This window comes from Lonsdalea quercina subsp. quercina, assembly GCF_000688695.1.
Classification (GTDB): domain Bacteria; phylum Pseudomonadota; class Gammaproteobacteria; order Enterobacterales; family Enterobacteriaceae; genus Lonsdalea; species Lonsdalea quercina_D.
Genome location: NZ_JIBQ01000001.1, coordinates 1 through 44,221, shown reverse-complemented (window position 1 = coordinate 44,221; position 44,221 = coordinate 1). Strand labels below are relative to the sequence as shown.

Genomic DNA, 44,221 nt, shown 5'->3' with positions numbered 1-44,221 from the left:
TACCAGACCACCGTCACCGCGTCGGATAACGGCAACGTCTGGAGTGTCAGCGTACCGGGTGAGGTGCTGGCCGATAACTCGCAGATCCATGCCGAAGTGACCACCACCGATGGGGCAGGCAACGCCACCACGGCCGGTGCTGACCACAGCTACATCGTTGATACGGCAGCACCGGAAGCGTCGATCACCATTGATGACGTCACCGGTGACAACACGGTGAATATTGCCGAAGCGGGTCAGCCGCAGGCTATCACCGGCCGCGTCGGCAACGACGTGCAGGTGGGCGATACGGTGACTGTGACTATTGGCGACCAGTCGTATCAGACCACCGTCACCGCCTCCGATAACGGCAATGTCTGGAGCGTGAGCGTACCGGGCGACGTACTCGCCGGCAACAGCCAGATCCACGCCGAAGTGACTACCACCGATGCGGCGGGTAACCCGACCACGGCGGGTGCTGACCATAGCTACGCGGTCGATACGGCGGCGCCTGAAGCATCGATCACTATTGACGACGTGACCGGTGACAACACCGTCAATATCGCCGAAGCCGGTCAAAATCAGAACGTGACCGGTCGCGTCGGCAACGACGTGAAGGTCGGCGACACGGTCACCGTGACTATTGGCGACCAGTCGTACCAGACCACCGTGACGGCGTCGGATAACGGCAACGTCTGGAGTGTCAGCGTACCGGGCGACGTACTCGCCGGCAACAACCAGATCCACGCCGAAGTGACTACCACCGATGCAGCGGGTAACCCGACCACGGCGGGTGCTGACCATAGCTACGCGGTGGATACGGCGGCGCCGGAAGCGTCGATTACCATCGATGATGTGACGGCAGATAACACCGTCAATATCGCCGAAGCGGGTCAGAATCAGAACGTGACTGGCCGCGTGGGCAACGACGTGCAGGTCGGCGACACGGTCACCGTCACTATCGGCGATCAGTCTTACCAGACTACCGTCACCGCGTCCGATAACGGCAACGTGTGGAGTGTCAGCGTGCCGGGCGAGGTGCTGGCCGGTAACTCGCAGATCCATGCCGAAGTCACCACCACCGATGGTGCAGGCAACGCCACCACGGCGGGTGCTGACCATAGCTACGCCGTCGACACCGCCGCGCCGGAAGCATCGATCACTATTGACGACGTGACCGCTGACAACACGGTGAATATCGCCGAAGCCGGTCAAAATCAGAACGTGACCGGTCGCGTCGGCAACGACGTGAAGGTCGGCGACACGGTCACCGTGACCATCGGCGACCAGTCGTACCAGACCACCGTCACCGCGTCGGATAACGGCAACGTGTGGAGCGTGAGCGTGCCGGGCGATGTACTGGCCGGTAACAGCCAGATCCATGCTGAAGTCACCACCACCGATGCGGCGGGTAACCCGACCACGGCATCTGCCGATCACAGCTATTCCGTTGATACGGCGGCGCCGGAAGCGTCGATCTCCATCGATGATGTCACCGCAGATAACACCGTCAATATCGCCGAAGCCGGTCAGTCGCAGGCTATCACTGGCCGCGTCGGTAACGACGTGCAGGTGGGCGACACGGTGACCGTCACTATCGGCGACCAGTCTTATCAGACTACCGTCACCGCCTCCGATAACGGTAACGTATGGAGCGTGAGCGTACCGGGCGATGTGCTGGCCGGTAACAATGAAATTCATGCCGAAGTGACCACCACCGATGCAGCGGGTAACCCGACCACGGCATCTGCCGATCACAGCTACGCGGTCGATACCGCCGCGCCGGAAGCATCGATCACTATTGACGACGTGACCGCTGACAACACGGTGAATATCGCGGAAGCCGGTCAGAACCAGAATGTGACCGGCCGTGTCGGCAACGACGTGCAGGTGGGCGATACGGTGACCGTGACTATCGGCGACCAGTCGTACCAGACCACCGTCACCGCCTCCGATAACGGCAACGTGTGGAGCGTGAGCGTACCGGGCGATGTGCTGGCCGGTAACAATGAAATTCATGCCGAAGTGACCACCACCGATGCAGCGGGTAACCCGACCACGGCATCTGCCGATCACAGCTACGCGGTCGATACCGCCGCGCCGGAAGCATCGATCACCATTGACGACGTGACCGGTGACAACACGGTGAATATCGCCGAAGCCGGTCAAAATCAGAACGTGACCGGTCGCGTCGGCAACGACGTGCAGGTCGGCGACACGGTGACCGTGACCATCGGCGATCAGTCGTACCAGACCACGGTGACGGCCTCCGATAACGGTAACGTATGGAGCGTCAGCGTGCCGGGCGAGGTGCTGGCCGGTAACAGCCAGATCCATGCCGAAGTGACGACNACCGATGCAGCGGGTAACCCGACCACGGCGGGTGCTGACCATAGCTACGCGGTCGATACGGCAGCGCCTGAAGCGTCGATCACTATTGACGACGTGACCGATGATAATACCGTCAATATTGCCGAAACGGGCCAGCCGCAGGCTATCACCGGCCGCGTCGGCAACGACGTACAGGTCGGCGATACGGTGACCGTCACTATTGGCGATCAAACTTATCAGACTACCGTGACGGCGTCGGATAACGGCAACGTCTGGAGTGTCAGCGTGCCGGGCGACGTACTCGCCGGCAACAGCCAGATCCACGCCGAAGTGACTACCACCGATGCGGCGGGTAACCCGACCACGGCGGGTGCTGACCATAGCTACGCGGTCGATACGGCGGCGCCTGAAGCGTCGATCACTATTGACGACGTGACCGCAGATAACACTGTCAATATCGCCGAAGCCGGTCAGCCGCAGGCTATCACTGGCCGCGTCGGCAACGACGTACAGGTCGGCGATACGGTCACCGTGACTATTGGCGATCAGTCATACCAGACTACCGTCACCGCGTCCGATAACGGCAACGTGTGGAGCGTCAGCGTACCGGGCGATGTGCTGGCCGGTAACAGCCAGATCCACGCCGAAGTGACCACCACCGATAATGCAGGCAACGCCACCACGGCGGGTGCTGACCACGGCTATACGGTTGACACCACCGCACCTGAAGCATCCNTCACCATCGACGATGTGACCGCAGATAACACCGTGAATATCGCCGAGTCCGGTCAGAACCAGAACGTGACCGGCCGCGTCGGCAACGACGTGCAGGTCGGCGACACGGTCACCGTGACCATTGGCGATCAGTCGTACCAGACCACCGTGACGGCGTCGGATAACGGCAATGTGTGGAGTGTGAGCGTACCGGGCGAGGTGCTGGCCGGTAACTCGCAGATCCATGCCGAAGTAACCACGACAGATGCGGCGGGTAACCCGACGACTGCTGCGGCAGAACACGGTTACTCCGTTGATACGGCAGCGCCTGAAGCGTCGATCACTATTGACGACGTGACCGATGATAATACCGTCAATATCGCCGAAACGGGCCAGCCGCAGGCTATCACCGGCCGCGTCGGCAACGACGTGCAGGTCGGCGACACGGTGACCGTGACTATCGGCGACCAGTCGTACCAGACCACCGTGACAGCCTCCGATAACGGCAATGTCTGGAGCGTGAGCGTACCGGGCGATGTGCTGGCCGGTAACACTGAAATTCATGCGGAAGTGACGACGACGGACGCAGCCGGTAACCCGACTACGGCATCTGCCGATCACGGCTACGCCGTTGATACGGCGGCACCGGAAGCATCGATCACCATCGACGATGTGACCGGTGACAATACCGTCAACATCGCCGAAGCGGGTCAGCCGCAGGCTATCACCGGCCGCGTCGGCAACGACGTGCAGGTGGGCGATACGGTCACTGTCACTATCGGCGATCAGTCTTACCAGACCACCGTCACGGCGTCGGATAACGGCAACGTCTGGAGTGTCAGCGTACCGGGCGAGGTGCTAGCCGATAACTCGCAGATCCATGCAGAAGTCACTACCACCGATGGTGCAGGCAACGCCACCACTGCCGGTGCTGACCACAGCTACATCGTTGATACGGCAGCACCGGAAGCGTCGATCACCGTTGATGACGTCACCGGTGACAACACGGTGAATATCGCCGAAGCCGGTCAGCCGCAGGCTATCACCGGCCGCGTCGGCAACGACGTGCAGGTGGGCGACACGGTGACAGTGACCATCGGCGATCAGTCGTACCAGACCACCGTCACCGCGTCGGATAACGGCAACGTGTGGAGTGTCAGCGTGCCGGGCGACGTACTGGCCGGTAACAGCCAGATCCATGCCGAAGTGACCACTACCGATGCAGCGGGTAACCCGACCACGGCATCTGCCGATCACGGCTACGCGGTCGATACGGCGGCACCAGAAGCATCCATCACTATTGACGACGTGACCAGCGACAATACCGTCAATATTGCGGAAGCGGGTCAGCCGCAGGCTATCACCGGTCGCGTCGGCAACGACGTGCAGGTGGGCGATACGGTCACCGTGACCATCGGCGACCAGTCGTACCAGACTACCGTGACGGCGTCGGATAACGGTAATGTATGGAGCGTCAGCGTACCGGGCGAGGTGCTGGCCGGTAACAGCCAGATCCATGCCGAAGTGACCACCACCGATGGGGCAGGCAACCCGACCACGGCATCTGCCGATCACGGCTACGCGGTCGATACCGCCGCACCGGAAGCGTCGATCTCCATCGATGATGTCACCGCAGATAACACCGTCAATATCGCGGAAGCCGGTCAGCCGCAGGCTATCACTGGCCGCGTCGGTAACGACGTGCAGGTGGGCGATACGGTCACCGTGACTATCGGCGACCAGTCGTACCAGACCACCGTCACCGCGTCCGATAACGGCAATGTCTGGAGCGTGAGCGTACCGGGCGAGGTACTGGCCGGTAACAACCAGGTCCATGCTGAAGTCACCACCACCGATGGTGCAGGCAACGCCACCACGGCGGCTGCTGACCATAGCTACGCCGTCGACACCGCGGCGCCGGAAGCATCGATCACCATCGACGATGTCACCGCTGACAATACTGTCAATATCACCGAGTCCGGTCAGCCGCAGGCCATTACTGGTCGCGTCGGTAACGACGTGCAGGTCGGCGACACGGTGACCGTGACTATCGGCGACCAGTCGTACCAGACCACCGTCACGGCGTCCGATAACGGCAACGTGTGGAGCGTGAGCGTACCAGGTGATGTGCTGGCCGGTAACAGCCAGATCCACGCCGAAGTCACGACGACAAACGGTGCAGGCAATGCGACAACGGCAGATGCCGACCACAGTTACACGGTCGATACGGCGGCGCCGGAAGCCAGCATCACCATCGATACGATCACCGACGATGACTCAATCAATCTGGCCGAAAGCAATCAGCCGCAGACCATCTCCGGCCGGGTCGGCAACGATGTGCGTGTCGGCGATACGGTAACGGTTAATGTCGCGGGTCAGTCTTATCAGACCAGCGTGACGACCGCCGCGGATGGGGCCAAGGTCTGGAGTGTCGTTATTCTGGGCAGCGTTCTGGCTCTGGATACTGTGGTGCACGCTGCGGTCACCACCACCGATGAAGCGGGGAATGCGACGACGGCGACGGCCGACCACACTTACACGGTCGATACGGTGCTGCCGGATGCCAGCATCACCATCGATGATGTGACCAGCGACAACACCATCAACATCGCTGAGTCTGGACAAACGCAGACGATCTCCGGTCACGTTGGTAACGACGTGCAGGCAGGCGATATCGTCACGATCAAAGTGGGCGAATTTAGTTACCAGACCGAAGTCACCGTCAATGACGAAGGAGACACTGTCTGGAGTGTGACCGTACCGGGCGACGTGTTGGCCGGCAACACGCAGATTCATGCGGAAGTGACGACCACGGATGTCGTCGGCAATGCGGCAACGGCGTCGGCGGACCATAGTTACGCGGTGGATACGGCGGCGCCGGAAGCCAGCATCACGATTGATGCGGTCACGGCGGATAACACCATTAACCTGGCGGAATCGGGTCAGACCCAGACTATTACCGGCCGTGTCGGCAACGATGTGCATGTCGGCGATATCGTCACCGTCAGCGTGGGGGGACAGACCTATCAGACGAACGTGGTCGCCGCCGCGGACGGCAGCTATGTCTGGAGCGTAGAGGTTCCGGGGAGCGTGTTGGCGGGCGACTCTCAGATTCACGCCTCCGTCACGACGCTGGATGTGGCCGGCAACCCGACCACCGCGACAGACGATCATGGCTACGGCGTGGATACGGTCGGCCCGGATGGCGGTAGTCATACGCTGACCGTCGCAGAGGATACGGCGTTGGCTATCTCCTGGAGCGATCTGGGCGTGTCCTCCGACACCAGCAGCATCGTAATCTCTTCGCTGCCGGACGCCAGCGCGGGTACGTTCTATTACAGCCAGGGCGGCGAATGGCATCAGGTGACCGTTGGTCAGGAATTAACGGCGGGCGATACCGCGTTGCGCTTTGTTCCTGCGGCCAATGTGTCCGGTAACGGACTGGCGGAGCTGAGCTGGCAGCCGGTCGATGCCGCGGGCAACACCGGCTCTCAGGGCGAAGTGTCCATCAATGTCACGCCGGTGGCGGATGCGCCAGTCGTATCGCTGGATATCTCCAGCGGTGAAACCGTACCGACGACCCCGTCTTACATCAAGGTCAACGGCGGTAGTGAAAACGGCGGATTCGACGTTCAGGACGGCAAAATTGTGCGTATCGGAGACAACGTGCGCATCTGGCTGTCTGAAGGCGATACGGTGCCTGAAATTGTGGGTAACGGCGTGGTCGCTTACTACGGTCAGGGGAACACGAATGGCACCAGCAGCCAGTACACCGACCTGTTCGTCGTCCATGACGGCAGCGGTTACTATCAGGACGGCAGCTGGCGCTCGCTGAACGCGGTGACCGGCAATAGCGGGACGGAAGCTTCAGGTACGCGTCCTGACTATATCTTTGTTGAAGGTACGACGGCTGACGGCTACACCACCTACGTCGGTCCGAACAACAATGCCGCCACCAATGTGAACACGTATGACTCCGTGACTATCACGTATCAGGGCAATACGTTGATCAGCGGCGCAAACCATCTGGACGGCATTATCTACGGCGACGGCAGCTACATCGCGGCGGATAAGCAGGACTTCAAGGAAGAGTCTGTGGCGGAACAGGCGGGTTATCAGCAGCATGAGTTGACCGTGTCTGCCGCGCTGACCGACCTTGACGGCAGCGAGCAGCTGTCGGGCATTACGTTGACGGGGATTCCGGAAGGTTCCGTGTTGACCGATCACATCAATAACGTGACGGTCACCGTCGGCGCGGACGGCGTGTACCTGATTACCAATGCTCAGCATTTGGACACGCTGGCCGGAACCATCACTATCCAGACGCCTGTTGATGCCGGTAAGTTCGACATCATTGCGCAGGCGACGTCGACCGAAGTGGCGAACTATGATTCGTCGACCGGCTACTCTTCGCAGGAAGTCGAACAGTTCGGCGCGACGATGGGCACCACCGGCGACGATACGCTGACGGGGACGAACAGTAACGATCTGATCGTGGGTGACGTATCCGGTCTGCAGATCATGGAAGGGCAAAACTACAATATTGCCTTCCTGGTGGACTCCTCCGGCAGTATGTCGAATGACAGCATCAACAAGACGGTAGCTTCGTTGACCACGGTCTTCAACAACCTGATCAAGAGCACGTCGGACGTTCATTCAGGGTCGGTGAATGTGTTCCTGGCGGACTTCGATACGAAAGTCGGCCAGACCATCTCCGTCAACCTGTCGGATTCGACCGCCTTGTCCAAACTGGTCGCGGCGCTGCAGACAATGACGTCCGGCGGCGGTACGAACTACGAGGATGTGTTCAAAACTGCGGCGAACTGGTTCCAGAGCGATACCGTGGAAAGCAATCCCGGCACCAATCTGACCTATTTCATTACCGATGGTGAACCGACCTATTATCAGGCGGGGGAAACGGATACGGTTAAGGTCAGCAGCCGTACGACGCTGGATATCGACTCGTTTGATTACCAACCGGGCCAGACCTACTATATGAACATCTCCGGGGTAAGCCGTGAGGTGATCAGCAGTACCGGCGACGTCTACTACTACTCCAACTCGGGTCGTGGCGGCGTGACGCGGACGGTGATTGGCCAGGTTCATGCCGAGGGCGACGGGACTTACGAGATCTCTCATCTGGCGGGCACGGGTTACAACGCCAACTCGGCGACGATGTCGAACTCGTCTGAAGGCTATGCCTTGCTACATTCGGTATCGAATGTGGAAGCCATCGGGGTTGGGGATTCGTTGAACGCATCGAGCCTGAAAAACTACGATAGCGACGGCGTGGTCTTGGATCATATCGATCCGGCCCAACTGTCAGAAGCGATTCTGGGATCGAACCAGTCTCTGACCGGCGGGCACGATACGCTGCTGGGCGGTAACGGCGACGATATCCTGTTCGGCGACTCTATCTCGTTCGACGGCATCGACGGCAATGGTCTGCCGGCCTTGCAGCAGTATGTCGGCAACCAGCTGCATCTGGGTTCGGATACCACCGCATCCGTTCAGCAGGTACATGAGTATATCGCCGGACATAGCGCTGAATTCGATATTGCCAGTTCACAAGGCGGTAATGATACGATTAGTGGCGGTTCGGGTAATGATATCCTGTACGGACAGGGCGGTAACGACAACCTGGACGGCGGATTGGGTGACGATATCCTGTATGGCGGAAGCGGCGATGATGTACTGAGAGGCGGGGTCGGCAACGACACGCTCATCGGCGGCAGCGGCGCGGACACCTTCGTCTGGAAGGCGGGCGATACCGGTTTCGACACCATTAAGGACTTCAATCCGGCGGAAGGCGACCGCATCGACCTGAGCGATCTGGTCGGCGAGCTGGAAGCGGGAACGGATATCAGCCACTATATTCGCATTGTGGATAACCAGGGTTCGCCAACGATTGAGGTGAGTACCCAAGGCCAATTCACGGAGCAGGGTGGCGCGACGCCGGACACGTCCATCACGTTGGAACATTACAACGGGACGATGCCTTCTCTGGAAAGCCTGATTGCGAAGCCGGAACATAGCTCTTAGTCATCAAGACTTAACGCGCAATAGGCAACACAAAGGAAACCGGACGTTATGCGTCCGGTTTCCTTATTGGCAGTATGTGAAAGGACAGCCTATGTTTTATATATTACGAGATAACGACGGTAACCTGGTTCGGGTGGAGCCAACCCCTTTCGAAGGGATGAACGGCGAGCTGCTACAGGACTCGGTTGAGGCACAGGCGTGGATGAATAATCAACAGTCGATTCTTTCTAGTCTGGAACAGCTGCGCAACAGCGACCTGGAAATGGTGCGAGTGCTGGAGGACCTGATTCAGGTACTGACCAGCAAAGGGTTGCTGAATATCACTGATTTCCCGCAGGCGGCGCAGCTGAAATTGATTCAGCGTGCGCAGGCGCGTGAAGCGTTAGGGGGATTGGATGCGCTGATTCGAGATGACGAAGAGGGGATGTTTTGAAACTCGGTCCTGATACGAACTGACTTGCCGTTGCCGGCAAGTCAGTTGCCTGGACTCAGGATAGCGACACGGGGAAGGGTTCACCCAACAGTCGGCCCATCGCGCCTTTAATGCCAAGCGCTCGCAGTTCTTCCAGCTCGCCTTTCGTTTCCACCCGTTCCGCGATCAGCGGCAAATCAATACTATTCATCGCGCGTTGCAGTGCAGTGATAAACACCTTCTTATCCTCCGCCTCATCGATATCACGAATATAGCTGCCGTCGATTTTCAGGTAGGCCAGGCCCCATTTCGACAGATTGCCGATAATGGTAAAGCGGCCGCCAAAGTGCTGCAGCCCCAGTTTACAGCCGAACTCGTTTAGCAGTTTCACCAACAGGTCGAGCTGCTTGGCGTCGGGCAGTTGGTTTTCGTCCAGTTCCAGAATTAGACGCGCGGCCCGCTGCGGATGCGCTTTCAGCGGCGCCAGCCATTCGGCCATCAGTTGCAGATCCAACACGGTGCTGCCGGACAGGCTTAAGGCCAGCGTGCCGTCGTACCGCTGCAGATAGGCGAGGGCATGTTTCATCATGACCTGATCAAGACGCGTGTTCCATCCGAAGCGTTGAACCCACGGCAAGAATTGCCCGGCGTTGATGGTGTTGCCTTCCTGGTCGAGAATGCGGGCCAGCACTTTGTGATGAAGGATCTGACCGGTCTGAGCGCAGTCCATCACCGGCTGCAGGAACAGCTGGACTTTTTCCTGCGCCAGCAATGGATCCAGCAGGGTGAACCAGTGATGGCGGTCCGCCACCCATTGAGATTCCTGGCCGTCTTCCTCTTCTTCCGCATGGATATCCGAATTGCGTTCCGCCTTCATCAGCAGGCGATCGCCTCTGATAAACAGCGACGCCGGCGAATCCCCATGCTGGAACGATACCAGCGCCAGGCGAGCCACGGGAGACACGTCCGTCTCGCCGGTCAGAAACAGCGCCTCGATTCGGTTCGACAGTTCGTCAGCCAGTGCTTGCGCCTCTTTCTGAACCAAACCGGGACAGAAAATGGCGAACTCTCCGCCGCGGATACGCGCGGCGAGGCTGTCGGCTTCGACATAACGTTTCCTGCATTTCAGGATATTTTGCGCGACGGAGGCCAGCAGGGCATCGGTTTTAGCCGCGCCCAGACGCTGGTTCATGCCCGCCAGATCCTGCAGTCGCAGCATAATCAGATAACCGGTGGAGGCTTCCTCATCGCTCAGGCGAGTTTCCAGCTGGATATCCATCGCGCGGCGGTTGGCCAGTCCGGTTTGCGGATCTTGATAGGCTTCCTGACGTAAGCGCTCGCTTCGCTGAGCTTCCTCTTCGAACAGGGTCTGCAATTTGGTGACCATCAGGTTCATGGCCTGAACGACCCGGCGCAGCTCCGGCGTTTTGGGCAGTTTGGGGATGCTCAGGAACTCGCGACGACAAATCGCGAGCGACTGTATGACCATATCATCCAGCGCGCGCAGCTGACGACGCAGGAACCAGGCGCCGAGCACCAGTCCGATTGCGCCGCATGACAGCAGCCAGAGCAGCGAAGCGGAGGTGCCTTCCCACAGTCTGGAGATGGCAAACATTGGGTGGCTGACGACCTCGACCCGCGCCGCCTGTTCCCAGCCGCGCATCACGATGGCCTGACCATTGCCGGGCTGCAAGTCCACCAGCCGGACAAACCAGGCGGGAACGTTCGATACTTCCGGCGAAGTCGCGCGCTCCATCGTCACCTTGTGGGTTTCCAGATCGATGACGCGAATACTGGAAAAATAACCGCTATCGAAAATAGAACTGACCAGTAGTTCCACCATCGCCGGATCGTCGATATTCGGCGTGAGCGCCACGCCCAAAGCCGTGGCGGCATCCTGAGCGTGCGAGTGCAACTGGTTGTTATATTGATCGCGTGAACTTTCCAGGTTGGCGATAAAACTACCGCTGAAAATGAACAGCATAAACAAACAGATGGCTATCAGTAATTGTTTAAATAGCGACATTGCCCCATCCTACTCATCAAGAGAAAATCCTTCTGCGCGCATTTTAATTAATAAATCCTGCCAGCGAGACAGTCGTTTGCTGTCGCCGGCGCGTCGGTTGCCGCCTGAGCCAGGCAGCCAGAGTCCGTCGCCATTAAAGGAATATACCGGCAGCAAATCCTTACGCTGGGTGGCGGGACGGATCTCGGTGATCAAACTATCCAGGATCAACGGGATGGCGTTGGGTGAAGGGTAATAGCTCAGCACCATATGCGCACGGTTCAGGCTCAGCGCTTTAACGTAGGTGATACGCAGCTTTTCACGTTCGACGCCAAGGTGAATGAGCGTCAGATATTTGGCGATCGCATAGTCTTCGCAGTCGCCCATCCCTTTTCGCAACATCTCGATCGGCGTGGCCCAGTAATCTTCCTGCTGCCAGACGTCGATATCTTCCCGGTAAGCTATTCTGTCATTGAAAAAGCGGTTGACCGACTCCAGTTTTTGACTTTCGGTCGCCGTTTGCTGCGCCTGCATCAACGCTTGCCAGGCGGCTATCCGCTGGCGTGCTTCCGGCGTGGCCTGACCATAGCGCTGATCGGTAATTGAGTTGATGGCGGAGAAATTCCAGTCCGCATAGAGCGTACCCGCCACCAGCAGCAGGCTGCCGATGATGAGGNTTAATAGAACATGAACTAATGACTGGCGCTGCGCATGAAATTTCAACGTGACGTCTCTGTTACCCACCGGTGGATCCGGACTCCGTGGTCTGAAATTGACGCCTGAACAAACAAGCATTGTAGACCGATGCCGCATAGCTTACTTTGAACGGCTGAAAAGTGCCATGTGATAACGATAGCAGGTACGACTGATTTATCACGAAGCTGATACGTATCAGCTTCGCGTTTATAAGCGAGGAAGCGTATGGATTTAGGGGCATTGGTATCCGAGAGCCGTCACCCGGCGACGATGGATTTGGATCGTATGGCGACGCTGGACATGATGGCCCTCATCAATCAAGAGGACCAGCAGGTGCCGGAAGCGATTCGGCAGGTGCTGCCGGCGATTGCCCAGGCGGTGGACATCACTGCCGCGTGCATGAAGGCGGGCGGTCGGCTGATCTATCTCGGCGCGGGGACCAGCGGACGTTTGGGCGTGCTGGACGCTTCCGAATGTCCTCCGACCTTCGGCCTCGCGCAGGGGCGGGTGATCGGGCTGATCGCGGGCGGTCCCGGCGCATTATTACAGGCGGTGGAAGGCGCGGAAGATAACCCGGTAGGGGGCGAGGCCGATCTGGCGGCGCTGTCGCTGACCGCCCAGGACATGGTGATTGGGCTGGCGGCATCCGGCAGAACGCCCTATGTGATTGGCGGCCTGGAGTATGCGCACCGCATCGGCTGCCATACCGCGGCCATTTCCTGCAATCCGGCGTCGCCGATCGCCCGGCTGGCGGAGATCGCCATCTCTCCGGTCGTCGGGCCGGAAGTGCTGACGGGGTCGACGCGGCTGAAATCCGGCACCGCTCAAAAGCTGGTCCTGAATATGATTTCCACCGGCGCGATGGTCAGGTTGGGCAAGGTGTACCAAAATCTGATGGTGGATGTGAAAGCGACCAACGCCAAGCTGGTGGATCGCGCCTGTCGCATCGTTGTGGAAGCTTCCGGCGTGGAGCGCGACATCGCGCGGCGGGCGCTGGAACAGACGGGGTATGAGGTCAAACCGGCCATCGTGATGATTCTGACCGGCTGCGACGCCGCTCAGGCGCAGGAAAAACTGGCGCGGCATCAGGGATACCTGCGAGACGCCATACAGGAATAGCGCAATCCGCTTTTCACAACCCATGACAGCAAAACGAGGCGGGGATGCTCCCGTCATACATAAAGGAGCCGGTTTTGAACGATAAGCAAAATTTGCGCGTCGTATTTTTTGATTTGGACGGCACACTGCATCAGCAGGATATGTTCGGCAGTTTTCTGCGTTTTCTGATCCGGCGTTTGCCGTTGAATCTACTGGTGGTCATCCCCGTGCTGCCGGTAGTCATGCTTTCGCTGCTGTGCGGGGGCAGGGCGGCTCGCTGGCCGATGAGCTGTTTGTTGTGGGCCATCACGGTAGGCCGCGGCGAGGCGAAGCTCGAACAGCTGGAAAAAGCGTTCGTGGATAGTTTTCGCCAGCAGGTGACGCCGTTTCCCGAGGTACAGCAAAGGTTGACCACTTATCTGAGCGCCAGCGATGCTCAGGTGTGGCTGGTAACCGGCTCGCCGCAGCGGTTGGTGGAGGCGGTCTACCGCGACGCGCCTTTTCTGCCGGGCGTACGGCTGATGGGCAGCCAAATCTCCCGCCGCTATGGCGGGTGGGTGCTCACATTGCGCTGTCTCGGCCGGGAAAAAGTGGTGCAGATGGAACGCCATCTGGGCGTTCCGCTGAAGCTCTACAGCGGTTACAGCGACAGCAAACAGGATAACCCGCTGCTCTACTTCTGCGAACACCGCTGGCGGGTAACGCCGCAGGGGAGTTTGCAACAGCTGGAGTAATTCCTCTCCATAAAACGCCGTGTACAGGCTCGTCATCCTTCCTGTGGCAGGTGCGTTGGCCCTAATCTCTGATTGACGTCAGCGCACCGGCGGCGTTTGCCGTCTTACCGCCTTCCTGCAACGCGACTCATTTCGAGTATAATGCCCGCCGCTTACGAGGAATTGACGGGTAAAAGAGGCACGATGAACAGCGTAAATGATGATGAATTCTGGATGCAGCACGCGCTGACGCTGGCGCAACGAGCCTGGGATGAAGGCGAAGTTCCCGTCGGCGCGGTGCTGGTACTGGACAACCAGGTCATTGGCGAGGGCTGGAACCGCTCTATCGGTCAGCATGATCCCACCGCGCACGCCGAGATCATGGCGCTGCGTCAAGGTGGAAGAGTGGTGCAAAACTATCGTCTGCTGAACAGCACGCTGTATATCACGCTGGAGCCGTGCGTGATGTGCGCGGGGGCGATGGTGCACAGCCGTATCGGGCGTTTGGTATACGGCGCCGCCGACGCCAAGACGGGCGCGGCCGGATCGCTGGTGGACATTTTACGTCACCCTGGCATGAATCATCAGATTGAGATCACCTCGGGCGTGCTGGCGGAGGCCTGTTCAACGCAACTGAGCGACTTTTTCCGTCAGCGGCGGAAAGAGCAGAAGGCGCGCCGAGCGGCGGCCAAAGGGGAATCACTTCCCTGACGAAGACATTCCGGACTGCACCAGCGCCGGAGAGACGGCGGGATAGCCTTCACCCGCCTGCTTGACGTGCTGGGCTTTGTTCTCTTTTTCCGTCAGGTAGCCGACCAGGCTGATCATATAGCGACGGATGTTTTCCACATAGTTGTAGGCTTCGTGACCACGCGCGTAGCCGTTGGCAGTCTGCTGGTAATAGCGTTTCTGACTTAGCATCGGCAGCCGCATTTTAACGTCCGCCCAGCTGTCTGGGTTGCCTTTCTGCTTCTCGGTCAGCTTGCGCGCATCCATCAAATGGGCGTAACCCATATTGTAGGCCGCCAGCGCGAACCAGATTTTCTCGTCGTCCGGAATGGAGTTCGGCATACGTTGCATCATCAGCGACAGGTATTTCGCGCCGCCGCGAATGCTCTCCTCGGGATTCAGCCGGTCGACCACCGCCAGGCTTTCCGCCGTGTTCTTCGTTAACATCATCAGACCGCGCACGCCGGTAGGCGAGGTCGCCAGCGGATTCCAGTGCGACTCCTGATAAGAGATGGCGGCCAGCAGCTTCCAGTCCATCTCCGTGGCATAGCGCTCAAACAGCGACCGCAACCCCGGCAGGGTATTGTCGATCGCATTCAGAAACGTGGTGGTGTCTACGTAGTCGAACTCCCCGACGTGACCCAGATATTTCTCTTCCAGACGCGCCAGCGAGCCGTCTTCGGTGATCCGGCTGAAGAAGTCCAGCATGGCGGCGGACAGGCTATCGTCGTGGGTCTGACGCATATACCAGTTCACCGGCTCTTCATCGCTGAGATCGAACGCGACAGCCAATTGCGGATAGATGCGCTGCAACAATCCGACGCTGATAGAGTCGGCAATCGTGTAATCCAGCCGTCCATCGACCACCTGCTTAAGCAGATCCAGCTCGGAAACATTCGTGCTGGTTTCCCAGCTCAGGTTCGGAAACTGTTTGGACTGCTGCTCGCGCAACGTGGATATTTGCGCGGAGCCGGACAAGACCGCCAGTCGCCCTTTGAGCTTGCCAAGCGACGTGGGACGCGGCGAACCCAGTCGATACACCAGCTGCTGCGAGACGGAATAGTAGGTGGGGCCGGCACGGAACGACTGCGTCCGATCATCGCTGTAAATCAGGGCTGCTGCCAACATGTCGGCGTCGCCGTTGTCGAGATCGGCGAATAATTCATCAATGTTCTGACGTGTGGAAACGACCAGCTTCACGCCGAGGTAATCGGCGAATCGTTTAGCCAGTTCATAATCGAGCCCTGACGGGGAGCCCCGGTGTAGGGAGTAGGTCAGTGGAGAAACAATCGTACTGACACGTAGCTCACCACGTGAAAGGATTTGCCTGAGTTGGTCGTCTTGGCTGCTGCGCCAGGGAATATTCGGCCACAGCGCCAATGCCAATAACAGTGCAATCACCCCGATGAAAAAATAATTTATCGTTAAACGCTTCAAGGAATTTGATGTCTCTCGGCGGCCTTAAGGCCTGTCTGTCTATTAGGCAGTTTCTTATGCTGAGTGTCCCAGAGTCGGGGCATTTTGCGTAACAAACCGCCAGGGTGCAACTTTTATTGCCCTGGTAACGAATTGGTCACCTATCATCAAAGATGTTCGACTATTGCCGCGCAAACGGTTTCGTCGCGCGGCGGTATTCTCTATAATGTGCCGCGTTCCCCCTCCTGTAGCGCCATGGTGCCCCGCTATCGGTGCATCGAAGACGAGAGAATGTGAAATGATGGAAATACTGCGTGGTTCCCCGGCTTTATCGGCTTTTCGTATCAACAAACTATTGGCGCAATGCAAAGACAATCTCCTGCCCGTCAGCGATATTTACGCCGAATATGTGCATTTTGCCGACGTGACCGCACCGTTAAGCCCCGATGAAAAAACGCAGCTGGCCCGCCTGCTCAAATACGGCCCTTCACTCCCCGAACACGATCCGGCAGGCCACCTGCTACTGGTCACGCCTCGTCCCGGCACTATTTCTCCCTGGTCTTCGAAAGCCACGGACATCGCGCACAACTGCGGTCTGAACACCGTTCGTCGACTGGAGCGCGGTTTGGCCTTCTATATTTACGCGCCGACGCTGAACGAAGCGCAGTGGCGGTCGCTGAGCGAACTGCTGCACGACCGTATGATGGAGACGGTATTTAGCGAGCTACAACAGGCGGAGCGTCTGTTTGAACAGCACGCGCCCGCACCGCTTCAGCGGGTGGACATCATGGCGGAAGGGCGCCAGGCGCTGGAAGCCGCCAACCTTCGTCTCGGCCTGGCGCTGGCGGAAGACGAAATCGACTATCTGATCGACGCGTTTACGCGCTTGAACCGGAACCCGACCGACATCGAACTTTATATGTTCGCGCAGGCCAACTCGGAACACTGCCGACACAAAATCTTCAACGCAGACTGGGTTATCGATGGCGTGAAACAGCCCAAATCTCTGTTCAAAATGATTAAAAACACCTATGAACAGACGCCGGATTTCGTGTTGTCCGCTTATAAAGACAATGCCGCCGTCATGACAGGCTCCGCCGTGGGACGTTTTTTCCCCAACCCGCAGGGCCGCTATGAATATCATCAGGAAGATGCGCATATCCTGATGAAAGTGGAAACCCACAACCATCCCACCGCGATCTCGCCGTGGCCGGGGGCCGCAACCGGCTCCGGCGGCGAAATTCGTGATGAAGGCGCGACCGGACGCGGCGCCAAGCCGAAAGCCGGACTGGTTGGTTTTTCCGTTTCCAACCTGCGTATTCCCGACTTCATTCAGCCGTGGGAGCAGGACTTCGGCAAGCCGGATCGCATCGTCAACGCGCTGGATATCATGCTGGAAGGCCCGCTGGGCGGGGCGGCGTTCAACAACGAATTCGGCCGTCCGGCCCTGACCGGTTACTTCCGCACCTACGAGGAGTCGGTCGACAGCCACAACGGCACGGAAGTGCGCGGTTACCACAAACCCATCATGCTGGCGGGCGGGATCGGCAACATTCGTGCGGATCATGTGCAAAAAGGTGAGATCTCCGTCGGCGCGAAGCTGATCGTGCTGGGCGGACCGGCAATGAATATCGGTCTGGGCGGCGGCGCAGCCTCTTCCATGACCTCCGGACAGTCCGATGCCGATCTGGACTTCGCCTCGGTGCAGCGCGATAACCCCGAAATGGAACGTCGCTGTCAGGAAGTGATCGACGTCTGCTGGCAGCTCGGTGACGAAAACCCGATCCTGTTCATTCACGATGTGGGCGCGGGCGGCCTGTCCAACGCCATGCCGGAGCTGGTCAGCGACGGCGGCCGCGGCGGTCGTTTCGAACTGCGCGACATCCTGAATGACGAACCGGGCATGAGCCCGCTGGAAGTCTGGTGTAACGAGTCGCAGGAACGTTATGTGCTCGCGGTCGCCCCAGAACAGCTGGCGACATTCGACGCCATTTGCCGCCGCGAGCGAGCGCCGTACGCCGTGATCGGCGAAGCGACCGAAGAACAGCATCTGACGCTGAACGATCGTCACTTCGACAATCAACCGATCGACATGCCGCTGGAAGTGCTGCTGGGTAAAGCGCCGAAAATGCAGCGCGATGTGACCCGACTGCATAACGAAGGCAAGCCGCTCAACTTTGACAACATCTATCTGGCTGATGCCATCGAGCGGGTGCTGCATTTGCCGGCCGTTGCCGAAAAAACCTTCCTGATCACCATCGGCGACCGCAGCGTGACCGGGATGGTCGCACGGGATCAGATGGTCGGACCGTGGCAGGTGCCGGTCGCTGACTGCGCCGTGACGACGGCCAGTCTGGATAGTTACTATGGCGAGGCGATGTCTATCGGGGAGCGCGCGCCGGTGGCGCTGCGTAACTTCGCGGCGTCGGCCCGTCTGGCGGTGGGGGAAGCGCTGACTAACATCGCCGCCACGCACATTGGCGATCTCAAACGCATCAAGCTCTCCGCCAACTGGATGTCCGCCGCCGGGCATCCTGGCGAGGACGCGGGGCTGTATGAAGCCGTCAAGGCCGTCGGCGAAGAGCTGTGCCCGGCGCTGGGGCTGACAATCCCCGTAGGCAAAGATTCGATGTCCATGAAAACCCGTTGGCAGGAAAACGGGGAGGATCACGCCGTTACGTCGCCGCTGTCGCTGGTTATCACTGCGTTTGGTCGCGTCGAAGACGTGCGGAATACCGTCACGCCGCAGCTGCGCACCGACAAAGATAATGCGTTGCTGTTGATCGACCTTGGCGTCGGTCATCACGCGTTGGGCGCGACGGCGTTGGCGCAAGTTTATCGTCAGCTGGGCCGTAAAACGGCGGACGTGCGCAGCCCTGAACAGCTGGCCGGATTCTTTAATGCCATGCAGAAGCTGGTGGCCGACAAGGCGCTGCTGGCCTACCACGACCGCTCTGACGGCGGCCTGATGGTGACGCTGGCGGAGATGGCCTTTGCCGGTCATTGCGGCCTGTCAGCCGACATCGGCAGCATGGGNGAAGACGGTCTGGCCATTCTGTTTAACGAAGAGCTGGGCGCGGTCATTCAGGTTGAAGCCGCACGACGCGCGGAAGTTGAGCAGGTGCTGGCGGAGTTTGGTCTGGCAGAGTGCGTGCACTATCTGGGTCGCGCGGAAGAGGGCAATCAGTTCGTCATCTCGTTGGGTAAAGAAGTTATTTATCGTGAGAAACGCTCCACGCTACGCAGCTGGTGGGCAGAGACAACCTGGCAGATGCAGCGTCTGCGCGATAACCCGCAGTGCGCTGATGAAGAGCATCTGGCGAAAGAAGACGATAGCGATCCGGGTCTGAACGTTTCGCTGAGCTTCGATCCGCAGGAGGATATCACCGCGCCGTTCATCAATACGCAGGCGCGTCCGAAAGTGGCTGTGCTGCGTGAACAGGGCGTCAACTCGCATGTGGAAATGGCCGCGGCGTTCGATCGAGCCGGATTTGAGGCTATCGATGTCCATATGAGCGACCTGCTGGCGGGTCGGCGCGGCCTGCAGGACTTCCAGGCGCTGGTCGCCTGCGGCGGCTTCTCCTACGGCGATGTGTTAGGCGCAGGCGAAGGTTGGGCGAAGTCGATTCTCTTCAACAGCCGCGTCCGCGATGAATTCTCGGCGTTCTTTACGCGTCCGCAGACGCTGGCGCTGGGCGTGTGCAACGGTTGTCAGATGATGTCGACGCTGCGTGAACTGATCCCTGGCGCGGAGAACTGGCCGCGCTTCGTCCGCAACAAATCAGATCGCTTCGAAGCACGCTTTAGCCTGGTGGAAGTGGCTCAAAGCCCTTCTTTGTTTATGCAGGATATGGCCGGTTCGCGGATGCCGATCGTCGTGTCGCATGGCGAAGGGTTGATGGAAGTGCGTGATGCCGCGCAGCTGGCCGTCTTGGAGCAACAGCAGCTGGTGGCGTTGCGCTTCGTCAATAACTACGGTCAGGTTGCAGAAAACTATCCGGCTAACCCGAACGGTTCGCCGCGCGGGATTACCGCGGTGACCAGCGTTGGCGGGCGCGCCACGATCATGATGCCGCATCCTGAACGTGTATTCCGCACCGTCAGCAACTCCTGGCACCCGGATTCCTGGGGAGAGGACAGCCCGTGGATGCGTATGTTCCGCAATGCGCGTAAGCAGCTCGGCTAAGGGTTTGCAACTTAGCGGAATCACAGCAAGAAAAAGGGACGATGTCCCCGAAGCCGGACACCTTGTGTGTCCGGTTTTTTATGGGTCTAAACCGTGACATTACGCTGTAACGAACGATCGGATAATACGCCGTTGCCGATCCGAAAGATGGTGTGTTTTGCAGCCGCGCTAGGTTTCCCGCGGAGCCTTGCAAACGGCACAGGAAAGCGGCATGGGTAGCGCTGAAAGAACGCTGCCGTTTTCCTGCCCTATGGCGGGTTTCAACCCACTTTTAAATATGTGCTCCGAACGGGCTGTCTCATAGTCACGACAATGCTATTTTTGACTGTCTCCTAATGGAGACATCTATTTTATTGATAAATATGAGTTTTATTTTTTAACTATTGTGGTGTCGGTTTTTAGCGACAGAAAACCCAGAGGCGCAAGGCGATATCGTCTTATTCGCAGGGAATAAGCGAAATAAGAAGAAAATGGAATTTAATTTCGATTAAACATCAATTAGTTATGATATTGCATGGATTGATGGCACGGTAGATGCTATAGCTTATGCAGCTGCTCATTCAACTGGTTATGACAGCGAAGCAGAACCACCGCTTTTGCTCATAACACCTGGAATGATGCCATAAGAAATGGTGCCTATCGTCCAACATTAACGATAACTGTGCGTGCAAACGAACTTTATCATCCCTCGGACGACACGTTGAGTGAGGCACCCCCTCTTCAGAGACCCGGTCAAACTTCCCGTTTGACCGGGTTTTGCTTTTTTAGCGCCTCCATGCCGTGAAACGCGCTATCTCTGCGAGGCGTTTCGCATTCTTTCCGGCAACCTGGCCGAATTTCGCGATAGGCTGACATACGCTTCGCAGGTCGCAGGCGAAAACATTGCACTTTCGCTGGAGTGGGCTAGCATCGAGCAAATGAACAGGTAACGAGATGATTTCATTGAAACGATGGCGTTTGTTCCCCCGATCTTTGCGGCAGCTGGTCATCATGGCGTTCTTGCTGGTGCTGCTGCCGTTGCTGGTGCTGGCCTATCAGGCGTATGGCAGCCTGAATGCCCTCAGCGAGCAGGCCGCCATCATCAACCGCACTACGCTGACAGATGCCCGACGCAGTGAGGCGATGGCCGGCTTGGCGTTAGCGTTGGAACGCAGCTATCGTCAATATTGCGTGCTGGACGATCGCACGCTGTCCCAGCTGTATCAAAATCAGCGCAGGCAATATGCTCAGATGCTGGATGTTCACGCCCCGGTTTTGCCCGACCCCCAATCACCGCAGCGCCTGCGGCAGTATTTGACGCAACTGGCGGAGATGCGCTGTCAGAATAGCGCGCCGAGCGGTGAAGCCACGGCGCTGCTGGATAGTTTCTCGCAAGCCAATACGCAGATGGTACAGGTGACGCGAGAAGTGATCTTCTCCCGCGGGCAGCAGCTTCAACGGACTATCGCGGAACGCGGCCAATTCTTCGGCTGGCAGGCGCTGTTGTTGTTTCTGGTCAGCGTGCTGCTGGTCGTACTGTTTACCCGCATGATTATCGGTCCGGTAAAAGGCGTAGAGCGGATGATTAACCGCTTGGGGGAAGGGCTGCCGTTGGGACATTCGCCCACGTTCAGAGGCCCCCGGGAAATTCGCTCGCTGGGGCAACGTATCATCTGGCTGAGCGAACGTCTTTCCTGGCTGGAAGCGCAGCGGCATGAGTTTCTTCGGCACATTTCGCATGAACTCAAAACGCCGCTGGCGAGCCTGCGCGAAGGCACGTCGCTGCTTGCGGATGAGGTCGCAGGACCGCTGACGGAAGACCAGCGGCAGGTCGTGACCATTCTGGACAGCAGCAGCCGACATCTACTACAGCTGATAGAGCAGCTGCTTGACTACAACCGCCAGCTTGCCGATGCGCCGACCGAGCTCGAGCAGGTCGATCTGGCGGCGATTGTCGACGCTGTTGTGGCCGATCATAGCCTGTCGGCGCGCGGAAAAGCGATGAAGACGCTGGTTGAGCTGGACGTCAAAACGTGCCGCGCGGAAACTACGCTTGTGATGAGAGTGCTCGATAATCTCTATTCCAACGCGGTGCACTATGGGCAGGAATCCGGTAACATTTGGGTGCGCAGCCGCAGCGTCGGTTCGCACCTTCAGATTGAGGTCGCCAATACCGGCGCGCCCATCCCGGAAGCCGACCGCAGCATGATTTTTGAACCTTTTTATCAGGGCGCACGTCAGCGCAAAGGCGCAGTCAAGGGCAGTGGGCTGGGGCTAAGCATCGCGCAGGACTGCCTTCGGCGAATGCGCGGCGAGCTGATTTTGGTCTCGGTAGACTACGCCGACGTCTGTTTCCGTATCGAATTGCCATTAACCACCGAGAATGAAGCATGAGTGCACGGTTGTTTCGTATTTTAGCCCCCCGCTGGCGAGCTGTGACAGCATCAATCCCGTGGGTCCGTGTGTTACGAACCTTGCTGTTCTCTCCACCCCTTTTAGCTGGCTGCGCGCCACATGTGGGCGGCGGCACCGCTATGATTGTTGAAGCCAATCGCGCCCCCGATCGGCAGTTGGCCGATTATCGCAGCGTGGAGTGCCGCGCCATCTGGCTGGCGAACAGCCGCGAAGCGATGACGAATGCCTTGTACTGGCTGAGGGCGATGGACTGCGCGGCTCAGCTATCCCCATCGCAGGCGCTGACGCGAGCCAATCAGACACCGATGTCTTCAGACTGGGCTGGACTCTGGAAACAAAGCCTGCTGCGCGAGCGGGCGGGTGCCGTTCCCGCGGAGCAGCGTCAGCGGATTGCCCGGCTGGCGCAGGAGAGCGAAGACGTGCCGACGGATCTTATTCCCTTGCTGCAACTGTGGATGGACAAGCAGCAACTGGCCGCGTTTCAGGACGAAGAGCGGGGGCGAATGCAGCGGTTGCAGGACGATCACGAAAAAGCGCTGGCCGATCTTCGGGAACAGCAAAATCAGCTGCGTGAGCAGTTGGACGCCACGACGCGCAAGCTAAAAAATCTGACGGATATCGAGCGTCAGCTGTCGGCGCGCAAAGCGGTGCCCGCTGATTTCTCAGAGGGGGAGGAGCGTCGCGGCTCCTCTTCGGGACACTCGTCGTCGGAGACGAGTGCGAAGCCTCAGAATGCCGAGACCTCACCGGCGCAGCCCGGTTCGAAAACGGGAGCCAACAATCCATGACGACACGGCAATCCGCCAGCCTGCTGTTGGTTGATGACGATCCCAGCCTGCTGAAGCTGCTGGGGATGCGTTTGACCAGCGAAGGATTCAACGTAACGACCGCCGCCAGCGGTCAGGACGCGTTGCGTTTGCTGGTACGCGAAAAAATCGATTTGGTGATTAGCGATCTGCGGATGGATGAAATGGACGGCCTCGCGCTGTTCGCGGAGATCCAGAAGCAACAGCCGGGGATGCCGGTCATTATTCTGACCGCGCATGGCTCCATTCCGGATGCGGTGGCGGCGACGCAAAAAGGGGTGTTCAGCTTCCTGACCAAGCCTGTCGATCGCGATGCACTCTATCAGGCCATCGATGAAGCGTTGTCGGTGGCGGCGCCCGCTCGGGATGATAGCTGGAGAGAAACGATCATCACTCGCAGTCTGTTGATGTTACGTCTGCTGGAGCAGGCTAAAATGGTGGCTCAGTCGGATGTCAGCGTGTTGATCAATGGTCAGAGCGGGACCGGAAAAGAAGTGCTGGCACGGGCGATTCATGCGGCCAGCCCGCGGGCAGATAAACCCTTCGTGGCGATTAATTGCGGCGCGTTGCCGGAGCCGCTGCTGGAGTCAGAGCTATTCGGCCACGCCCGAGGCGCGTTCACGGGCGCGGTAAGCAGTCGTGATGGTCTGTTCACCGCGTCGGATGGCGGAACGTTGTTTCTGGATGAGATCGGCGATATGCCGTTATCGCTGCAGGTTAAACTGCTGCGAGTGTTGCAGGAACGCAAAGTCAGGCCGTTGGGAAGCAATCACGATCTGGATATTGATGTGCGTATTATCTCCGCGACCCATCGCAACTTGCCCAAAGCGATGGAAAAAGGGGAGTTTCGGGAAGACCTGTTTTACCGCCTCAACGTTGTGAATTTGAAAATTCCGGCGCTGAACGAGCGTTCGGAGGATATTCCCTTGCTCGTCAATCATCTGCTGCGCGAGGCCGCTGCGCGCCATAAACCGTTTGTGCGCAGTTTCTCCACGGACGCCATGAAACGCTTGATGACGGCGAGCTGGCCGGGTAACGTGCGCCAGCTGGTCAACGTGATCGAACAATGTGTGGCGCTGACCAGCGCGCCGGTCATTAGCGAGGCGTTGGTCGAACAGGCGCTGGAAGGCGAAAATACGGCTCTGCCAACCTTCGCGGATGCTCGCCACCAGTTCGAGCTGAACTATCTGCGTAAACTGCTGCAGATCGCCAAGGGCAATGTCACCCAGGCGGCTCGTATGGCGGGACGCAATCGGACTGAATTTTATAAACTGCTGGCGCGCCATGAGCTGGACGCCAATGATTTTAAAGACTAGCTATGGGTAAGTATCGTGCTGATAGCGGGCGCGAGTTGATGCGCGGCCCATCGCATAAACGATGCCAGGCTACGGCCGTGACAAAGTGATGATTAGGATTTCTTGATGAAAAAAATTGATGCGATTATCAAGCCCTTCAAACTGGACGACGTTCGTGAAGCGTTGGCGGAAGTAGGGATTACCGGCATGACGGTGACCGAAGTCAAAGGGTTCGGTCGACAGAAAGGCCATACCGAACTGTACCGCGGTGCGGAATACATGGTGGATTTCTTGCCCAAGGTGAAAATTGAAATCGTTATTGCTGACGATATCGTTGATACCTGCGTCGAAACCATTATGCGGACGGCTCAGACGGGTAAAATCGGCGACGGGAAAATTTTCGTTTATGACGTAAGCCAAGTCGTGCGTATTCGTACGGGTGAAGAAGACGAAGCGGCGCTTTAACCTTCTCTCTTCGACGGCTTATGGGGTTTTGACGTCCTCCTGGACCACTGAAAACCCTGCTGAATCAATGTCGGCCGCATCATCGCGTCGGCGTTGATTCAGGTAGACTCGTCCTGCCTTTCTCTTTACCCTGCCCAACTGCCCAACTGCCCAACTGCCCAACTGCCCAACTGCCCAACTGCCCAACTGCCCAACTGCCCAACTGCCCAACTGCCCAACTGCCATTTCCTGCTCTCTGATCCCATGCCTGGTTATGTATTGGCGCTAGGTTATTCCACCTCTTACTGTGTTTCAGCTGTCTTCGCCGGAATGACTAGTCTCACCACGCTTTGCAGCCTGCGGGGAAGGGGGCGGATACGCGGGGAACGCTGATCCTGTCACTCAGATTTTGGTTGAAAGGTTCTGTTGGCCCTATTGCGATAAGGCACAGAAAACGCAGGCGGAAAAAACTGGCGACCTCATCAGTCAAGATCAAAGGGTTAACATCGTGAGTTTAATGAATTCATTTAGGTTTTGTTTATTGACATAATATCAGTGCGTGTTGAATGCCTTATTTAGCGCTGCGTCAACATTCTGTTGAATGATTAAAATCTCTAGAGTGATAACGGCAAAATGAGCGTGATGTCGATGGATGAATAATAAAGGATAGCTTCAGTAAGAGGTCTGAATCCTAGAATTGAAAATGGAATGAACACAGTTTTTGTCAATTGTTGTCATTTTTTATATCAATCAGAGTGCCAATATTCTTTAAGCGAAAATAATTCTTTTTCACGCATAAAAAAATGTGTTTTGCTTTGTCGAAATATAAACGATGAGGTGAGCGAATTTTAGCCATAACTCATCCGCTCATGTTTGAATGTGTAAAATAAAAAAAGCAGCGTAAATACGGTTGTATTCACGCTGCTTTTATCTATGGGCCGGGGTCAAACCGTTATTTACGGAATGTTGACCGGCTATGGCTTAGCACGTTTTATTTTCGCTAGTAGTAGGCGTTCCGGATTAGATTTTGCCGTAACCCGCACCCGACATGATGGTTTTGACTAAGTTGGTGTTCATCGTTTGTACTTTGTAAGAGTAAGGGATCTTAGCAGTGTAGTTTGTGAAACCACAGCTTGATAAACCAGCGGCGCTATTGTTGATAAGCGAATTTTTATCGGTAAAGACTTTGCCGTTAAACGCCTTCACGACAGCACACTTGGTCTTGAGGTTGGTAATGTTGAAGGCATTGCTCTCTGACAACAGACTGCTGCTGGTGCCGATACCGAAGCTATAGAGATAAGCGTAGACGGAGGCATTCACGTTACCGACAAAGACGTTGTTAAATGCATGAACATTGCCGAAACGTACGCGCGGAGCACGTTCGCGCACCTGGTTGAACAGGTTGTTGTAGAAGGTCACGCGCAGTTTGCCCGCATCCTGTGAGCCATTGCTATCGCTATGGCCGATCAAGATGGTCTTGTCGTGCTGTTCAAAACGGTTGTTGGAGACGGTGATATAGTCGGAACCCCGTTTGATATCCAACGTGCCGTCATGCTGTACATAGGTTTCACCGTTTTTCTTGGTGTATTTGTTGTCGGTAAAGCTGCCGTCGCTAAAGGTGACATGGTCTATCCAGACGTGGTGAGACGTAATCACATTGATGGAATCCCATTCCGCATTCCAGCCATCGCCCGATTCATAATGCGGTGCGACGTCGACGGGGGTTTCAATATAAATATTACGGATAATAACGTTGCTGGCGCCGCTAATCACCAGCGAACCCTTGGTAAATTTACCCGAACTCCCGATGCCGATAATGGTGGTATTTGACGGGATGAGAATCTGGCTGCGCGCCTTCTGGTCGTTGAAGGAGGTATAGGCTTTACCTCCGCTGATATCGATAGTCCCTGTAATTTGAATGATTTTCGCCGTGTTTTTGGCGGCTAGCGCTGCTTTGAACTCAGTGATGTTTTTCGCCGTGTAGATATTGGCGGCGGTGGCGGCTTTGCCCCCCGTGGTTGTTCCGTTCTGAGTCGCCCACCCAACGGTTGCCGCAGTACGGCCTTGAGCGCTTAGCAGACTGGCGGCCGAGGCGTTGGACGTCATTAACGCGGCAGTGATACTGGCAATCAGCAGTGGTTTGGCACAGGAGTAAATACGTGAAAGTGATCCAGAATATCCTGATTGTGTCTTTTTAGATAAATGAGTGGCGTTCATTAAGAAGTTCCTTTTTCGTTATAAAAATGATTAACCAAATCCTTAATTAATTAAGGTGTGTGAAAGCATTAAGTAATTGGCCCGTATTATTCAGAACTAAAATCTTATTTTTTTGATCAAAGTCGTTTTTCTGAGAGAAAGTTAAAATTAAACGAAAAAGGTATTACTTGGTGGAAGATTAAGACGAAAAGAATATTGCGCGATGTGATTATATACATTGATAAATGAAGAGATATTATTGAAATTCGTATTATTCCTATCACTTTTTATAGGTATTACTGAAAGGGGGTTCCTGATTTGTTATTGGTATTTTCTTATTGACTTATTAATTTATTTTATTTTGGATAAATAACGTTAGGATGAAGCGGCAACCCCGGATTAATAACCTTTGCGCGATTGCCGCTTTTTTATTTAGAGTTTACCGAAACCGGCATTTGCGGCGATTTCGTCAGACAAGCTGGTCGTCATCGGTTGCACGGTATAGCTGTACGGGATGGTGTCGGTGTATGCCGTAAAGCCGCAGGCAGACAAATCGACCTCGCTGCCGTTCAGCATGGAGCCTTTATCCGAGAAGATTTTGCCGTTAAAAGCTTTCACCACTTTGCAGCTACTGCTGAGATTGCTGATGGTGAAACCGTTACCCTCGGACAATAGGCTGCTGCTGGTGCCGATGCCAAAGCTGTACAAGTAAGGATAAACCGTGTCCTTCACGTCACCGATATAGACATTATTGAAGGCATGTACGTTGCCGAAACGAATTCTCGGCGCACGTTCACGTACCCGGTTAAACAGGTTGTTGAAGAAAGTGACGTGCAGTTTGCCTTGGTCTTGGGCGGTATTGCTGTCGCTATGGCCAATCAGAACGGTTTTATCATGCAGCTCAAAGCGACTATTAGAAACGGTGACATAGTCGGAACCGCGTTTGATATCTAGCGCTCCGTCGTGCTGTACATACCTTTCGCCATCCTTGGTCGTGTACTTTTCGTCCGTAAAACTGCCGTCGCTGATAGTCATATGATCGATCCATACATGGTCGGCGGTCTGAACATTCATCGCATCCCATTCTGCATTCCAGCCATCCCCCGACTCATAATGCGGCTCAACGTCGACCGGCGTTTCAACATAGAGATTCCGCAAGATCACGTTGCTGACCTCTTTGACGATCAGCGAACCGTTGGTGAGTTTGCCCTGGTCGCCAATACCGATGATTGTGGTGTTGGAAGGGACCTGGAGCTGGCTTCGTGCTTTTTGATCGTCAAAGCTCGTATAAGCGGTGCCGCCGCTGATGTCGATAGGCGCCGTAATCTGGATGATTTTACTGGCGCTGCCGGCCGCCAGCGCCGTTTTGAACTCGTCGATCGTCGCGACGCTGTAGATATTCTCTTCCGCTGCGGCGGATCCACCGGTGGTAGATCCGTTTTGTGATGCCCAACCGACGGCCGGTGCGGTGGTCAGGGCTTCCTGCGTCAGCACAGAACCAGCGATTGCGCTGGAAGACATCAGTGCCGTTGCAACGCTGACGAACAGTAAACACGCCGGCGTTTTTAGCGAGAAGGGGGAAGAGGTCAATCGGCCGGGATGGCTTGGTCCATTGCGAGGTATAAGACGACTCATGAGGTTATCTCCTTATTGTGCCCACGTAGCTCGCCTACGTTTCCCTGGTGTGAGAATGAAGGGCGGGTGGTTGAAATCCGTTCAATGCGAGGAAATTAGCAACCCACATAGTTAGGTTCAATATCGTTATTAGTAATAATTATTCTCGGTCAAAAGATAATATAAAAAATACTTAGTATCAGAATGGTCTTACAGACCAATAAGAGAAAATTTCAAAGGGAACAAGAAGGGGAAGGGCGCGGCGTCAGCGAATGGGATCGCAGGCCAACATGAAAAAGATACAGGTGCCTGATGAGAAAAAGTCGCTCCGCACGGGGAGGGAAAGAAAAGCGCAAACCCTTGCGCCGCCTGAGGCCAATCGTTTGCGCAAAAACCTCCGTCAAAGCCTATCTTCGCTGGTGAGAATCGGTTTACACTATAGGCCAGTGCCTTTCGGGGCGATTATATTGCGTTGTAAAAAATGCACGTTAGCTGAGTCAGGAGATCCGGATGTTAAAGCGTGAAATGAACATTGCCGATTATGATGCCGAGCTGTGGCAGGCCATGCAGCAGGAAGTAGTGCGTCAGGAAGAACATATTGAGCTGATTGCTTCAGAAAACTACACCAGCCCACGCGTCATGCAGGCACAGGGATCTCAGCTAACCAACAAATATGCGGAAGGATACCCGGGCAAACGCTATTACGGCGGTTGTGAATATGTCGATATCGTTGAGCAACTGGCCATCGACCGCGCGAAAGCGCTGTTTGGCGCAGACTACGCCAACGTACAGCCGCACTCAGGTTCTCAGGCCAACTTTGCGGTTTACACCGCGCTGCTGCAGCCTGGCGATACCATTCTGGGCATGAACCTGGCTCACGGTGGCCACCTGACTCACGGCGCGCCGGTCAACCTCTCCGGTAAGCTGTACAACGTCATCCCTTACGGTATCGATGAAAGCGGCAAGATTGACTACGACGAAATGGCCGAGTTGGCGCATACTCACAAACCGAAAATGATCGTCGGCGGCTTCTCCGCTTATTCCGGCGTGGTCGACTGGGCGAAAATGCGTGAAATCGCTGATAGCGTGGGCGCATACCTGTTCGTTGATATGGCGCACGTTGCGGGTCTGGTTGCTGCCGGCGTTTATCCGACACCGGTGCCTCACGCGCACATCGTGACCACCACGACGCACAAAACGCTGGCGGGTCCGCGCGGCGGTCTGATCCTGGCGAAAGGCGGTGATGAAGATCTGTATAAGAAACTGAACTCCGCGGTATTCCCGGGTGGTCAGGGCGGCCCGCTGATGCATGTTATCGCCGGTAAAGCCGTCGCGCTGAAAGAAGCGATGGAACCTGAATTTACCGTTTACCAGCAGCAGGTAGCGAAAAACGCCAAAGAGATGGTGGAAGTCTTCCTGACGCGGGGTTTCAACGTGGTTTCCGGCGGTACGCAAAACCACCTGTTCCTGTTGGATCTGGTCAGCAAAGACATCACCGGTAAAGAAGCCGATGCCGCGCTGGGCCGCGCGAACATCACCGTCAACAAAAACAGCGTGCCGAACGATCCTAAGAGCCCGTTCGTGACCTCCGGTATTCGTATCGGTACGCCGTCCGCCACCCGCCGTGGCTTCAAAGAAGCTGAAGTGCGCGAACTGGCCGGATGGATTTGTGACGTGCTGGATAACATCAACGACGAAGCGGTAATTGAGCGCACCAAGCAGAAAGTGCTGGAACTTTGTGCTCGTTTCCCTGTTTACGCCTAAGCCTGCGAAGCGTGCTCCGTCACGCACATCGAATAAACGCCAGCGCAACGCTGGCGTTTTTTTATCTGTCGGCCTGGTTGCGCCAGTCAAACATCTTTGCCAAAGTAGCCGGCCGAACACAGGAGAACCCATGGTTTTACGATCCACTCGCTGGCTGGCTCTCAGCTATTTCACCTACTTTTTCTGCTACGGCATCTTTTTGCCTTTTTGGGGGCGTTGGCTGCAGGGAGAAGGTTTATCGGATGAAACCATTGGGCTATTGCTCGGCGCTGGTCTGGTCGCTCGCTGCTGCGGGAGTCTGGCTATCACGGCCGGGGTCGGGCATCCGTCCCGGCTCATCGGCGCACTGCGCGGTCTGGCGCTGGTCTCGCTGATCATGGCTTTCGGGTTCTGGCTCGGCAATGCGTGGTTGTGGCTGCTGCTGGTCATGATCGGATTCAACCTGTTCTTTGCGCCGCTGGTGCCGCTGACCGATGCGCTGGCGAGCACTTGGCGTAAACAGCTCACGATGGACTACGGGCGGGTGCGGCTGTGGGGATCTATCGCATTCGTTATTGGTTCTGCGGTCACGGGCGATCTCGTTGCCGTCTGGGGACATCCGGCCATTCTGATGGTTCTCTGCGTCGGCCTGCTGTGTATGTTGTTAGGCATGCTGTTTCAGCCGGAAACCGCGCCCCAGGCGGCGGCGTCTCAGGCGACCGATCTTGCCTCAACCCCGTGGCGTCAGTTATTGAGTGAAACCGCCGTGTGGCGCTTTATGCTCGGCGTCACCCTGTTGCAGGGAGCGCACGCCGCGTATTACGGCTTTAGCGTCATTTACTGGCAGAATATGGGCTACTCGGCATCGGTCGTGGGATATCTCTGGTCGCTGGGCGTGGTTGCAGAGATTGTGATTTTTGCGCTCAGTCATCGTTTATTTCGGCGCTGGACGGCACAGGGGTTGCTGTTGCTCTCGGCCGCGTGCGGCGTGATCCGCTGGGGACTGATGGGATCGACCGTGTCGCTGCCGTGGCTGATCGTGATTCAGCTATTACACTGCGGGACGTTTACGATATGCCATCTGTCGGCCATGCGCTTCATCTCCACGCGACAGGGCAGCGACGTACTGAAGCTGCAAGCGGTGTATTCCGCCTTGGCGATGGGCGGCGGAATCGCTCTGGTCACGGTCTTTTCCGGTTATCTGTTCAGCCATCTGCAGGGCAAAACGTTCTGGGTGATGGCATTGCTGGCGGCTCCGGTCCTGTTTTTTCGGTTGCCGGGTACGGCAAAGACCTCCCTGAAGGAAAATCATTAATCAGAGGTGATGATGGTATTCGGTGCAATCACGTCGCGATGGCCTAGCCGATTGGCGGCGGGGCTGATGATTGCGGGATCGGGTGCGATCCCGCAGGCGTTGGCGCATCCGCACAGTTTTATCGACATGCGCATGACCGTGGAGGGACAAAACGATCTCATCACCGGTCTGCGCATGACGTGGACGATGGACCCAATGACCTCCGCCGATCTCCTCTATGATGCGGGAGCTGCGTCCAAAGAGGCGGAAGTCTGGAAGAAACTGGCGGCGGAAGTTATGGCCAACGTGCTGGGGCAGCACTATTTCACCGACATCTTTCGCGACGGCAAACCGGTTAAATATGCGCCGGTGCCAAGCGAATATCATCTTTCTCGTCACGGCAATCAGGCGGTGCTGGAGTTCGTGCTTCCGTTGGCCCATCCCCAGCCTTTGGCGGGAAAACCTCTGCTGATATCCACCTACGATCCGACCTACTTCGTCGATATGTCCTACAAAGAGGACAAGGCGATCGCCGTTAATCCGGCATTGTCGTCGCGCTGCCATACTACGCTGACGACGCCGAAACCGGACGCTTCGCTACAGTCTTATGCGCTCTCGTTGGATAAAAATGACAGCCCGGACGAAGACATGGCGCTGGGTCAACAATTTGCACAGCGGGTCACGTTGCAATGCCAATAAATCTCTCTTCTCATTCCGTTGGTCATACTCGCCGCGCTGTGTGGCCGCTGTTGATCCTGCTGCTGGCCTTGGGCTGGGGACTCTATGAAGTCTGGGCTTGGTGGCCGGATATGTTACGCCAAAGCGTCATTTGGCAAAAATCGCTTCACCAGCAAATGTCGCAGTTGATGGAGGCGGTCAGCACGCAGCCGCATCGCGCCGGTTGGAGCCTGCTCGCGTTCAGTCTGACCTACGGCATTTTGCATGCGCTTGGGCCGGGCCACGGCAAGGTGGTGATCGCCACCTATCTCGCTACGCATCCGTCTCGCCTGAAGCGCAGCCTCCAGCTCACCTTCGCCGCATCGCTGTTGCAGGGCATGGTCGCGGTGATGCTGGTGACGATAGTGCTCTCCGTGTTGCAGCTCTCCAGCCGGGTGCTGCACGTCAGCAGTTTTTGGATAGAGAAGGGCAGTTACCTGCTGGTGATGCTGCTCGGGGTGTGGTTGTGCGTACGGGCTGTGCGGCGGCTGTTTGCGGCGCGAGCGGGGTCCCGTCCTCCCCGCATCCAGCGGCTTGCGCCGCTGACGGCAGCGCCGTCGTCGTCGGTGTGGCGCGTCGAGAATATCCGCGGTTCTGTTTTGCATGACGCGGGATGCGGCTGCGGGCATCAGCATGTTCCGCAGCCGGAAGCGCTTACCGAAGACGGCGGGTGGCGTGCTCGCTTAATGGTGGTGCTGGCGATGGGATTACGTCCCTGTTCGGGCGCGATACTGGTGCTGTTGTTCGCCAAAGTCCTCGGGGTGTATGTCTGGGGAATTTTGTCCGCGTTGACGATGGCGTTGGGCACCGCCTTTACGCTCTCCCTGCTGGCGGCGGTGGTCAGCGCCTGCCGACGGCTGATGACGCGCCTCGGCGCAGAACGGGCTTCACCTCGATGGCAGCAACTTTTCTGGTGTGCTTTATCCCTGAGCGGCGGCGCATTGCTCATGGTGGTGGGCGTGGTGCTGTATGTCAGCGCCCAACCCGCCATGATGGGCGGCATTCGCCCGTTTGCGGGATAGTTCTGGATTGATCGGCGCGGCTTCGCTGAGGNGGAAAGCCTGCCGGTCCAAAGCCCCGGTGTAGCCCAGGGCGGGAGGGTTACTTACTGCATCGGCTCTGTGACCAGTCCGTCGATCATCACCTGCGGTATGCCCTGTGAACAACGCTCAATGCGTCCTCGTACGCCGTAAACGCGCGCCAGACTCTCTGCGGTAATAACCTCTGCCGGCTCCCCGTCGGCAATCAACTGACCATTTTGCAGCATCAACACGTGATCGCCGTGGCGAAGCGCGATGTTAATGTCGTGAACCACCACAACGGTGACGATGTTCCGGCGCTGGGTTTCTCGACGCACCAAATCCATCACGTGGAACTGGTAGTTAAGATCGAGCGCGCTGAGCGGTTCATCCAGCAGAAGCAGCGACGGCTGACGGATCAGCGACTGCGCCAGCCCGACCAGCTGTTTCTGCCCCCCGGACAGCTGGTCCAGATAGCTCAGCGCCAAATGCTCGATACCCAGCTGTTGGAGTAGTGTCATGACCTCGTCTTTATCTTCGCGCTGAGACAGGCCTCCGCTGGCGCGCTGGGCGACGATGATCGATTCCAGGACGTGCAGATGTACCCCGGCCGGCAGCGACTGGGGGAGGTAAACCACCTTTTCGGCGCGTTGGCTGAAAGGAAGCTGCATCAGGTTCACGTCGTCCAAATAGACGTTCCCTTTCGCATTGCCCAGCCCGGCCATCGCCCGCAGCAGCGTGGATTTTCCGCTACCGTTCGGCCCCAGCAACACGGTGATTTTGCCTCTCGGGAGCTTCGGCACGTTGAGGTCCGCGATCACCGGGCGCTTGGGATAGCCCGCGTGGAAGTGAGTCAGGGTGAGCCCTTTAGGTGACGAATTCATACGCTCCCCCTATGCCGCAGAATGATACTCAGGAAGAAAGGCACGCCGACCAGTGAGGTGACAATGCCGACGGGAATGATGACGCCCGGCAGCAGGTTCTTGGACACCACTGAGGCCAGCGACAGCACCAGCGCGCCGGTCAACGCGCTGGCCGGCAGATAAAAGCGGTGATCTTCGCCGAAAATCAGTCGGGCGATATGCGGCGCCACCAGGCCGATAAAGCCGATGGGACCGACGAAGGCGACCGAAAGCGCGGACAATATGCTAATGCGCAGCAGCGTCGCCAGCCGCAGGCGGCGGACATTGATGCCGAAGCTGATCGCCCGGTCTTCGCCCAGACGCAGCGCCGTCAGCTTCCACGCGTTCATCATTGAGAGCGGCATGACCACCGCCAGCACCAGCAGCAGAACGCCCAGTTTTTCCCACGATGCGCGGGCCAGACTGCCCATGGTCCAGAAGACAAGCCCTTGCAGCGTGTCTTCGTTGGCGACGAACTGCAGCATAGACACCAGCGCGTTAAAGGTGAAGACGAGTGCGATGCCGAAGAGCACCACGCCTGAAGTGGCAACCTGTGTCCAGCGGGTGATGGCATCAAGCAGCAACGCGGCCAACAGGGCGAACAGGAACGCGTTGGCGGAGATAAACCACTGAGCCGGAATGCCGGGAAGGCCGATACCCAGCACGATGGCCAGCGCCGCGCCAAACGCGGCGGCTGAGGAGACGCCCAACGTAAACGGGCTGGCGAGCGGGTTATTGAGGATCGTCTGCATTTCGGCGCCTGCAAGCCCTAGCGCCAGACCGACGACGACCGCCATCAGCGCATAGGGCAGGCGGATATCCCAGACAATCACGCGAATGCCAGCATCCGCCGCCGCGGGGTCGGTCAGCGTTTGCCACAGCGTTTTCAGCGGCAGGCCCGATGGGCCGAGGACAAAGTCCAGCAGCAGCGAGGCGACGATCGCTATCACCAGGACGGCCATAATCAGCATGCGGTGTCGGACGATATGCTGATAGCGATGCATAATGCGGTTTTCGGCAGTCGGGCTACCGCGGTGAGTCGATTCGGTCGTAACACTCATGAAAGTTACTCAGCCTGTTTCCAGGAAAAAATAAATTCGCTGTCGGGCAACGTCGTGAAGCGGCGAATAATGTCGTGGTAGGAGGCGTCCGGATTCAGATCGCTGAACTGCTGAGGGTAGATTGCCTTAGCCAGATATTCCATACCAACGACATTGTACGGGTGATTATAGAAATGGTGGTATAGGCCGAATGCTTGTTTTTTCTGCACGGCCGGAATTTGCGCCACGCCGGTCCGGCTGAGCAGTTGGTTTCCTCTGCCATCGAGATTCGCCTTGTCCGCGCCATAACCCAGCTGCAACAGCGGACTGGCGCCGTCGCCGCGTTTTGACCCGGTCATGATGTAAACGTCAGGTTTCATGCTGATGAGTTTTTCCAAAGACACGTAACCGTAGGCGCCCGGAAGCAGCGCTGAGCCGATATTCCGTGCGCCGACGGCTTCGACCAGTCCGCCCCAGCCGTTATGTGCATGGCTGAAGCAGCAGGATTCAGAACGACCGGCCAGCGCTTCGATGAATACATTGGCTTTCGGCGCGATGGAGGCGGTGCGTTGCTGAATAGCGTCGAGATGCTGGCGATAAAAATCCGTATAGGCTTTAGCGTTATCTTCGCGGTTCAGCACGCGTCCCAGCAGGGTTATGCTGGCGGTCGTGTTTTTGACGGGCGCGATTTCAAAATCGATGAAGATGACGGGGATGCCGAGCGTGCGCAATTTGCTGAGTATACCGTTATCAGTCAGCGAGGGTTTGGCGCGCATTTGCGCGATCATCAGGTCGGGCCGTTGCGCGAGTACGCTTTCCAGCTCGATATCGCCTTTGTCGCTGAATCCCATTTCCAGGATGGACGCCGCCTGCGGCCATTTGCCTTTCAACATGTTCCATGTCGCGGTGTCGGATGTTCTGGGCAGGTTATTCCAGGCCACCAACCGCTGAAATGGATTCTCGCGATCCAACAGCGCCAACGCCATGATGTCGCGACCGTCCTGCAAGACAATGCGCCGGGGCTCCTGTTTGAGCGTGACGTTCTGCCCGTCGAGATCGGTCACCGTGACGGGATATTGCGTGGCATGGCTAATAAAGGAAGCCGTCAGTGCGGCGACCAGCAAAACGTGTCGAAACAGGTGGTTGAACATAACGCGACTGCACTCCGTCCTTAAAATGAGTTTAATAATTATTATCATATGTAATCGGGTGAGCTTTCAACCAACAAAAAAGTTAAAAAACAAAAGTTAGCGAGCGTTGATGTATTCGACCTTTATGCCACTCATGTGCGGGAATTTGCGCCTTTCATCTCAAAAAAGCGACCAGGCTGCGGAATGATGAGGTTATTTAATACAGCCGGAAACGACCTAGGGTCGCTGACGCATGGGGTTGTTGTGCATGGGGAATCCTCGGTACAGTCCCTCGGTTTCTGTCTGGTCTGGAGGCATCGTTATGATGAATCAAAACAACTGGGGGGATGAGATGACCCGCTCGGCATCAGTGCGTCAATGAGGTCTTCGGGCTGAGATAGGGAGTACGTCCCGGCGAGTGTGGCGCTTGATGAAGGGGGAAACGTGACTGAGGTCTAAAAGGTAAAACGCTCGGGGGTGATAGCAGGAATAAAAGAAAATGGCGGTTAGCCGACCGTAGTCGACTAACCGGGAGAAACTTAACGTTTCAGTGCATCGCTCAGGTTGTCGCGGACGTTGGACAACAGGGATTTCACGACGCGCGGGTTGCCCGCGACGATGTTGCCGGTCGTCAGGTAATTGTGGCCGCCGACGAAGTCGGTCACGATACCGCCTGCTTCACGTACCAGCAGTTCACCGCCAGCGAAGTCCCACGGCTTGAGGCCGATTTCGAAGAAACCATCAACGCGGCCCGCGGCAACGTAAGCCAGATCCAACGCGGCGGAACCGGTGCGGCGGAAGTCCGCGCACAGACCGAACAGACCTTCCATCATGCGGAAGTAGCTGGCGGAGTGCTGTTTGTGCTTGAACGGGAAGCCGGTGGCGAGAATGGTGCCGTCCAGGTCGCGAGCGTTGCTGCTGCGCAGACGATAGCCGTTCAGCTGAGCGCCCTGACCGCGAGTGGCGGTGAACAGCTCATTACGCATTGGATCGTAGACGACCGCGACTTCGGTGCGGCCTTTGATGCGAACAGCGATGGAAACCGCGAAGTGCGGCAGACGTTTGATAAAGTTGGAAGTGCCATCCAGGGGATCGATAATCCATTGAACATCCTGGTCTTCTCCGACCAGTTCTCCGCACTCTTCACTGATGATGGTGTGCTGAGGGTATGATTTGCGAATGATTTCAATAATCAGGCGCTCTGCATCCCGATCGACATTGGTGACAAAATCGTTACTGCCTTTCTGGCTCGCCTCGACGGCGTCGGGCGTTTCATAGTTTTTGGCAATTAAATTACCGCCTTTACGCGCGGCGCGCACGGCAATGTTCAGCATCGGATGCATGGTATCGTCCACAAGAATGTTAAAGAACAGAAATCGGCGCGCAGTATACCAGCAAAAGAGAAAATAGCGAAGATTGTGTTAACATAGTCCGCATTTCCTTTTTCGCACTATTGAGTCAGCATGTTAGAAAATATACGCATTGTCCTGGTGGAAACGTCCCACACCGGCAACATGGGATCGGCCGCTCGGGCGATGAAAACCATGGGGTTGAGCAATCTTTATCTGGTTAATCCGTTGGTTAAGCCTGATTCACAGGCGATCGCGCTTTCCGCCGGCGCGAGCGACGTCATCGGGAATGCGACGCTGGTTGAAAATCTGGATCAGGCGCTGGAAGGCTGCAGTCTGGTCATTGGGACCAGCGCCCGCTCGCGTACGCTGCCGTGGCCGATGCTGGAGCCCCGCGAATGTGGCGTTCGCAGCGCGCAAGAGTCGCGTCATGCGCCTGTCGCCATCGTGTTTGGCCGTGAACGGGTCGGGTTGACCAATGATGAACTGCAGAAATGTCATTATCATGTGGCGATCCCGGCGAACCCGGAGTACAGCTCGCTGAATCTGGCGATGGCGGTGCAGATTCTGTCTTACGAAATCCGCGTCGCGCATCTGGATAACGAGCAGATGGATACGCCCGATCATGAAGAAACCCCGTATCCGTTGGTGGACGATCTAGAGCGCTTTTATCAGCATCTGGAATCCACGTTGCTGGAGACTGGTTTCATCCGTCAGTCGCATCAGGGGCAGGTCATGAGCAAGTTGCGCAGACTGTTCACCCGCGCGCGTCCGGAAAGTCAGGAGCTCAATATCCTGCGTGGCATCCTGAGTTCTATCCATAAAAATGACCGGTGAGTAGCGAGTAATAGTTGAGTGTTTTACTCGGATAAATACTTGACTGAAATACTCGGGAATGACAGACTAATATCACATTTCGACCCTTCCTGTGTTCAAAAACACGGGTTCACTCTACGGATACCATTGATATGAGACTGACTTCTAAAGGCCGTTATGCTGTTACCGCCATGCTGGATGTGGCGCTGCATTCTCAGGAAGGCCCTGTTCCTCTGGCCGACATCTCTGAACGTCAGGGCATTTCGCTTTCGTATCTTGAACAGCTGTTCTCCCGTCTGCGTAAAAACGGCCTGGTTTCCAGCGTTCGTGGACCGGGCGGCGGCTATTTGCTGGGAAGAGACGCTAACGATATCGCCGTCGGCGCGGTTATTTCCGCCGTTGACGAATCGGTCGATGCGACCCGTTGCCAGGGGCGTGAAGGCTGCCAGGGCGGCGACCGCTGCCTGACGCACACGCTGTGGCGCGACCTGAGCGACCGCATCACCGATTTCCTCAACAACATCACTCTGGGCGAGCTGGTCAACAACAAAGATATTCTTGATGTTGCCGACCGTCAGGATGCCGATACGCGCCGTACCTCTACCGGCCGCACGCAGGAAACGATCAACGTTAACTTGCGCGCCTAAAAAAGGTTCGGGGACGTCTGACAACGCATGGCGTTGGCCCTGAGGGGTACGGGCAGGAGCGCCCGACTATAAACAAAACGCAGAGTACGTTTTGGTGTGAAGTACGGAGTTAATGAGCAATGAAGTTACCCATTTATCTGGATTATTCAGCCACGACGCCGGTTGATCCGCGTGTGGCTGAAAAAATGATGAAGTTCCTGACGATGGACGGTACGTTCGGCAATGCCGCGTCCCGTTCGCATCGTTACGGCTGGCAGGCGGAAGAAGCGGTAGACGTCGCACGCAACCAGATCGCCGATTTGGTTGGCGCGGATCCCCGTGAAATCGTCTTCACCTCGGGCGCCACGGAAGCGGATAATCTGGCGATCAAAGGCGCTGCCGCCGCTCATCAGGAAAAGGGTAAGCACATCATTACCTGCGTGACGGAGCACAAAGCCGTGCTGGATCCCTGTCATCAGCTGGAACGTGACGGGTTCGACGTCACCTATCTCACGCCGATGAGCAACGGCATCATCGACTTGAATGAGTTGGAAGCCGCTTTTCGCGACGACACGATCCTGGTTTCCATCATGCATGCCAACAACGAAGTTGGCGTGGTGCAGGATATCGCCGCTATCGGCGATCTGTGTCATCGTCGCGGCATCCTCTACCATGTTGATGCCACGCAGAGCGTCGGTAAATTACCGATCGATCTCGGCCAGCTCAAGGTCGATCTGATGTCGTTCTCCGGTCACAAGATTTATGGCCCGAAGGGCATCGGCGCGCTGTTCGTTCGCCGCAATCCGCGGGTGCGTATCGAAGCCCAGATGCACGGCGGCGGCCACGAGCGCGGAATGCGTTCAGGCACGCTGCCGGTGCATCAGATCGTGGGCATGGGCGAAGCCTATCGCATCGCGGCGGAAGAAATGGAAACAGACTCTTCGCGCCTGCGGGCCTTGCGCGATCGGCTGTGGAACGGCATTCGGAATATTGAAGAAATATATCTGAATGGCGACCTGTCTCAGAGCATCCCCAATCTTCTTAACGTCAGCTTTAACTACGTCGAGGGCGAATCGTTGCTCATGGCGTTGAAAGACCTGGCGGTGTCCTCCGGTTCCGCCTGCACTTCCGCGAGCCTCGAGCCCTCTTACGTGCTACGGGCGCTGGGGGTTAACGAAACGCTGGCGCTCAGCTCTATTCGCTTCTCGTTGGGACGTTTCAGCACGGAAGAGGAAGTGGATTACGCCGTTAGGCAGGTACACAAAGCCGTCGACCGGCTGCGTAGCGTCTCTCCAGGCTGGAAAGCGTTCAAACAGAACGCGAAGAACGCCAGCATTGCCATAGCGCCTCAATCCTAAGGCGTTTGCCATCATCCTGACAGGTGTTGTTGACCGGGCAATTCAGTTCGGTCAACGTTGAAGCCAACTTTCCTTGTCATCAATTGATTATCCTGTCCAAGGGTAGAATTAACGCTCGATTCAGGTGGCTTAAACGCCCCATGATGCGTTTCACGCTTCAGGTTGTTCACGGCTTTCTGCCGATCTCCCCGGATTCTCGGTCACCTGACTGGCTCTAAAATGTCCTTTGCGCTGATACAACGTGGGATTTCTCCTGTTTTTGTGCATGCTTCCCGACGAGTTACGTCAGTGACAGGGCGCAGGTATGCTATCTTGACTCGAGTTTTTGCCGCAGGACTGATGGGGCAGGAGTGGTCATCACCTGTCCTGGTACGGGCATCGTGAACGCAGAGCGATGACAAAAGGGCGGTGCCTGAAAAACGTCAGGTGACCACTGAGGGCAAAGATGACGTGTGGGGCGTAAAAACGCCACATTACACTATATTGATACACGCACTGGCTTAGGCACCGTCAGCCTGCTCGGCGAGACGGATTGATTCGGGAGCGGCGGTCGAATATCGCCATACCGATCCCTGCAAGAGCGACCTCTCTGCATGATGGAATGCGTAGAGGGATGATTTGAACGATCGACCAGCGAACCGTGACCTGAAAAGGTTGGAATAAATGCGGTTCTCTGGTTGGATAAAAGCTGAATAACCAGCACGACAGGCGCGCCTTCGAGGCGGCCGAATTTCTTTTCTTCATGGCTGACCCGCCTGATTAAAGAAATGCGCAATAGGGAACGTGATTATGACAACCGAAACTATGCCGATTACCCTTTCCCACCAGCCGGCTGATGCTCGCTGGGGCGAAAAAGCAACGTTAACCTCTGGCGAACAGGGGTTCACCATCCATCTGACAGGCGAAAAACCGCTGGCCATCATCCAGCGCGCCGGCCGTAAAATCGACGGTCAGGGCATTAAACACGTCAAGCTGGAAGGCGAGGGATGGGACCTCGAAAGTAGCTGGGCTTTCTGGCAAGGCTACCGTGGACCCAAAGGCCAGCGCACCGTTGAATGGGCGGCGTTGGATGAAGTTGCGCAGCAGGAGTTGGACCGCCGCCTGAAAATCGTCGATTGGGTGCGCGATACCATCAACCTGCCGGCGGAATCGCTGGGGCCGGAACAGCTGGCGACCCGCGCGGTCGATTTGCTGTGTTCCGTCAACTGCGACGCGGTGTCTTACCGCATTACCAAAGGCGAAGATCTGCGTCAGCAGAACTATTCCGGCCTGTATACCGTTGGGCGCGGCTCAGACCGTCAGCCGGTATTGCTGGCGCTCGACTACAATCCGACCGGCAACCCGGATGCGCCGGTGATGGCGTGTCTGGTCGGTAAGGGCATCACGTTCGATACTGGTGGTTATAGCCTCAAGCCCAGCAGCTTTATGGATTCGATGAAGTCCGATATGGGCGGCGCAGCGCTGGTGACCGGCGCATTGGCAATGGCGGCGGCGCGTGGACTCAAACAGCGCGTCAAACTGTATTTGTGCTGTGCCGACAACATGGTGAGCGGCAACGCGTTCCGTCTGGGCGACATCATCAGTTATCGCAACGGCAAGACCGTGGAAGTGATGAACACGGATGCGGAAGGGCGTCTGGTGCTCGCTGACGGCTTGATCGACGCATCCGCACAGAAACCGCAGTGGATTATCGACTGCGCCACACTGACCGGCGCCGCGAAAATGGCGTTGGGGAACGACTACCATGCGCTGTTCAGTTTTGACGATGCGCTGGTCGGGGATTTACTCACCAGCGCAGGACGTGAGGGCGAACCCTTCTGGCGTCTGCCGCTGGAGGAATTTCACCGTCAGCATCTGCCATCCAACTTCGCGGATCTGAATAATATCGCCAGTCCCGCGCATTCAGCGGGCGCCAGCACGGCGGCGGCTTTCCTGTCCTACTTCGTGGAAAACTACCAGAAAGGGTGGCTCCATATTGACTGTTCGGCGACCTATCGTAAGGGCGCTGTCGATCAATGGTCGGCTGGCGCGACCGGGCTGGGGGTGCGCACGCTGGCGGACTTCCTGCTGAGCAAAGCAGGCTGAATAAGCGACGGCGGGCAAGTCAATACCCGCTTCGAAACAACGCGCGGTCACGCCGCGCGAGCATAACAACAGGCCTGCGCGGCTTCCATGTTACGCGCAGGCCTGAAAGCGTTGAGGAAGACCATGGAATTTTCACCACGAAACACGCTGGAAGAGGCGCTGATGCGCGCTGCGACGGAGCCTGCGCATCGGCCCGAATTTTTCAATGAACTGATGACAGCCACGGTGTACGTACTGGGAAACAGCGACGGCGACACGACTTTTGGTGAGCAGACGCTTCAGGCCGGAAGCCATGTGCATCTTCAGCATTGGGAGAAGCCGGATGGCAGTTCCGCAATCCCATTTTTTTCTTCCCTTGAGGCTCTGCAGTCGGCCATCACCGAAGAACAGTCCTTTTTGGCCTTGCCCGCGCGAGCGCTGTTCGAGCTGACACAGGGCGCCGTGTTGTTCCTCAATCCGAAATTGCCTTACGGGAAAGAGTTTCTGCCGCAGGAGGTTGAACACCTGCTGGCTGGCGAAGGTACCGGACTTGTGACGAAAAAGGTGATTGAGGAGGACACACAAGTCCTGATTNGTCAGCCAGCAGAAATGCCCGCGCAGATGATCGACTCTTTGACCCAGCTATTTGCGAAATATCCCGCCGTGCGCCGTGCGTTTCTGGTGCAGATTCAGGAGCAGGGAGAAGAACAGCCGCACCTGCTGGTCGGCATCGATGTGGATGAAGACGTGGAAGCAATCATTCAGGCGGCCGGCACCGTTGCCAGCGACACGTTACCGGATGATCGTCCGATTGACCTCTGTGTCGTTGCTGAAAACGAACCGGGCATCAGTCACTATATGATCAAGCACACTACGCCATTTTATGAGCGGAAGTGGGGCAGCTTTCTGCGTGATTTCAAAAACAGCGGTCACGCCTGAGCGGATAATGCCGCTTGACCGCTTGACCGCTTGACCGCTTGACCGTATAGCTGCAAAAGCCAAAAGCCAAAAGCCAAAAGCCAAAAGCCAAAAGCCAAAAGCCAAAAGCCAAAAGCCAAAAGCCAAAAGCCAAAAGCCAAAAGCCAAAAGCCAA

General features: G+C 56.9%; 28 protein-coding genes. 19 read left to right on the top strand and 9 right to left on the bottom strand.

The window, feature by feature from the left end; translation table 11 throughout:
* Positions 1-63: 63 nt before the first annotated feature.
* Both SB13_RS00140 and SB13_RS00135 read left to right on the top strand, forming a co-directional pair.
* Positions 64-9,066, top strand: coding sequence for an Ig-like domain-containing protein (locus tag SB13_RS00140; protein WP_463605536.1), 9,003 nt, complete (start codon positions 64-66; stop codon positions 9,064-9,066).
* A 91-nt stretch (positions 9,067-9,157) separates the two neighbouring features.
* Complete coding sequence (locus tag SB13_RS00135; protein WP_026738404.1) at positions 9,158-9,499, top strand: hypothetical protein; 342 nt, start codon at positions 9,158-9,160, stop codon at positions 9,497-9,499.
* A gap of 55 nt (positions 9,500-9,554) precedes the next feature.
* Here the strand turns inward: SB13_RS00135 and lapD are convergent, their stop codons facing one another.
* Positions 9,555-11,504: a cyclic di-GMP receptor LapD gene (gene lapD / locus SB13_RS00130; protein WP_026738403.1), complete on the bottom strand. Its 1,950-nt coding sequence runs from the start codon at positions 11,502-11,504 to the stop codon at positions 9,555-9,557.
* 9 nt (positions 11,505-11,513) lie between these two features.
* Positions 11,514-12,155, bottom strand: coding sequence for a cysteine protease LapG (gene lapG / locus SB13_RS00125; RefSeq protein WP_051616405.1), 642 nt, complete (start codon positions 12,153-12,155; stop codon positions 11,514-11,516).
* Between the two features lie 249 nt (positions 12,156-12,404).
* Here lapG and murQ point away from each other — a divergent pair, with 249 nt between their 5' ends.
* The 3 genes from murQ to tadA all read left to right on the top strand — a co-directional run bounded on the left by murQ (position 12,405) and on the right by tadA (position 14,701).
* Complete coding sequence (murQ, locus tag SB13_RS00120) at positions 12,405-13,298, top strand: N-acetylmuramic acid 6-phosphate etherase (protein WP_026738401.1); 894 nt, start codon at positions 12,405-12,407, stop codon at positions 13,296-13,298.
* A gap of 44 nt (positions 13,299-13,342) precedes the next feature.
* On the top strand, positions 13,343-14,011 hold the full coding sequence (gene yfhb, locus SB13_RS00115) for a phosphatidylglycerophosphatase C (protein ID WP_051616400.1): 669 nt from the start codon (positions 13,343-13,345) through the stop codon (positions 14,009-14,011).
* A 183-nt stretch (positions 14,012-14,194) separates the two neighbouring features.
* Positions 14,195-14,701 (top strand): tRNA adenosine(34) deaminase TadA, encoded by a 507-nt coding sequence (gene tadA / locus SB13_RS00110; protein WP_026738399.1) that lies wholly within the window; start codon positions 14,195-14,197, stop codon positions 14,699-14,701.
* On the opposite strand, the gene mltF is transcribed toward tadA, so the two are convergent.
* On the bottom strand, positions 14,690-16,156 hold the full coding sequence (gene mltF, locus SB13_RS00105) for a membrane-bound lytic murein transglycosylase MltF (protein WP_026738398.1): 1,467 nt from the start codon (positions 16,154-16,156) through the stop codon (positions 14,690-14,692). The two genes, tadA and mltF, sit on opposite strands and share 12 nt — an antisense overlap.
* Positions 16,157-16,436: 280 nt before the next feature.
* Here mltF and purL point away from each other — a divergent pair, with 280 nt between their 5' ends.
* The 5 genes from purL (at position 16,437) to glnB (ending at position 25,281) form a co-directional block, all read left to right on the top strand.
* Positions 16,437-20,321: a phosphoribosylformylglycinamidine synthase gene (gene purL / locus SB13_RS00100; RefSeq protein WP_026738397.1), complete on the top strand. Its 3,885-nt coding sequence runs from the start codon at positions 16,437-16,439 to the stop codon at positions 20,319-20,321.
* Positions 20,322-21,254: 933 nt separating this feature from the next.
* Positions 21,255-22,694 (top strand): sensor histidine kinase, encoded by a 1,440-nt coding sequence (locus tag SB13_RS00095; protein WP_026738396.1) that lies wholly within the window; start codon positions 21,255-21,257, stop codon positions 22,692-22,694.
* A gap of 140 nt (positions 22,695-22,834) precedes the next feature.
* A complete protein-coding gene (locus tag SB13_RS00090; protein WP_051616398.1) occupies positions 22,835-23,503 on the top strand; it encodes a hypothetical protein in 669 nt (222 codons plus the stop codon).
* Positions 23,500-24,837 (top strand): two-component system response regulator GlrR, encoded by a 1,338-nt coding sequence (gene glrR, locus SB13_RS00085; RefSeq protein ID WP_026738394.1) that lies wholly within the window; start codon positions 23,500-23,502, stop codon positions 24,835-24,837. Before SB13_RS00090 ends, glrR begins: the two co-directional genes overlap by 4 nt.
* A gap of 105 nt (positions 24,838-24,942) precedes the next feature.
* Positions 24,943-25,281 carry a nitrogen regulatory protein P-II gene (glnB, locus tag SB13_RS00080; protein ID WP_026738393.1) on the top strand — a complete coding sequence of 113 codons (339 nt, stop codon included), beginning with the start codon at positions 24,943-24,945 and terminating at the stop codon, positions 25,279-25,281.
* 999 nt (positions 25,282-26,280) lie between these two features.
* Here glnB and SB13_RS00075 read toward each other — a convergent pair.
* On the bottom strand, positions 26,281-27,477 hold the full coding sequence (locus SB13_RS00075; protein ID WP_026738392.1) for a pectate lyase family protein: 1,197 nt from the start codon (positions 27,475-27,477) through the stop codon (positions 26,281-26,283).
* Between the two features lie 411 nt (positions 27,478-27,888).
* Entirely contained in the window at positions 27,889-29,091 is a 1,203-nt protein-coding gene (locus SB13_RS00070; RefSeq protein WP_081821802.1) for a polysaccharide lyase, read from the bottom strand.
* A 489-nt stretch (positions 29,092-29,580) separates the two neighbouring features.
* Here SB13_RS00070 and glyA point away from each other — a divergent pair, with 489 nt between their 5' ends.
* The 4 genes from glyA (at position 29,581) to SB13_RS00050 (ending at position 33,846) form a co-directional block, all read left to right on the top strand.
* The gene (glyA, locus tag SB13_RS00065) at positions 29,581-30,834 is read left to right on the top strand and encodes a serine hydroxymethyltransferase (protein WP_026738390.1); all 1,254 of its coding nucleotides are present in this window, start codon (positions 29,581-29,583) and stop codon (positions 30,832-30,834) included.
* A gap of 130 nt (positions 30,835-30,964) precedes the next feature.
* A complete protein-coding gene (locus SB13_RS00060; RefSeq protein ID WP_026738389.1) occupies positions 30,965-32,128 on the top strand; it encodes a 3-phenylpropionate MFS transporter in 1,164 nt (387 codons plus the stop codon).
* Between the two features lie 66 nt (positions 32,129-32,194).
* Entirely contained in the window at positions 32,195-32,806 is a 612-nt protein-coding gene (locus SB13_RS00055; protein WP_051619036.1) for a DUF1007 family protein, read from the top strand.
* Positions 32,797-33,846, top strand: a complete 1,050-nt coding sequence (locus SB13_RS00050) for a nickel/cobalt transporter (RefSeq protein WP_026738387.1) — start codon at positions 32,797-32,799, stop codon at positions 33,844-33,846. The genes SB13_RS00055 and SB13_RS00050 overlap by 10 nt, the downstream gene beginning before the upstream one ends.
* 83 nt (positions 33,847-33,929) lie before the next feature.
* Here SB13_RS00050 and SB13_RS00045 read toward each other — a convergent pair whose 3' ends face one another.
* The 4 genes from SB13_RS00045 to suhB form a co-directional block, all read right to left on the bottom strand.
* Positions 33,930-34,727, bottom strand: a complete 798-nt coding sequence (locus SB13_RS00045; RefSeq protein ID WP_026738386.1) for an ABC transporter ATP-binding protein — start codon at positions 34,725-34,727, stop codon at positions 33,930-33,932.
* Complete coding sequence (locus SB13_RS00040) at positions 34,724-35,806, bottom strand: FecCD family ABC transporter permease (RefSeq protein ID WP_026738385.1); 1,083 nt, start codon at positions 35,804-35,806, stop codon at positions 34,724-34,726. Before SB13_RS00040 ends, SB13_RS00045 begins: the two co-directional genes overlap by 4 nt.
* 5 nt (positions 35,807-35,811) lie before the next feature.
* Positions 35,812-36,936: an ABC transporter substrate-binding protein gene (locus SB13_RS00035; RefSeq protein WP_051616396.1), complete on the bottom strand. Its 1,125-nt coding sequence runs from the start codon at positions 36,934-36,936 to the stop codon at positions 35,812-35,814.
* Between the two features lie 518 nt (positions 36,937-37,454).
* The gene (gene suhB, locus SB13_RS00030) at positions 37,455-38,258 is read right to left on the bottom strand and encodes an inositol-1-monophosphatase (RefSeq protein ID WP_026738383.1); all 804 of its coding nucleotides are present in this window, start codon (positions 38,256-38,258) and stop codon (positions 37,455-37,457) included.
* A gap of 120 nt (positions 38,259-38,378) precedes the next feature.
* Between suhB and trmJ the strand changes: the two genes are divergently transcribed.
* From trmJ to sseB, 5 genes are all read left to right on the top strand, one after another.
* On the top strand, positions 38,379-39,101 hold the full coding sequence (gene trmJ, locus SB13_RS00025) for a tRNA (cytosine(32)/uridine(32)-2'-O)-methyltransferase TrmJ (protein WP_026738382.1): 723 nt from the start codon (positions 38,379-38,381) through the stop codon (positions 39,099-39,101).
* 131 nt (positions 39,102-39,232) lie between these two features.
* Positions 39,233-39,727: a Fe-S cluster assembly transcriptional regulator IscR gene (gene iscR, locus SB13_RS00020; protein ID WP_026738381.1), complete on the top strand. Its 495-nt coding sequence runs from the start codon at positions 39,233-39,235 to the stop codon at positions 39,725-39,727.
* 119 nt (positions 39,728-39,846) lie between these two features.
* The gene (locus tag SB13_RS00015; protein ID WP_026738380.1) at positions 39,847-41,064 is read left to right on the top strand and encodes an IscS subfamily cysteine desulfurase; all 1,218 of its coding nucleotides are present in this window, start codon (positions 39,847-39,849) and stop codon (positions 41,062-41,064) included.
* Between the two features lie 789 nt (positions 41,065-41,853).
* Positions 41,854-43,149, top strand: coding sequence for an aminopeptidase PepB (gene pepB, locus SB13_RS00010; RefSeq protein WP_026738379.1), 1,296 nt, complete (start codon positions 41,854-41,856; stop codon positions 43,147-43,149).
* Positions 43,150-43,272: 123 nt separating this feature from the next.
* Entirely contained in the window at positions 43,273-44,067 is a 795-nt protein-coding gene (gene sseB, locus SB13_RS00005; RefSeq protein WP_026738378.1) for an enhanced serine sensitivity protein SseB, read from the top strand.
* Positions 44,068-44,221 lie beyond the last annotated feature (154 nt).

Bases quoted from the DNA above. Each gene is read 5' to 3' on its own strand.
- SB13_RS00035 (WP_051616396.1), bottom strand. From the start codon at position 36,936: ATGTTCAACCACCTGTTTCGACACGTTTTGCTGGTCGCCGCACTGACG.
- SB13_RS00060 (WP_026738389.1), top strand. From the start codon at position 30,965: ATGGTTTTACGATCCACTCGCTGGCTGGCTCTCAGCTATTTCACCTAC.
- tadA (WP_026738399.1), top strand. From the start codon at position 14,195: ATGAACAGCGTAAATGATGATGAATTCTGGATGCAGCACGCGCTGACG.
- glyA (WP_026738390.1), top strand. From the start codon at position 29,581: ATGTTAAAGCGTGAAATGAACATTGCCGATTATGATGCCGAGCTGTGG.
- SB13_RS00075 (WP_026738392.1), bottom strand. From the start codon at position 27,477: ATGAACGCCACTCATTTATCTAAAAAGACACAATCAGGATATTCTGGA.
- trmJ (WP_026738382.1), top strand. From the start codon at position 38,379: ATGTTAGAAAATATACGCATTGTCCTGGTGGAAACGTCCCACACCGGC.
- SB13_RS00040 (WP_026738385.1), bottom strand. From the start codon at position 35,806: ATGAGTGTTACGACCGAATCGACTCACCGCGGTAGCCCGACTGCCGAA.
- pepB (WP_026738379.1), top strand. From the start codon at position 41,854: ATGACAACCGAAACTATGCCGATTACCCTTTCCCACCAGCCGGCTGAT.
- suhB (WP_026738383.1), bottom strand. From the start codon at position 38,258: ATGCATCCGATGCTGAACATTGCCGTGCGCGCCGCGCGTAAAGGCGGT.
- SB13_RS00070 (WP_081821802.1), bottom strand. From the start codon at position 29,091: ATGAGTCGTCTTATACCTCGCAATGGACCAAGCCATCCCGGCCGATTG.
- SB13_RS00055 (WP_051619036.1), top strand. From the start codon at position 32,195: ATGATTGCGGGATCGGGTGCGATCCCGCAGGCGTTGGCGCATCCGCAC.
- SB13_RS00090 (WP_051616398.1), top strand. From the start codon at position 22,835: ATGATTGTTGAAGCCAATCGCGCCCCCGATCGGCAGTTGGCCGATTAT.
- glrR (WP_026738394.1), top strand. From the start codon at position 23,500: ATGACGACACGGCAATCCGCCAGCCTGCTGTTGGTTGATGACGATCCC.
- SB13_RS00050 (WP_026738387.1), top strand. From the start codon at position 32,797: ATGCCAATAAATCTCTCTTCTCATTCCGTTGGTCATACTCGCCGCGCT.
- yfhb (WP_051616400.1), top strand. From the start codon at position 13,343: ATGCTCCCGTCATACATAAAGGAGCCGGTTTTGAACGATAAGCAAAAT.
- SB13_RS00095 (WP_026738396.1), top strand. From the start codon at position 21,255: ATGATTTCATTGAAACGATGGCGTTTGTTCCCCCGATCTTTGCGGCAG.
- SB13_RS00015 (WP_026738380.1), top strand. From the start codon at position 39,847: ATGAAGTTACCCATTTATCTGGATTATTCAGCCACGACGCCGGTTGAT.
- SB13_RS00135 (WP_026738404.1), top strand. From the start codon at position 9,158: ATGTTTTATATATTACGAGATAACGACGGTAACCTGGTTCGGGTGGAG.
- glnB (WP_026738393.1), top strand. From the start codon at position 24,943: ATGAAAAAAATTGATGCGATTATCAAGCCCTTCAAACTGGACGACGTT.
- lapD (WP_026738403.1), bottom strand. From the start codon at position 11,504: ATGTCGCTATTTAAACAATTACTGATAGCCATCTGTTTGTTTATGCTG.
- iscR (WP_026738381.1), top strand. From the start codon at position 39,233: ATGAGACTGACTTCTAAAGGCCGTTATGCTGTTACCGCCATGCTGGAT.
- SB13_RS00045 (WP_026738386.1), bottom strand. From the start codon at position 34,727: ATGAATTCGTCACCTAAAGGGCTCACCCTGACTCACTTCCACGCGGGC.
- murQ (WP_026738401.1), top strand. From the start codon at position 12,405: ATGGATTTAGGGGCATTGGTATCCGAGAGCCGTCACCCGGCGACGATG.